General features: G+C 47.6%; 49 protein-coding genes, 8 tRNA genes and 1 pseudogene (1 of these 58 cut by a window edge). 32 read left to right on the top strand and 26 right to left on the bottom strand.

Annotated features, from left to right (window positions below):
- Positions 1-322: the 5' portion of a DinB family protein gene (locus ACYVGO_RS06995; protein ID WP_142775952.1), read on the bottom strand. The gene continues 170 nt to the left of window position 1, outside the view; 322 of the gene's 492 nt are visible here — the first part of the coding sequence; its start codon is at positions 320-322; its stop codon lies off the left edge, out of view.
- Positions 323-500: 178 nt separating this feature from the next.
- Here ACYVGO_RS06995 and ACYVGO_RS06990 point away from each other — a divergent pair, with 178 nt between their 5' ends.
- From ACYVGO_RS06990 to ACYVGO_RS06975, 4 genes are all read left to right on the top strand, one after another.
- Positions 501-2,465, top strand: coding sequence for a M1 family metallopeptidase (locus ACYVGO_RS06990; protein ID WP_460968567.1), 1,965 nt, complete (start codon positions 501-503; stop codon positions 2,463-2,465).
- 47 nt (positions 2,466-2,512) lie between these two features.
- A complete protein-coding gene (locus ACYVGO_RS06985) occupies positions 2,513-2,764 on the top strand; it encodes a hypothetical protein (protein ID WP_142775954.1) in 252 nt (83 codons plus the stop codon).
- Between the two features lie 225 nt (positions 2,765-2,989).
- A complete protein-coding gene (locus ACYVGO_RS06980; RefSeq protein ID WP_460968565.1) occupies positions 2,990-3,481 on the top strand; it encodes an NADH-quinone oxidoreductase subunit C in 492 nt (163 codons plus the stop codon).
- 76 nt (positions 3,482-3,557) lie between these two features.
- Positions 3,558-5,222, top strand: a complete 1,665-nt coding sequence (locus tag ACYVGO_RS06975) for a hypothetical protein (RefSeq protein ID WP_460968564.1) — start codon at positions 3,558-3,560, stop codon at positions 5,220-5,222.
- An 87-nt stretch (positions 5,223-5,309) separates the two neighbouring features.
- Here the strand turns inward: ACYVGO_RS06975 and ACYVGO_RS06970 are convergent, their stop codons facing one another.
- The 4 genes and pseudogenes from ACYVGO_RS06970 to lpdA form a co-directional block, all read right to left on the bottom strand.
- Entirely contained in the window at positions 5,310-6,674 is a 1,365-nt protein-coding gene (locus tag ACYVGO_RS06970) for a M28 family peptidase (protein ID WP_460968562.1), read from the bottom strand.
- 81 nt (positions 6,675-6,755) lie between these two features.
- Positions 6,756-7,001 carry a DUF2442 domain-containing protein gene (locus tag ACYVGO_RS06965; protein WP_460968560.1) on the bottom strand — a complete coding sequence of 82 codons (246 nt, stop codon included), beginning with the start codon at positions 6,999-7,001 and terminating at the stop codon, positions 6,756-6,758.
- Positions 7,002-7,007: 6 nt separating this feature from the next.
- Positions 7,008-7,238, bottom strand: a pseudogene (locus ACYVGO_RS06960) (DUF4160 domain-containing protein).
- A 167-nt stretch (positions 7,239-7,405) separates the two neighbouring features.
- Entirely contained in the window at positions 7,406-8,806 is a 1,401-nt protein-coding gene (gene lpdA / locus ACYVGO_RS06955; protein WP_460968558.1) for a dihydrolipoyl dehydrogenase, read from the bottom strand.
- Positions 8,807-9,035: 229 nt separating this feature from the next.
- On the opposite strand from lpdA, the gene ACYVGO_RS06950 reads away from it, so the two are divergent.
- Positions 9,036-9,602, top strand: coding sequence for a hypothetical protein (locus tag ACYVGO_RS06950; protein WP_460968556.1), 567 nt, complete (start codon positions 9,036-9,038; stop codon positions 9,600-9,602).
- A gap of 65 nt (positions 9,603-9,667) precedes the next feature.
- Here ACYVGO_RS06950 and ACYVGO_RS06945 read toward each other — a convergent pair whose 3' ends face one another.
- On the bottom strand, positions 9,668-11,848 hold the full coding sequence (locus ACYVGO_RS06945; RefSeq protein ID WP_460968555.1) for a tetratricopeptide repeat-containing sensor histidine kinase: 2,181 nt from the start codon (positions 11,846-11,848) through the stop codon (positions 9,668-9,670).
- Between the two features lie 513 nt (positions 11,849-12,361).
- Between ACYVGO_RS06945 and ACYVGO_RS06940 the strand changes: the two genes are divergently transcribed.
- The 3 genes from ACYVGO_RS06940 to nth all read left to right on the top strand — a co-directional run bounded on the left by ACYVGO_RS06940 (position 12,362) and on the right by nth (position 13,967).
- Positions 12,362-12,961, top strand: a complete 600-nt coding sequence (locus ACYVGO_RS06940; protein ID WP_018617705.1) for an RNA polymerase sigma factor — start codon at positions 12,362-12,364, stop codon at positions 12,959-12,961.
- Complete coding sequence (locus ACYVGO_RS06935) at positions 12,936-13,187, top strand: hypothetical protein (protein WP_460968553.1); 252 nt, start codon at positions 12,936-12,938, stop codon at positions 13,185-13,187. The genes ACYVGO_RS06940 and ACYVGO_RS06935 overlap by 26 nt, the downstream gene beginning before the upstream one ends.
- Positions 13,188-13,313: 126 nt before the next feature.
- Positions 13,314-13,967 (top strand): endonuclease III, encoded by a 654-nt coding sequence (gene nth, locus ACYVGO_RS06930; RefSeq protein ID WP_460968551.1) that lies wholly within the window; start codon positions 13,314-13,316, stop codon positions 13,965-13,967.
- 78 nt (positions 13,968-14,045) lie between these two features.
- Here nth and ACYVGO_RS06925 read toward each other — a convergent pair whose 3' ends face one another.
- Positions 14,046-14,465, bottom strand: coding sequence for a nucleoside-diphosphate kinase (locus ACYVGO_RS06925; RefSeq protein ID WP_142775964.1), 420 nt, complete (start codon positions 14,463-14,465; stop codon positions 14,046-14,048).
- Between the two features lie 271 nt (positions 14,466-14,736).
- Between ACYVGO_RS06925 and ACYVGO_RS06920 the strand changes: the two genes are divergently transcribed.
- The 3 genes from ACYVGO_RS06920 (at position 14,737) to rdgB (ending at position 17,345) form a co-directional block, all read left to right on the top strand.
- Entirely contained in the window at positions 14,737-15,753 is a 1,017-nt protein-coding gene (locus ACYVGO_RS06920) for a DHH family phosphoesterase (protein ID WP_460968549.1), read from the top strand.
- A gap of 27 nt (positions 15,754-15,780) precedes the next feature.
- Positions 15,781-16,701, top strand: a complete 921-nt coding sequence (locus tag ACYVGO_RS06915) for an FKBP-type peptidyl-prolyl cis-trans isomerase (protein ID WP_142775966.1) — start codon at positions 15,781-15,783, stop codon at positions 16,699-16,701.
- Between the two features lie 62 nt (positions 16,702-16,763).
- Positions 16,764-17,345 (top strand): RdgB/HAM1 family non-canonical purine NTP pyrophosphatase, encoded by a 582-nt coding sequence (gene rdgB / locus ACYVGO_RS06910; protein WP_460968851.1) that lies wholly within the window; start codon positions 16,764-16,766, stop codon positions 17,343-17,345.
- Positions 17,346-17,459: 114 nt separating this feature from the next.
- Here rdgB and ACYVGO_RS06905 read toward each other — a convergent pair whose 3' ends face one another.
- Together ACYVGO_RS06905 and ACYVGO_RS06900 are read right to left on the bottom strand one after the other, a co-directional pair.
- Positions 17,460-19,193, bottom strand: coding sequence for an amidohydrolase (locus tag ACYVGO_RS06905; protein ID WP_460968546.1), 1,734 nt, complete (start codon positions 19,191-19,193; stop codon positions 17,460-17,462).
- Between the two features lie 49 nt (positions 19,194-19,242).
- Positions 19,243-20,943 (bottom strand): amidohydrolase, encoded by a 1,701-nt coding sequence (locus tag ACYVGO_RS06900; protein ID WP_460968545.1) that lies wholly within the window; start codon positions 20,941-20,943, stop codon positions 19,243-19,245.
- A 306-nt stretch (positions 20,944-21,249) separates the two neighbouring features.
- Here ACYVGO_RS06900 and ACYVGO_RS06895 point away from each other — a divergent pair, with 306 nt between their 5' ends.
- On the top strand, positions 21,250-22,467 hold the full coding sequence (locus ACYVGO_RS06895; protein WP_460968543.1) for an NADP-dependent isocitrate dehydrogenase: 1,218 nt from the start codon (positions 21,250-21,252) through the stop codon (positions 22,465-22,467).
- Positions 22,468-22,632: 165 nt separating this feature from the next.
- Entirely contained in the window at positions 22,633-23,040 is a 408-nt protein-coding gene (locus ACYVGO_RS06890) for a Dabb family protein (protein WP_460968542.1), read from the top strand.
- An 85-nt stretch (positions 23,041-23,125) separates the two neighbouring features.
- Here the strand turns inward: ACYVGO_RS06890 and ACYVGO_RS06885 are convergent, their stop codons facing one another.
- The 4 genes from ACYVGO_RS06885 to ACYVGO_RS06870 all read right to left on the bottom strand — a co-directional run bounded on the left by ACYVGO_RS06885 (position 23,126) and on the right by ACYVGO_RS06870 (position 27,645).
- Entirely contained in the window at positions 23,126-24,061 is a 936-nt protein-coding gene (locus tag ACYVGO_RS06885; protein ID WP_460968540.1) for a carbon-nitrogen hydrolase family protein, read from the bottom strand.
- Between the two features lie 117 nt (positions 24,062-24,178).
- On the bottom strand, positions 24,179-26,413 hold the full coding sequence (locus tag ACYVGO_RS06880) for a S9 family peptidase (protein ID WP_460968538.1): 2,235 nt from the start codon (positions 26,411-26,413) through the stop codon (positions 24,179-24,181).
- 115 nt (positions 26,414-26,528) lie between these two features.
- Positions 26,529-27,113 (bottom strand): YcxB family protein, encoded by a 585-nt coding sequence (locus tag ACYVGO_RS06875; protein WP_460968536.1) that lies wholly within the window; start codon positions 27,111-27,113, stop codon positions 26,529-26,531.
- 127 nt (positions 27,114-27,240) lie between these two features.
- Positions 27,241-27,645 (bottom strand): DUF4783 domain-containing protein, encoded by a 405-nt coding sequence (locus ACYVGO_RS06870; protein WP_142775974.1) that lies wholly within the window; start codon positions 27,643-27,645, stop codon positions 27,241-27,243.
- A gap of 135 nt (positions 27,646-27,780) precedes the next feature.
- Between ACYVGO_RS06870 and ACYVGO_RS06865 the strand changes: the two genes are divergently transcribed.
- The gene (locus ACYVGO_RS06865) at positions 27,781-28,293 is read left to right on the top strand and encodes a phosphoribosyltransferase family protein (protein WP_142775975.1); all 513 of its coding nucleotides are present in this window, start codon (positions 27,781-27,783) and stop codon (positions 28,291-28,293) included.
- 66 nt (positions 28,294-28,359) lie between these two features.
- Here the strand turns inward: ACYVGO_RS06865 and ACYVGO_RS06860 are convergent, their stop codons facing one another.
- Both ACYVGO_RS06860 and ACYVGO_RS06855 read right to left on the bottom strand, forming a co-directional pair.
- Positions 28,360-28,536, bottom strand: coding sequence for a hypothetical protein (locus ACYVGO_RS06860; protein ID WP_168207904.1), 177 nt, complete (start codon positions 28,534-28,536; stop codon positions 28,360-28,362).
- Between the two features lie 94 nt (positions 28,537-28,630).
- Positions 28,631-31,648 carry a DEAD/DEAH box helicase gene (locus ACYVGO_RS06855; protein ID WP_460968534.1) on the bottom strand — a complete coding sequence of 1,006 codons (3,018 nt, stop codon included), beginning with the start codon at positions 31,646-31,648 and terminating at the stop codon, positions 28,631-28,633.
- A 371-nt stretch (positions 31,649-32,019) separates the two neighbouring features.
- On the opposite strand from ACYVGO_RS06855, the gene ACYVGO_RS06850 reads away from it, so the two are divergent.
- Both ACYVGO_RS06850 and ACYVGO_RS06845 read left to right on the top strand, forming a co-directional pair.
- Positions 32,020-32,511, top strand: a complete 492-nt coding sequence (locus ACYVGO_RS06850) for a low affinity iron permease family protein (RefSeq protein ID WP_142775977.1) — start codon at positions 32,020-32,022, stop codon at positions 32,509-32,511.
- Positions 32,512-32,828: 317 nt separating this feature from the next.
- On the top strand, positions 32,829-33,854 hold the full coding sequence (locus tag ACYVGO_RS06845) for a rod shape-determining protein (protein ID WP_142775980.1): 1,026 nt from the start codon (positions 32,829-32,831) through the stop codon (positions 33,852-33,854).
- 93 nt (positions 33,855-33,947) lie between these two features.
- Here ACYVGO_RS06845 and ACYVGO_RS06840 read toward each other — a convergent pair whose 3' ends face one another.
- A complete protein-coding gene (locus ACYVGO_RS06840) occupies positions 33,948-34,286 on the bottom strand; it encodes a hypothetical protein (protein ID WP_142775981.1) in 339 nt (112 codons plus the stop codon).
- Between the two features lie 410 nt (positions 34,287-34,696).
- Here ACYVGO_RS06840 and ACYVGO_RS06835 point away from each other — a divergent pair.
- From ACYVGO_RS06835 to ACYVGO_RS06800, 8 genes are all read left to right on the top strand, one after another.
- Positions 34,697-34,769: transfer RNA gene (locus ACYVGO_RS06835), tRNA-Pro, on the top strand.
- A 5-nt stretch (positions 34,770-34,774) separates the two neighbouring features.
- Positions 34,775-34,858, top strand: a tRNA-Tyr gene (locus ACYVGO_RS06830).
- Between the two features lie 4 nt (positions 34,859-34,862).
- Positions 34,863-34,933: transfer RNA gene (locus ACYVGO_RS06825), tRNA-Cys, on the top strand.
- 15 nt (positions 34,934-34,948) lie between these two features.
- Positions 34,949-35,020 (top strand) — tRNA-Trp (locus ACYVGO_RS06820).
- Between the two features lie 4 nt (positions 35,021-35,024).
- Positions 35,025-35,124: transfer RNA gene (locus ACYVGO_RS06815), tRNA-Ser, on the top strand.
- A gap of 26 nt (positions 35,125-35,150) precedes the next feature.
- Positions 35,151-35,223, top strand: a tRNA-Gln gene (locus tag ACYVGO_RS06810).
- A gap of 5 nt (positions 35,224-35,228) precedes the next feature.
- Positions 35,229-35,300, top strand: a tRNA-Gln gene (locus ACYVGO_RS06805).
- Between the two features lie 242 nt (positions 35,301-35,542).
- Positions 35,543-36,754 carry a DUF5677 domain-containing protein gene (locus ACYVGO_RS06800; RefSeq protein WP_460968531.1) on the top strand — a complete coding sequence of 404 codons (1,212 nt, stop codon included), beginning with the start codon at positions 35,543-35,545 and terminating at the stop codon, positions 36,752-36,754.
- A gap of 133 nt (positions 36,755-36,887) precedes the next feature.
- Here ACYVGO_RS06800 and ACYVGO_RS06795 read toward each other — a convergent pair whose 3' ends face one another.
- The 5 genes from ACYVGO_RS06795 to ACYVGO_RS06775 form a co-directional block, all read right to left on the bottom strand.
- Entirely contained in the window at positions 36,888-37,874 is a 987-nt protein-coding gene (locus ACYVGO_RS06795) for an ISAon1 family transposase (RefSeq protein WP_460968530.1), read from the bottom strand.
- The gene (locus tag ACYVGO_RS06790; RefSeq protein WP_460968529.1) at positions 37,843-38,202 is read right to left on the bottom strand and encodes an ISAon1 family transposase N-terminal region protein; all 360 of its coding nucleotides are present in this window, start codon (positions 38,200-38,202) and stop codon (positions 37,843-37,845) included. Before ACYVGO_RS06790 ends, ACYVGO_RS06795 begins: the two co-directional genes overlap by 32 nt.
- A gap of 604 nt (positions 38,203-38,806) precedes the next feature.
- Positions 38,807-38,882: transfer RNA gene (locus tag ACYVGO_RS06785), tRNA-Gly, on the bottom strand.
- Positions 38,883-39,051: 169 nt separating this feature from the next.
- On the bottom strand, positions 39,052-40,755 hold the full coding sequence (locus ACYVGO_RS06780; protein WP_460968527.1) for a hypothetical protein: 1,704 nt from the start codon (positions 40,753-40,755) through the stop codon (positions 39,052-39,054).
- A 41-nt stretch (positions 40,756-40,796) separates the two neighbouring features.
- A complete protein-coding gene (locus ACYVGO_RS06775; RefSeq protein ID WP_142775983.1) occupies positions 40,797-41,990 on the bottom strand; it encodes a hypothetical protein in 1,194 nt (397 codons plus the stop codon).
- A 171-nt stretch (positions 41,991-42,161) separates the two neighbouring features.
- Between ACYVGO_RS06775 and ACYVGO_RS06770 the strand changes: the two genes are divergently transcribed.
- The 6 genes from ACYVGO_RS06770 (at position 42,162) to ACYVGO_RS06745 (ending at position 48,902) form a co-directional block, all read left to right on the top strand.
- A complete protein-coding gene (locus ACYVGO_RS06770) occupies positions 42,162-42,782 on the top strand; it encodes a hypothetical protein (RefSeq protein ID WP_142775984.1) in 621 nt (206 codons plus the stop codon).
- A 22-nt stretch (positions 42,783-42,804) separates the two neighbouring features.
- Positions 42,805-43,959: a helix-turn-helix domain-containing protein gene (locus tag ACYVGO_RS06765; protein ID WP_460968525.1), complete on the top strand. Its 1,155-nt coding sequence runs from the start codon at positions 42,805-42,807 to the stop codon at positions 43,957-43,959.
- A 49-nt stretch (positions 43,960-44,008) separates the two neighbouring features.
- Positions 44,009-45,370: a serine hydrolase gene (locus ACYVGO_RS06760; protein WP_460968524.1), complete on the top strand. Its 1,362-nt coding sequence runs from the start codon at positions 44,009-44,011 to the stop codon at positions 45,368-45,370.
- Positions 45,371-45,415: 45 nt separating this feature from the next.
- The gene (locus tag ACYVGO_RS06755; protein WP_460968522.1) at positions 45,416-46,939 is read left to right on the top strand and encodes a S41 family peptidase; all 1,524 of its coding nucleotides are present in this window, start codon (positions 45,416-45,418) and stop codon (positions 46,937-46,939) included.
- A 127-nt stretch (positions 46,940-47,066) separates the two neighbouring features.
- Positions 47,067-47,762 carry a deoxyribonuclease V gene (gene nfi / locus ACYVGO_RS06750; RefSeq protein WP_460968520.1) on the top strand — a complete coding sequence of 232 codons (696 nt, stop codon included), beginning with the start codon at positions 47,067-47,069 and terminating at the stop codon, positions 47,760-47,762.
- Positions 47,763-47,888: 126 nt separating this feature from the next.
- Positions 47,889-48,902 (top strand): sterol desaturase family protein, encoded by a 1,014-nt coding sequence (locus ACYVGO_RS06745; RefSeq protein ID WP_460968518.1) that lies wholly within the window; start codon positions 47,889-47,891, stop codon positions 48,900-48,902.
- Between the two features lie 208 nt (positions 48,903-49,110).
- Here the strand turns inward: ACYVGO_RS06745 and ACYVGO_RS06740 are convergent, their stop codons facing one another.
- The 4 genes from ACYVGO_RS06740 to ACYVGO_RS06725 all read right to left on the bottom strand — a co-directional run bounded on the left by ACYVGO_RS06740 (position 49,111) and on the right by ACYVGO_RS06725 (position 53,514).
- Entirely contained in the window at positions 49,111-49,320 is a 210-nt protein-coding gene (locus tag ACYVGO_RS06740; protein ID WP_142775990.1) for an alkylphosphonate utilization protein, read from the bottom strand.
- Between the two features lie 47 nt (positions 49,321-49,367).
- Positions 49,368-50,402, bottom strand: a complete 1,035-nt coding sequence (gene cydB, locus ACYVGO_RS06735; protein WP_460968516.1) for a cytochrome d ubiquinol oxidase subunit II — start codon at positions 50,400-50,402, stop codon at positions 49,368-49,370.
- Between the two features lie 61 nt (positions 50,403-50,463).
- Positions 50,464-51,858: a cytochrome ubiquinol oxidase subunit I gene (locus ACYVGO_RS06730; RefSeq protein WP_460968514.1), complete on the bottom strand. Its 1,395-nt coding sequence runs from the start codon at positions 51,856-51,858 to the stop codon at positions 50,464-50,466.
- A gap of 213 nt (positions 51,859-52,071) precedes the next feature.
- A complete protein-coding gene (locus ACYVGO_RS06725) occupies positions 52,072-53,514 on the bottom strand; it encodes a T9SS type A sorting domain-containing protein (RefSeq protein WP_460968512.1) in 1,443 nt (480 codons plus the stop codon).
- Between the two features lie 343 nt (positions 53,515-53,857).
- Here ACYVGO_RS06725 and ACYVGO_RS06720 point away from each other — a divergent pair, with 343 nt between their 5' ends.
- Together ACYVGO_RS06720 and ACYVGO_RS06715 are read left to right on the top strand one after the other, a co-directional pair.
- Positions 53,858-55,900 carry a hypothetical protein gene (locus ACYVGO_RS06720; RefSeq protein ID WP_460968510.1) on the top strand — a complete coding sequence of 681 codons (2,043 nt, stop codon included), beginning with the start codon at positions 53,858-53,860 and terminating at the stop codon, positions 55,898-55,900.
- Positions 55,901-55,956: 56 nt separating this feature from the next.
- Positions 55,957-56,301, top strand: coding sequence for a winged helix-turn-helix domain-containing protein (locus ACYVGO_RS06715; protein ID WP_142775997.1), 345 nt, complete (start codon positions 55,957-55,959; stop codon positions 56,299-56,301).
- A 14-nt stretch (positions 56,302-56,315) separates the two neighbouring features.
- Here ACYVGO_RS06715 and ACYVGO_RS06710 read toward each other — a convergent pair whose 3' ends face one another.
- A complete protein-coding gene (locus tag ACYVGO_RS06710) occupies positions 56,316-57,443 on the bottom strand; it encodes a rhomboid family intramembrane serine protease (RefSeq protein ID WP_460968509.1) in 1,128 nt (375 codons plus the stop codon).
- Positions 57,444-57,671 lie beyond the last annotated feature (228 nt).

The following is a 57,671-nucleotide window of genomic DNA, read 5'->3' as shown; positions in this document are numbered from 1 at the left end:
GTTCGTTCAGAATGGCTTCATTTTCGGGCACTAATTGCGATTTACCATCTGCCAAACACGTTTCCATATAGTTCATTAGTTCGGCGGTAGTATTAATCACGTCTTCCTTGTAGGGATTCGCGGCAAAATCCAGCCCATCTGTTGTTAAGGCCATGGTTACCCAGGTTGGCAGGTTGGCAATATGGGCAGCCAATTGTCTGACCGTCATGCTTTTTTCGTGAGGTTTCCAGTCGTACTTATCATCGGGAATACGCTCAAGCATTTTGCGGGTTGTCTTCGCTTCCTGCTCCATTTCGGTCAAAAACATCGGGATCAGTTCCATAGAATCGTCGTTGGTTTATTGTTGAAACAAAGGTAAATGACCCCTGTGACAGCCCTATGTCAGTAGGGTTTTCCAAGTATTAATTCGACTTGTAGCTTCCGAAAAGCCGCCCGCCAACATAGCCTTTATCACAACAATCCAACTACTTTTGTATAAATACCTTTAGCTTTTGCCACGTATGAGAGTTAGCTACCTGCTTAGTATCGGAGGGGTTTGCCTTGCCTTGATCGGTTATGGTCAAAAACCGATTTTCTCTACGCCGTTAAGCCCCCGTCTGGCGAATTATCAGATCGATGTAAAACTCGATCCAGTCACAAAAAAACTGGATGGACGAGAAACGCTTACCTGGAAAAATCCGTCCAACGATGTAATCCGGGAGTTACAGTTTCACCTGTACCTGAACGCCTTCCGCAACGAGCAATCGACGTTTATGCGGGAATCAGGTGGGCAATTGCGGGGCGACCAGATTGACCGAAATGCGAAAGAAAATCCTTATGGTTCTATCGACATCGTTTCGATGAAGGTTCGCGGGGGGGAGTCTTTAGCCTATCAATTTTTTCAGCCCGACGACGCAAATCGTGACGATCACACGGTAATTCGGGTGCCGTTAAGCAAACCCGTTGGACCGGGCGAGACGATTGTGCTCGACATCGCCTTTCGGGCTAAGCTCCCTAAGATTTTTGCCCGCACAGGATTTAGTCGCGACTTTTTTCTGGTAGGCCAGTGGTTTCCCAAAATTGGCGTTTACGAACCCGCCGGAACCCGCTATCAACCTGCTGGTCCAGGTGCAACAGGCCGCTGGAACTGCCATCAGTTTCATGCCCATTCCGAGTTCTATGCCGATTATGGTGTTTATGATGTGAACATCACCACGCCAAAAGACTATTGGGTGAGCGCGGTTGGCCTTTACCAGTCCGAAAAACTGCATAGCAACGGCACAAAAACAATCCTCTATCATGCCGAAGATGTAGTCGATTTTGCCTGGACGGCTTCGCCCCATTTCAAGGTTATCAACGACAAATGGAAACGCCCTTCGGGTGGCGAAGTTGCCATAGAGTTGGTCATGCAACCCGAACATGTCCATCAGGCGCAACGCCATCTGGATGCCGCAAAAGCCGCGTTAACCTATTTCGATAAGCACCTCGGCAAATACCCCTTTCCGAACCTAACCATTGTCGATCCTCCGCTACACGCCAGCGGTTCATTCGGGATGGAATACCCAACCTTTATTACAGCCGGAACAGCTTCGTTTTTACCCGCCGGAGCCCGTTTTCCGGAAGAGGTAACGATTCATGAATTTGGGCACCAGTATTTTATGCAGTTGCTGGCTACGAATGAGTTTGAGGAAGCCTGGCTCGACGAAGGCTTCAATCAATACTACGAAGGCCGGATCATGGACGCCACCTACGGCGCTCGTTCGTCTCAAATCGACTTATTTGGGTTTAGATGGGGAGACTTAGAAAGTTCTCGGGATAGCTATGTGCATCAGGATAACCCAGCCCTTGGGTCTTCGTTTGGCAATACATGGCAGTTGCCCGACGGTCAATACGGCGTGTTGACTTATTCTAAAACAGCAACCTGGATGCGCACCCTAGAAGGCTTGGTTGGCCGACCGGTAATGGACGAAATCATGCAGACGTACTTCATTCGCTGGAAGTTCAAGCACCCCGACGGCCAGAACTTCATCGACATTGTAAATGAACTTGTTCCGAAACGGCTTGGTACTAAATACGGCCCAAATATGGACTGGTTTTTCAAGCAGGTACTGTATGGCGATAATGTAGTGGATTATGAGTTGCTATCAATTAGAAACAGAAAACGGGATGGTCAGCAGCAGTCTATTGTAACCCTACAAAACAATGGCGATGCCGCGATGCCAGTTGATATTTTAGTGCATTTCGACAATGGTCATGAAGTGATGTTGTTCTGGGATGGCAAAGGCCGTCAGCACCAGTTTACGGTTAGTGAGAACGCCAAAGCGGTTTGGGCGAGTGTTGATCCGAAACAGAAGATTTACATGGACACCAACCTCAACAATAACAGTTTAACCCTGGAGCCATCGTCGGCTCCGGCCGCTAAATTTGCTACTAAGTTTTTGTTCTGGATCGAAAACTGGATGCAGTGGCTGGCCTGGCTGGCGTGAGATTGCGCATCTTTTTTGTATATTTCGGTAAATAAGCGACTACGATAATGAGCATTCAGGAAATGAAAAGTCGGATTCATCATTTAGTAGATGAAACTGAGGACGAAACCAGGCTTATTTTCTTTCTATATGTAGCCAATCAATTGTTGGCAGAGCAACCTGATTATGATTTTTTAAACGAAAAGACGTTGGATCAACTGATACACGTATCAGCGTTGGTTGATGCTTTCCCTATAGGCAAAGGTATAGACCCCACCGTCCTCACCAGCAAAATCCGAGAACGATTTACACAAGTGTAGCCGAAGATTATCGTGTGAACGGAGACATTAAGCAGTCAAGAAAATTCAAAATGAACTATATCCTGTGTGACCCCGATGGGGTCAGATGTTTCTAGAAAGACCATAGTTGCTATAAACATTTGACCCCATCGGGGTCAAACAAAGTGTCAATGATTTAATCTGATTTTGCTTGATTGCGTATTTCATTCAGCGGAAATAATTTTATCAATCAAACCTAATTAATGCGTGACCTTCCCCGAAATAAACGACCTACTGGCCACCCAATTCGGCTCTGACCTACAGGCAAACACCCAAAATCCACAACCTTACCTAACCGTTCCAGCCAGTCAGCTAGTAACCATTTGCCAATTTCTCCGCGACGATGACCGGCTATTTTTCGACTTGCTCGCCTGTGTTACGGGTATCGACAACGGTCCTGAAGCCAACACAATGGAGGTTATCTACAACCTTACCTCGATCCCGTACGACCACGATCTGATGCTGAAGGTAGTCATACCGCGTACTACGAATAGCACCGGCTTACCATCGGTACCAACTATATCAAACATCTGGCGAACCGCCGACTGGCACGAACGGGAAACCTTTGACCTGCTGGGGATTCAATTCGAAAATCACCCCGATCTCCGTCGAATACTCTTGCCAACAGATTGGGTTGGCTATCCGCTCCGTACTGACTATCAGGAACAGGAGCAATACCACGGCATAAAAACGAAGTAAGCAGCAGGCTTTTTTACGATGAAGTTGACTGTTTCCGGTTTTCGTTTGTTATTGCTGTATCTGTTCTCCTGAACCAATGAAAAATCCTGCCCAATACCTGTTAGGCCTGCTACTCGCAGCCTATAGCCTGTTGCCATCAGTATGTTCCGCCCAAACGGATTCGGTTGTGATAACGGGGCGAATTCGCCATTTATCGGCCCGATTATATCGGGAGTCTCCAACGGTACTTATCAGTCGCAATAATATTCTACAGGCCAGTCGTGAATTAGTCCGTCCGGCACCACTGAATGTAGATGGTACATTTCGGGTGTCGCTACCGCTGATATTCCCACAGGAAGAAATGTATTTCAATTATGGTCGTATCTCAACCGCTTTTCTGGCATCTGCCGGTACGCTCACGATTGACCTGGATGCCGATTCCCTATTTACGGTTGCCGTACCCTTCCGGTTTGGGGGCGTCAATGCCCAGGTAAATCAGCAATTTGCCCGGTACAAGGCATTCGAGGCCACTTATCCGAATAAACCCGATGGCAAAAAAATAACAACCCAGGTTACCAATGCCAGCGATGATGCGGTTTATCGGTTGGTATCCACGGCTTATCAGGCCCCATTCAGGGCGTTCTCGGCTCAGGAAAAACCCTATCCACTTCTAAAACGGTGGGTTGGTTATGCAGATCGGTACAACGCAGCGGCCTTCATTTATGATAAAGCCGCGTATGAAAATGATGAACTCACTAAATTATTGAACGATTCGTTGCGCCCTCCTAATGACCAGTTACTAACGGCAGCACGAGCATCGGCCATGAACCGGTTTGCCAATTACGCAACGCAGCGGGTTACCACAGAAGTGAACCGCGCAAACGGGCTAACCGTACGGGCTTTGGCACTTTTGCTGGAACGATATGGCAAAAACCTAACAGCCGAAGAACGTATCCGGCTTAGTGATTATGCCACCACAAATTCAGCCCGTGCGTCTGATTTGAAATTTTTCGATGGGCTGGTAAAACGCAGTCCCGATACGCTCCAACGGCTGGTCAATTATGAGTTGATGATTCAACGGAGTATACGCCAGTTCGATAGCACAGCTGTCGATTATCTGGCGGCCTATTGGCTGGCTAATTCATTACCTGGTCTCACGCTTAATTTTGCCCGGTTACTGTATGATTACGCTCGCCCACAGGTAAAAAATGTCACACTGGCACAATCGCTCGATGAGCTTTATCGGCTCGAAGTAAAAGATAGTACCCGCATCCGGGCAGCCATACAAATCTTGCGTAAAGCAGGCCTGTCGGCCAATAGTCTGGAAATTTCGCCGGGTATATTTATGACCCGCAATGACATGGGTAATGGTTCATCCCTCCTCGATCAGGTTGTTAATGCCAACCGGGGGAAAGTGATTTATTTACTTATGGTTTCTCCCTCCGATGAAGCCGGGCGGCAGGCTGCCCTGGATGCCCAACGCCTGCGAAACACCTACAGCTCCCGCGATTTTGCGCTGGTCTATTTACCCGTACCCGATACCGACAAATCACTTTGGCCTGAGATAGCCACACGCTATAATCTTTCCGGCGACCATTTACTCTTAACCAATACCCAACTTCTTGATGCCGTTCAACGACTTCGTGCTGATGATGATATGTCGGCAGCCATTATCAATCGAACGGGGAAGATCGTAAAACGAAACGCGCCCTTGCCGGGCGCGTTCGATGAGGTCAGGAAAGAACTCGATAAAAACCTCTGAGTTTTAAAATAAGCGTCATTTATTGTCAAGAGTGGTCAGGTATTGACCTACTATACCTGACCACTCTTGACTATGAATGCTTACCAATTATAATCCATATTGATCCAGCAAATAGATCAGAGCCGCCATTGAAGCCGCACCTAGCTCAAGCTCTCGCTGGCTAACGACTTCAAAATTATCCACGGCCGTATGGTGGTAATCGAAATACCGTTGCGAATCTGGTTTAAAGCCAAACAGTACCGTGCCTGATTGAGCCAGAGGGCCAATATCGGCTCCGCCCCCACCCCCACCAATTTCCAGCAGGCCATAGGGAGCCAGGAGCGGTTTCCAGGGCATTACTTTGGCGCGTTGTTCGGGTGTTCCAACAATACCGAAACCACGTGGCGTAAAGCCTCCCGCATCGGACTCGACGGCGGCCATATGCTTCTCGTTATTCTTTTTGGCCAGATCAGCGTATTGCACTCCTCCACGCAAGCCGTTTTCTTCATTCATGAACATAACTGCGCGTAGTGTCCGTTTCGGCTTAATGCCTAAGGCTTTGAACAGTCGAAGCACTTCAATTGACTGCATGCAGCCAGCGCCATCGTCCTGTGCGCCTTCGGCCAAATCCCAGGAATCCAGGTGGCCACCAACCACAATGATTTCGTCAGGCTTCTCGCTCCCTTTAATCTCACCGACCACGTTGTACGACTTCGCATCGGGTAGGGTCTCGCAGCTTTGTTTGAAGTAAAACGTCAGGTTCGGATTCTCTTTTAACGACTTGCTTAATAAATCGGCCCCATTTGTACTGATAGCTGCCGTCGGAATCAGGGGAACTCCCGTACCGTACCGCATGCCGCCTACGTGCGGGTAATCGTCATGCCGGGGATTCATTGAGCGGACAATTGCCCCAACGGCACCGAGCTTGGCAGCTTCGGTGGCTCCATTAGCGCGTTGATCAACCGCTCCACCATAAGCCTCGAACGTATTGATTTTTGTCGGGTCCATCGGGCGATTGTAAAACACAATCTTCCCTTTCACTTTATCAGCACCTAATGCCCGCAATTCAGGAAAGCTTGTCACCTCAATCACACTAGCCTCTACCCCTTTTGGGCCTGTTGCTACCGATCCGCCCAAAGCGGCAATGGGCACGGTCGTTTTCTGCTTGCCATTCTGAATATAAGCTACTTCTTTGGCTCCCCGCACCCAATGGGGTACCATTACCTCTTGCAAAAACACTCGATCAAAGCCCTCTTTCTCCATCACCTGCTTTGTCCAGTCAACCGCCTTTTGTGCACCCGTAGAGCCACTCAGGCGTGGACCAATCTGCTTCGTGAGGTGACGTAGCCATTCATAGGATTTCCCGTTCGAGAGTGCTTCATTGTAAATCTTTCGGATAGCGACGGAATCGGTAGTTTGTGCCTGCGTATACCCGACGATCAATGTAAAGAGAAGTGTAATTATTTTTTTCATTGTAGAGGTTGTATTGGTTAAGAAGGCAATATACAGAAAAGCCCGGCTGCTTTCCAGCAACCGGGCTTTTCGTGGTCCTTGTCAAACACGCTGCAAAGCTATCCCTATATGCCATAGCGTGTCGGCGGTCAAGTCCACTTCACCGTCAAGCCATTCTACGTAATACTGTCGATTCTGCACGTTGTTGAATACATTGGGATTATGCAGGGGCTTAAACGCTTCGGCTTGCATATATTGAGTGATATCCGCAATTTTTTCAATGCCATTGTCAAACGTACAGGCCAATCGATAACCATCAAGGGGTGTTATACTAGTCAGGAACCACATGGTATTCTATTTTAACGCGTCGATTTTAAAAACAGTACTACCTTCCGTTGGAAGCCGCCAATTAGCCATCAGCTCATCTTCATGTATCTCCACCCAGGCTTGGACTAGCTTCAATTTCCCAGTCGGAAAATTCCCCGTAAGTAAAGTGCCTTAAGGAATAGAAACGACCGCCTTTCGGCTGGAATATTCTACATGGATATGAGGCAAATGGTGTTCTTTATTGTCAAAATAAAACATTCGGATAATAATCCCATAAAGCATGGATATGACAGGCATAAACAAACGATTACAAGTTACTAATCAATTATAACGTTTTTGTTAAACATAAGCCCGGCTGCTTTCCAGCAACCGGGCTTGTCGTCTCCCCTCGCCTGATTCGGGTGAGGGATTGAGAGTGAGGGAAATTACATATTAATTGCCCGCTTATCAGTAGCATCCAGACAGGCTTCCTTGAACGCTTCCGTATAGGTCGGGTGGGCGTGCGACATGCGCGATACATCCTCGGCCGATGCCCGGAATTCCATTGCTACGACTGCTTCGGCAATCATATCGGCAGCACGCGCGCCAATCATGTGAACGCCCAGAATTTCATCGGTTTCCTTGTGCGCTAACACCTTTACGAGTCCGTCTACATCCATACTCGCCCGTGCCCGACCGAGTGCCTTAAACGGGAAGGAACCGACCTTGTAAGGGATACCTTCCTGCTTTACTTCCTCTTCGGTGTAACCTACTGAGGCAACTTCTGGCCAGGTATAGACTACGCCCGGAATCAGACGATAATGAATGTGTGGTTTTTGACCCACAATGGTTTCGGCAATGAAGGTACCTTCTTCTTCAGCTTTGTGCGCCAGCATAGCACCCCGAATCACATCGCCAAGCGCGTAGATATGCGGAACATTCGTTCGTAGGTGTTCATCCACCTCAATTCTACCCCGATTGTCGGCTTTCACATCAGCAGCTTCAAGATTTAGGCCGTCGGTGTAAGGACGACGACCTACCGAAACCAGGCAGTAATCGCCGGTGAGTGTGATTTGCTCTCCCTTTGGGGTATCGGCGCTAACCACAACTTCATTGCCCGTGTTTTCTACCTTCGTGACTTTGTGGGAGAAATAGAAATCGGCACCAAGCTTTTTGATGGCTTTTTGAAGTTCTTTACCCATCGTTTTATCCATTGTCGGAATCATCGAATCAGCAAACTCCACAAACGAAACCTTCGCGCCAAGCCGGGCATACACTGACCCTAATTCGGCTCCAATGACACCGGCTCCAATCACGATCAGGTGTTTCGGAACTTCCGTTAGTTTCAGGGCTTCGGTTGACGTAATGACACGCTGCTTATCGATGGGCATCGACGGAAACGACGATGGTTTCGAACCCGTGGCAATAATGATGTTCTTACCGGTAATCGTCTGCTCAGACCCGTCGGCTTTCGTTATTTTAATGGTGTGGGGGTCCACAAACGAACCGACGCCGTGTATTTCGTCGATTTTATTTTTCTTCATCAGGAAATTGATGCCCTTCGTTGTCACATCAACAACTTCCTGCTTGCGTTTAATCATTTGCGCCAGATCAACCTGTAAATCAGCCAGTTTGATGCCGTGCTCGGCGAAGGTATGGGCTGCATTGTAATAATGCTCCGACGAGTCGAGTAGCGCCTTCGACGGAATGCAACCAACGTTGAGGCAAGTGCCCCCCAGCGATGGGTACTTTTCAATAATGGCCGTTTTTAGTCCGAGTTGAGCACAGCGAATGGCACCTGTGTAGCCGCCTGGCCCCGAACCAATCATAATCACATCGTATTCCATAGTGTCAGTTAGTACAGGTTTGAGGTCCGAAGTTTGAGGTTTGAAGTTAGGCGTATACATTCGAGTATGAATCAACCTAGAACCTCAAACTTCGGACATCAAACTATTTATTTAGATAGCATTCCGACTGCAAATTTGGTTCAGAATTTGATTACCCAAACCGATTTGTAAAAATTCGTGTTGGTGATTCCGTAAGGCTCGCTTATCTGGAGTCGTTTTATTGTGATTTATGCGCTTCGTTTATCCCCCTCTCTTCCTACTTACGCTGGTAATCAGTAGCTGCACCGATTCTACTCAGCAAACCCAGCCAACTGTGTATTACGACGTTCTTGGTTTTGTCAAACAACAGATTACTGATCTCTCGACCCAGAAACCGTTAGTTAAAAAAGTTGTTGGTATTAACGAAACCCGTAACCAGCAGGCGATTCGGGATATCAATTGGAGCCATGAACTGGAGTTGTTTACGCAGGCCGATATTAACAAACCTGCCCTCCGAAGCAGCTACCAGATTGCCCGGCCTGATTCGATGACCTTTCAGTATACGCTAAAAAATTCGGAGGAGCGGTTAACGGTTCGGTCGCTCAAAGTGCAGATTGATTCAGTCACACATCAGCCGCGCCGAATAGAAGCCGTTTTGCAAACCAATAATCCGCTCTACTCGTCAGTACGCAATTTGCTGCTCGAAAGTGGGCCAACGGGTGGTCAATGGCGTGTGCAACACTACAAACTGACGGGCTTTCAGAAACTCCCCTATTTCGACAAGAACGAATTTTTAGTAGAAGGGCGAGTGGAATAATCATCAACTTAGCATCTCCAGAATCAACCGCACGAGTAGACCCGAGAACCCCAAATTTACGCTAATCAGGCTTTTTCCAGATTCGATAACACAGGGAGAATGAAAATGAAGGTCGTTCCTTCGTTAGGGCCGGAATGAATCTCATACCGTCCTTGAATCAGGTCCATACGGGCCTGAATATTATGCAAGCCCATACCGGTTGCATCATTTGGATTCAAGCCACAACCATTGTCTTTCACTATCATATTCAGCTCATTATTGAACCGACGGAACAATATTTGGGCTTCTGTTGCTTCGGAGTGTCGAAGAATATTGCTGCACAGTTCAATGCAAATCGAATATAAGTTAAACTCGGCGGTTTTATCTAGGCGGGGCAATTCAGCGTTTTCTAAGCTGAACACAATTTTTTGGCTAAGATTAAGCTTGTGAACCAGTCGCGTGAGAGCTTCCGATAAGCCTTGTTTCTCCAGTTCGTCAGGTTGCAGATTGTGGGACAAGTACCGTATTTCGGCAAACGCTTCCTTACTCATATTCAACAGATTATGATAAATCTGTTGTTCTCGATCAGCCATCTTTGCGGGATTAAGGGCTGACAAGCTTGTTTTAATGGCCGCCAGTAAGCCACCAAGGCTATCGTGTAAATCGGCCGCCATGCGCTTCCGTTCGAGGGTTTGACCACGCAATAAGGCTTCTTCTATTTCGCGGTTTTTAGCCCGTAGTTGGTCGTTGGCGAGTTTCAATTCAATCGTTCGGGCGAGTACTTTATCTTCCAGATCATGATTGAGGGCTTCAATTTCCAGTTTCTGACGGTTGATCAGCCGATTTTTACGGTAATAAACGGCCGCAAAACCAAACAGCATGGCCAGCCCTCCAACCAACACAATCCGCAACAGACTAGCCTGTTCGATATCGTGGCTCAGTTGGTCAATATGTGCCCGTTGCTCCAATCGGGTTTTCTGCGATTCGGCCCTTAGCCGCTCAGTTTCAATTGACTGCTTCAAATGATTCATCCGGGTTTCGCTGGCGAGTTGATCGCGTTCCGCTTCCGATCGCAGTCGGTCCAGTTCAGCTTGCCGACGCACATTGATCAGTTGCTGCTGCTGAATAAATCGCTCTTTTTCGGCAGCAACCCTAACCTGATTGATATCGTATTTTTTCTGTACGGCCGATAGCTCCTCTACGCGCTTGAGGTTGGTCAGGCTATCGCGAAGTATACTGTACTCCTCATACATAGCCAATGCCTGCTCGGGTTGATTCGCCAGACGGTAGGCTCGGTACAACGATTGGGTAGCCATCTGCCGAATTCGATTATAACCGGCCTCCCGAGCAACAGCCACCGCTTTTTCGCCAAACTCGATAGCCAGTTTAGGCTGATTGATCTGGGTGTAACATTCCGATAGTCGCGCCCACACGGCGGCTTGTCCTGGAGGGTCCTTTAATTGAGTCCAAACCGCAAGCCCTTCCTCAAAAACGTCAATGGCTTGTTCGGGCTGTTGCCGACTAAGGAAGAAATCCCCTAGCCGTTCATCAGCATAGGCTACATTGATCTGTGAATGGGTATCTAGAGCAATTTGGCGGCTCGCTTCATATTGTCGGCGCGCCTGCTCATACAGCCCTTTTAGTTCGTAAACTTCGCCAATCTGGCTGATTGCCTGACTGGTCAGAAGCTTTCGGTTTTTGGGCGTTAGTGATTTATTAAAACTCAGTAAAGTCAACGAAAGCTGATAACCCGCCAGAGCATTGTCGTACTCCTTCAGCAACATATAAATGTCACCCATATTCATCTGCACCTGCCAGCGGGGGGAGCTTTCACGGGGCAATTTCACACATAGTTCAGAAGCTCGCTGATTAATCTGGAGTGCATGTGGATAATCTCCCTTAACGATCCTGATATAATATTCCTCTAACATCAAGGCTCGGACAGCGTAGAGATCATTATGATAGATCAGGGCTTGTTCTTCCAGCTGTTTCGCGTACAGAAAACTACTATCGCGTTGCTGCCCGCGCATTTGCTTAAAAACAAGCGCCATAAACCGTAAGCCTTCCAGCCGCAGGGTATCGTTACTTTGTCCACGAGGCAAACGGGCAGTAAATTGTCGGTGTGCCCGGCCAAGCGACAGCAAACTATCCATATAGGCGGTATCACTCCGCCGATCGAAATTCAGTTCCGGCAGTTTAGGACATGATTGGGCAAAGCAGGTGGCACACCAGCCGAGCATTGCCATTCCAAGCCAAACTGATCTCATAGATAACTACCAACGTAAAGCAAAGCTGATCTAAAGCACGAAAATACTGATTTAGCACAGTAAATCAAGGCATTGGAGCTGGTAAAGGTTTATTTTTCAGGACAACGTATACTGTTAGACCTCCATAGGCCGGTCCGAAGAAAAACTACCTTGCCAATTGCATATCTGGTGACTAAAACTACCTTTGCGCTCCCCTATTAAAAAAAGTTAATGTCTAATTTAAACGCTTGGCCTTTTAATTGAATCTATATCGAGTAATCAAACGTAAGTACAATAATTTCCACGAATAAGCTATATTTAGCTTGTTATCCTTATTGCAGTATTATTTCTTGTGGTAAATAGAAGTTTTTAAGGAAAAAACTACCGTTTGGCAGATTTTTTGCACTGTATATTTGGATTTAAACAGAATAATTTAGTATCTTCAAGGCTGGATTACATTAAGATTCTAAAAAACATAACCTCCCTATACACTATCGACACACAACTCTACGTTACCTAATTGTCTTACTGAAAATGGAAAAAGCCCAGGTAAACGACAGTGAGTTGATTTCCCTGTACATCCGTGGTAATGAAAAAGCCTTTGCCAAATTAGTGCAACGGCACAAATCGAAGATTTACACAACTATTTATCTGATTGTTAAAGATCAGTACGTAGCAGAAGATTTAATGCAGGACACGTTCATCAAGGCCGTGGATACGCTTAAGTCGGGTAGATACAACGAGGAGGGAAAATTTCTACCCTGGATTATTCGAATCGCTCACAACTTGGCCATTGACTATTTCCGAAAGGATAAACGCTACCCCAGTGTGGTGTTTGAGGACGGAAGCAGTGTGTTCAATACACTTGAGTTTGCGGAGGATTCAGTAGAATCACTCCAGATTCGACAAGAAACACACGAGCACCTACGTGAGTTGATTCAGCGGTTGCCGGAACAGCAGCGTCAGGTACTTATTATGCGGCACTACGAGGAAATGAGTTTCCAAGAGATTGCCGATGCAACCGGCGTCAGTATAAACACGGCTTTGGGACGTATGCGTTATGCGCTGATTAATCTGCGCAAACAACTGAGCAAACGTTCGCCGAGTTATGATAAAAACATTTACCCAAGATGATGTAATCCGGTATGTCTATGAGGAGACCTCGCCAGAGGAGAATCTGCTCATTGAAGATGCCCTAATGTCGGAGCCGGATCTGATGACGTTCTTCCTCGAAGCCCTGGAACTCAGGGCGTTGATGAATAAGATAGAACGCCAGCCACGAAAAAACACGGTTCAGACTATTCTGAATTACTCCAAACACCATCCAGCAAACCCACCTGCTCGTTTACGAAGTTCGTAACGAACAGATGGGTATTGCTATTTCTGTAGCGCGGTTGGAAAGCCGCGTAGTGGAAGCTATTTTATCGAAATTTTCTACAAGATAAGCCCTCAGCTACGCGATTTCTCAGCCACGCTACTTCCTGCTATGCAAAAAAAAGAACGGTTCCGGCGTTTTATCGAGTACTTCACCGAACATTACCCTGAACCCAAAACGGAACTGAACTTTAGTAATCCCTATGAATTACTGGTTGCCGTAATTTTATCGGCGCAGTGTACCGACAAACGGATCAATCAGATTTCGCCAGCTTTATTCGCCCGATTTCCAGAAGCAGAATCATTGGCGGCAGCCTCGGCCGATGAGGTGTTCACTTATATCCGTAGTGTCTCCTACCCCAATAATAAGGCAAAGCACTTAGTGGGAATGGCCAGGACGTTAATGGAAAAGTTCGAAGGGGAAATTCCGGCAACAGTCGAAGAATTACAGACGTTACCTGGTGTGGGCCGAAAAACAGCCCATGTGATTTTGTCGGTCGTGTATAATGAACCAACAATGGCAGTCGACACGCACGTATTTCGTGTTTCGCACCGAATTGGTTTGGCACCACTCACGGCCACCACTCCATTAGCAGTCGAAAAAGCCCTGATGGCTCATATCCCAAAGCAATACGTTCCCAAAGCACATCATTGGCTCATTTTGCATGGCCGTTACATATGCCTTGCCCGTGCTCCTAAATGCGAGGTGTGTGCGTTGCGAGAGTTTTGTAAATATTATGAAAAAGTAATAGGAGCGAGGAGTTAGGAGTGAGAATCCATCCGGCAGCAATTAGTTTACGGCAGCCATTCTCACTCCTAACTCCTCGCTCCTACTACCTCGATACTAATACTGCTCTGTACCCGCAAAGAAGAAACTACCTTCGATTTCAGCGTTTTCGTCCGAATCCGACCCGTGAATAGCGTTAGCTTCGATCGACTTGGCATATAGTTTCCGAATCGTTCCTTCCTCTGCCTGGGCTGGGTTTGTAGCACCAATCAGTTTACGAAAATCAGCGACGGCGTTTTCCTTTTCGAGAATCATGGGAACAATAGTGCCCGATGACATATAGGTCCGCAGATCGTTGTAGAAAGGGCGTTCGCGGTGAACGGCGTAGAATTGGCCAGCCCGCTCGCCGGTTAGTTGCGTTTTACGGATGGCTACGATCCGGAAACCCGCTTCTTCAATCATCTTGATAATTGCACCTGTGTGCCCAGCCTCTACGGCATCGGGCTTAATCATTGTGAATGTTCGGTTCGTTGCCATTCTAATTCTTTGTATCCAAATTTTATTCGGCGCGAAGGTACAGACTTTCGACTTAAATGCCATTCAATTCGCTAGCGCTCATTGGTTTTTGCCACAGAGATTCACAGAGAGTAAACGAGATACACAGAGAAATAACTACCAAATTCTCTGTGTATCTCGTTTACTCTCTGTGAATCTCTGTGTTACAATTTTTCTATAGAACGTAAATCGTCCATCCCAATTAGTATTATTCGTACTTTTGGGTTTCGATTACGGCTTCGGCTGTTTATGTATGCAAGACATTGAAGCAATTGGCACGCTTATCGGACACCCGCAAACCGTGCTGATTACCACCCACCAGAATCCCGATGCCGATGCGATGGGGTCATCGCTGGGGCTGGCCGGCTATCTCCGCAAAAAAGGCCATCGGGTTACGGTTGTAACTCCGACTGACTATCCGCAAAACCTTCACTGGATGTCGGGTAACGATAGCGTAATTGCGTTTGAGGAAAAAGTGAGAGTATCGGTGAGTCAGTTACTGGAAGAAGCAGATATTATTTTCTGCCTCGATTTTTCGAACCTCGACCGAATCCGCGATCTCGGGCCCATGGTCCGACAGTCGCGCGCTCAAAAGGTGCTGATCGACCATCATCTCGAGCCCGAGGCATTCGCCAATTTGGCCCTTTGGGACCCAACGGCTGCATCGACAACCCAGTTGATTTTCCGACTTATCGTAGAGTTAGGCGACAAAGATCTGATTGATATCCCGATTGCCGAATGCCTGTACTCAGGCCTGATGACGGATACGGGTTCGTTCCGCCACTCGAATACAACAGGCGATGTGCATCGTATGGCTGCTCAATTGCTGGATCTTCATATTAATGTGAGCAGCATTCACCGGCGGATATTCGATAATGTAACGCTCGACAAATTCCGGTTGTTGGGCTACGTACTGAACGAAAAATTGAAGGTACTCCCCGAATACAAGTTCGCGTATATTACCCTGACCGATGCCGAGTTGAAGCGCTATCGGTCTAAAACCGGCGATACGGAAGGTATAGTCAATTATGCGCTGGCTGTTGAAGGGGTTGTCATGGCCGCGATTTTAATTGACAGAAACGATGAAATCCGCATGTCGTTTCGATCGGTTGGTGATTTTTCGGTACGTAACCTGGCTAGTGCTCATTTCGACGGAGGAGGCCATCGGAATGCCGCTGGTGGACGCTCGAAATTATCGCTGGCCGAAACGGAAAAGAAGCTTTTGTCTGTAGTGCCTCTATACCAGCAGCAACTGCTGGAAACTGTTTAAAAATTAGTATAAACCAAGTAATCTCTCATGTCTCTTAAAAATTTCGGGAAAGCCGCCCTACTTGTTGCTGTGGTAGCAGCCTGCGGTAAAAACCGCCAACAGGTGACGGAAAACGGCCTGAAGTACACAATTCACGAACAATCGGAAGGAACGCGTAAAGGGAAAGTCGGTGATATTTTAACACTGCACCTTACGCTGATGAACAACAAGGACTCGGTTCTGCGCGACACGCACAAAGAAGGTGCTCCGTTTCAGATGTTATTGCAGGTTCCGCCTTTCAAAGGCTCTTATGAAGAAGGCCTGACCATGTTGGGTAAAGGTGATAGCGCTACGTTCTACGTGAGTGCCGATTCGTTGTTTACACGGGCTATGCAACCGCTGCCTCCAGGTGTTCAGAAAGGTACCGACATCGGTATCGCCGTGAAAGTGGTGAATGTGCAGACAGAGGACGAATATAAGAAGACTCAGGCTGCCGACATGGAAAAGCAAAAAGGTATCGATGCAAAAGTTATCGAAAACTACCTTGCTAAGAACGGTATGACAGGTAAAGCCCAGAAAACGGAATCGGGTGTTTATTATGTGGTAACGCAACCCGGTAGTGGCCCAACACCCCAGAAAGGTGAGGTCGTTCAGGTTCACTACACCGGTAAACTGCTGGACGGTAAAGTCTTCGACAGTTCGCGTACAAACCCACAGGCGGGCGGCAAACCAGCTCAGTTCCAACTCGGTGTTGGCATGGTGATTCCAGGTTGGGAAGAAGGCGTTAGCAAATTGCACAAAGGCGAAAAAGCGACGCTGATCATTCCATCAACACTGGCTTATGGCCCACGCGGAAACCAGGCAATTCCGGCCAATTCGGTCCTGTTGTTTGATATCGAACTGATCGACATCCAGAAAGGTCAGGCTCCTCAACCAGGAATGCCACAAATGCCACAGCAGAGTCGGTAGTCCATTAACTTTTTTAGAAAGCCGTTTGCAGTTATTGCTGTAAACGGCTTTTTTTGTTCATGATGGAACTCTGTTTTGCCACAAACAATCAACACAAACTCGACGAAGTTTCCGGCCAACTCGGCAACTCGTTTGTGATTAAAACCCTACGCGATATTGGCTGTACCGATGAACTGCCGGAAACTACAGGCACCATTCCGGGAAACTCACGTCAGAAAGCTGATTACGTCTGGACGCATTTTGGTATTTCCTGCTTCGCCGATGATTCAGGCCTGGAAGTTGCCGCGCTTAATGGAGAGCCGGGTGTCGATTCAGCACATTACTCGGGTAGCCGGGACGCGCAGAAAAACATTGAAAAACTGTTGGGCAAACTAGGCGGGACGAGCAATCGTAAGGCACAGTTTGTGACGGTCTTCACGCTCGTTCTACATGGTGTAGAGTACCAATTCGAAGGGGTTATTGAAGGCCAGATTCTAACCGAACCTCGTGGTACGGGTGGCTTTGGCTATGATCCGGTTTTTCAGCCGGACGGCTATGATCGAACGTTTGCCGAAATGAGTATTGAGGAAAAAAATGGAATGAGCCACCGATCACGAGCATTAGCCAAAATGGTAGCTTATCTGGAAACGCAAACGAAGTTTTAAAACAGCTATTTGTTTTCTGTCATTCCGACGCCAGGAAGAATCTCAAGCTTGACTAATAGAGGAGCTTGAGATTCCTTCTGGCGTCGGAATGACAGAAAAAATACATTGATAAGACTATTCTGACCGTGACGATCCTACTTTCGAGGCCGACGATTTTTCCTTTTCTTTCTCTTTTTCAATTACCTTTTTCACAGCTTCCCGCTGATCGTCACGTACAGTTGGATAGGTGATGCCCAACTGCTCTAAGTACGTTTTGTATTTGCTCGGATCATAGTAAAATTTCTCCAGCTTGGGCTTGAACTCGGCCATGATCTTCTTGTTCAGGTAAATGGCCGGTTGCTCCTTCGGCGAAATCAGCGGCTCGTACTTGATGTCTTTGGTCTGTTCGTCTTTGTAATACGCCCAGGATTCTTTGATCAACTCAGGCTTCATTAACAGATCCAGCAAGGTCATTGCTTCTGCCTTCGCCCCATAAACGATCCCTTTGTGGGCAATTGGCGTAGCCATCGAAATAGCGTTAGCCCAGTGGTGGCCCGGCAGACCCGGAATGTTGCTCGGATAGCGTAATACGATAGTCGGCAACGACCAGGAGATATCGGCAATGTCATCCGAACCACCGCCCATGGGCGTCATAGCTTGGCCACCCATCATCACTACGGGTGCTGAAGACGTAGGCATACCCATCGAATCCAGCTTCATGGCTAAACCTTCCGTTTTAGGAGCCTGCAACTCAATTTGTGAGGCTCTGGCTAGTAGTTGATCTTCCTCTGACCAGGTTGGCAAACCCACTTTCTTGATGTTGTCATAAGCAGCCGCTGCCATGACACGGTTGGTATGTACGGGCCAGGCCGAACCTAAAATCTCGTAGGTGAACTTGGTATCGGTCATCATAGCCGCTCCTTCCGCAATCTTTACCCCTGTTTCAAATAGCTTCTTGATTTTAGGATAAGTACGCTCCCGGAAGTAATACCATACAGCCGCTTTGGACGGCACTACGTTCGGTTGATCGCCACCATCGGAAATGACATAGTGCGAGCGCTGAGTCAGTTCGAGGTGTTCGCGACGGAAGTTCCAGCCTATGTTCATTAACTCGACAGCATCCAGCGCACTACGACCGCGCCAGGGTGCACCCGCTGCGTGAGCCGCCTGCCCTTCAAAGTTGAACTTCACGGATACCAGACCATTGTTGCCATTATCGCCCCAGGAAACGCCCAGATTGTTACCCACGTGGGTGAAGATACAGGCATCGACATCCTTGAAATAACCATCCCGAACATAGAACGCTTTGGTACCAACCAACTCTTCGGCCACGCCCGGCCAGAGCATAAGTGTGCCGGGGATTTTCTCACGCTCCATCAATTTCTTTACCGCCAACACAGCCACGATGTTGAGTGCCTGACCCGAATTGTGGCCTTCGCCGTGACCCGGTGCCCCTTCCACGATAGGGTCTTTATAAGCTACGCCGGGCTTCTGGCTGGCCTTAGGAATACAGTCGATATCGGAGCCAACGGCAATGAGTGGTTTGCCCGATCCCCAGGTGGCGATCCAGGCCGTCGGAATACCGGAAATACCTGTCTTCACCGTAAAACCTTCTTTTTCAAGCAGACTCGTCAGATATTTAAATGACTCTTCTTCCTGGAATCCCAGTTCGGCGAAACTAAAGAGCTTATCGTTGATTTGCTGCGCCAGAACCTTGTTGGCCTCCACAGAAGCAACCGCTTCGGCTTTCAGTTTATCGAGACGGTCCGACGCTCGGTTGTCATTGGATTTAGCTGCTTTTTTTGCTTGTCCAAACAGCAAAGCAGGAGCGAGTAAAAACAGGCTCAAAAGCGTTGTACAGTGCTTCATGTTAATAAAGAGAATTGTATAGAGTTGATTGAGTTAGTTGATAAAGCCTTTATTTTCCTTTCATTTCCTTCTCTTTTTCAGCGGCTTTGGCAATAGCTGCCCGCTGATCGTCGCGTAGAGTTGGATAGGTTATGCCAAGTTGCTCCAGATAGGTTTTATACTTTCCAGGATTATAATAAAATTTCTCCAGTTTGGGCTTAAACTCGGTCATAATCTTCTTATTCAGGTAAATGGCCGGTTGCTCCTTGGAGCTGATTAACGATTCGTATTTGATGCCTTTGGTCTGTTCATCAGTATAGTATGCCCAGGCATCTTTAATAATTTCAGGTTTCAGTAGCATATCCAACAAGGTCATCGCTTCGGCTTTAGCGCCAGCAACAACGCCTTTATGGGCAATGGGCGTGGCCATTGAAATAGCATCGCTCCAATGGTGGCCGGGCAAGGCCGGAATATTGCTGGGATAACCCAGAACTACCGTTGGAACCGACCAGGAGATATCGGCAATATCATCCGAACCACCCGACAATGGCGTCATTGCCTGTCCGCCCATCATCACCACCGGGGCTGATGAAACGGGCAAACCAACAGAATCTATTTTGGTATCCAGACCATTCGTTCTGGGCGACTGAAGTTCGCGCTGCGTAGCTTTAGCCAGTAATTGATCCTCCTCCGACCAGGTTGGCAAGCCCACTTTCTTAATATTCTCATACATAGCCGCTGCTATTGGCCGATTGGTATGCACCGGCCAGGCCGATCCCAGAATCTCGTAGGTAACTTTGGTATCGGTCATCATAGCCGCTCCTTCCGCAATCTTCTTACCCGTTTCAAACAAGGCTTTGATTTTGGGATAGGTTCGTTCGCGGAAGTAGTACCATACTGCTGCTTTGGATGGCACAACGTTGGGCTGATCGCCCCCATCGGAAATGACATAATGCGAGCGCTGGGTCAGTTCAAGGTGTTCACGCCGATAGTTCCAGCCGACATTCATTAACTCGACGGCGTCCAGCGCAGACCGACCGCGCCAGGGCGCACCCGCTGCATGAGCCGCCTGACCTTCGAAGTTAAATTTCGCCGAAATCATCCCCGTTGTTCCGTTGTCTCCCCAGGCCACCCCGAAGTTACTGGCGACGTGGGTGAAAATACAGGCATCTACATTCTTGAAGTAGCCATCCCGAACGTAAAACGCTTTCGTAGCCAGTTGCTCTTCGGCCACGCCCGGCCAGAGCATGAGTGTACCTGGAATCTTCTCCCGTTCCATGAGTTTCTTCACCGCCAACACAGCCACGATGTTCAGTGCCTGACCTGAGTTATGGCCTTCGCCGTGACCCGGTGCGCCTTCAACAATGGGATCTTTGTAGGCTACGCCGGGCTTCTGGCTGGCTTTGGGAATACAGTCAATATCGGAACCAACCGCGATAACGGGTTTTCCTGATCCCCAGGTGGCAATCCAGGCTGTCGGAATACCGGCAACGCCTTTCTGAATCGTAAAGCCTTCTTTTTCAAGAATTGTGGTCAAATAGGTAAATGTCTCCTCTTCCTGAAAACCTAGCTCCGAGAAACTGAAGAGCATATCGTTGATCTGCTGCGCCTGAACTTTGTTGGCCTCAACAGCAGCCACCGCTTCCGTTTTTAACTTCTCGATACGGTCCGATGGCGGGCGATCACTGGACTTTATTGCCTTTTTAGACTGCCCAAACAGGAGAGCAGGGAGCAAAATAAGTCCAAATAAAAGATTTGTACAGTATTTCATAAATATCTCAAAATTTTATGCTGCATATCCAATAAATATTTCCTAAAAATAACGAAAAATACATATTAACAGCTAGTACAAAACTGTATTATGTAAGAGTTAGGTGGGTTTATCAATAGCAATAAAGAAGATGAACATTACTTACTTCCGGGTATAGTAAACAGGGCCTCGATTTAGTCAAAGGCATATACATTTGTACGTAACACTATAGGGTTGTGGTCAAATTGATAGTACCAAGCTAATCCGTAATTCACTACTTTTGCACCCAAGTTTTGTATCGTTTTCAATCGTTTATAACCAAGTCAAATGGAAAAAATTAAGGTGGCAAATCCGGTTGTCGAACTGGATGGCGACGAAATGACCCGTATCATCTGGAAGTTCATTAAAGACAAACTGATTCTGCCCTACGTCGACGTTGACATTAAATACTACGATCTAGGCATCGAGTACCGCGACGAAACCAACGATCAGGTAACGATTGATGCGGCCAATGCCATTAAAGAGTACGGTGTGGGTATCAAATGTGCCACCATCACCCCCGATGAAGACCGGGTTAAAGAGTTCAATCTGAAGCAGATGTGGAAGTCGCCGAACGGCACGATCCGCAATATTCTGGACGGTACCGTATTCCGCGAGCCGATTGTGATGAACAACGTGCCCCGTTTGGTTACCAACTGGAAATACCCCATTATCGTTGGTCGGCATGCGTTTGGTGATCAGTATCGGGCAACCGATTTTCTGGTACCAGGCAAGGGTAAACTGACTATGAAGTTCGAAGGCGAAGACGGAACTGTTCTGGAATACGAGGTTTTCAAATTCCCAGGTGCTGGTGTAGCGATGGGAATGTATAACCTGGACGAATCGATCCGTGGTTTTGCAAAAGCCTGTTTCAACATGGCGTTGCAGAAAAACTGGCCGTTATATCTGTCGACCAAAAACACGATCCTGAAAAAATACGACGGTCGTTTCAAAGATATTTTCCAGGAGATCTACGACGCTGAATTCGCGGGCAAAGTTCATTACGAACACCGTTTGATCGACGACATGGTTGCTTCTGCGCTGAAATGGGAAGGTAACTTTGTATGGGCCTGCAAAAACTACGATGGCGACGTTCAGTCGGATACCGTAGCGCAAGGCTTTGGCTCGCTGGGTCTGATGACGTCGGTACTAGTTACGCCCGATGGCGATACAATGGAGGCAGAAGCTGCCCATGGTACCGTTACGCGTCACTACCGCGAATACCAGAAAGGCAATAAAACCTCAACCAACCCAATTGCTTCGATCTATGCCTGGACACGTGGTCTGGCTTTCCGGGGTAAACTGGATGGCAATCAGGCGTTGATCGACTTCGCTAATGCACTCGAAGCGGTTTGCGTTGAAACCGTTGAAAGCGGCAAAATGACGAAGGATCTGGCCTTATCAGCCTATCCAGCAGGCACCAAACTGACGGCTGGTGAGCATTACATGAACACCGAAGACTTCCTGGACGCGCTGGATGAGAATCTGAAAGCGAAACTGTCCTGAACCGGGATTTTTGTGATTTAACTGATTTCGCTGATTTTTTTACTAGAAACCAATTATTAGAAAAATCATAAAATCAGTCAAATCAAATAAATCCTGGTTCAGACAAAGTGCCACTCAGTAGGGTGGCACTTTTATTTTCTTTGCCATCCAAACTCTTTATTCTTTATGAAACATTTTCTCACCCTTGTAGCGTTAGCCCTGCTGTCTGTTACCACGTATGCTCACACGCCTGCTGGCGATCCACCTGTAAAAACCATGAAATCAAACTCTGTTCAGCACATTGTACTGTTTAAGTTCAAGCCCGAGACAACGGCTGCGAAAGTGAACGAAATCGTGGCTGCTTTTGAAGCGCTGCCATCGCAAATAAAGGAGATCAAAGGATTTAAGTGGGGCACGAATAACAGCCCTGAAAAACTGAATAAAGGCCTGACACACGCGTTCATTCTAACCTTCGATAACGAGAAAGACCGGGATGCGTATCTGCCCCATCCAGCCCACAAAAAATTTGGCACCATCGTTGGCCCTTGGCTAGCCGAAGTAACCGTAGTCGACTTTACCGACCAGGCGAAATAAGCATCAACTAAAGGATTGGGAATTGCTGACTGAACGGATTTGACATACGCCATATCTTTGGAGATATGGCGTATGTCAAACCCGTTCAGTCAGCAATTTTCTGTATTGGAGGCTGATTTGTAACAGTCAGGTTAAACACATCATTTCGGGCGTAATGACCGATGCAATCGAAGTCTAGTTTGCTTTTCGCCAATACAGAGAAATCCAGATCGGCAATCAATAAACCTTCCTGATCCCAGAGTGGACCCGCTAGTAATTCGCCCATCGGCGAGATAATAACGCTACCTCCCCTACTCATAATGGTGGGCTCATCGACCAGATCGGCCTGGTAGCGGTCGGGGTAATCAGCTTTTGTAACAAATTGATTACTGGCCAGCACGAAGCATCGGCCTTCCAGCGCAATATGCTGCATGGTGGCCTGCCAGGAGTCGCGGGCATCGGCCGTTGGGGCCAGGTAAATTTCGATGCCTTGCTGATAGAGGGCCGTTCGGGCTAGTGGCATGTAGTTTTCCCAACAGATGAGTCCGCCTAGTTTGCCAACTTCCGTATCAAAACTGACCAGGGTACTCCCATCGCTTTCGCCCCAGATGTAGCGTTCCAGGCCGGTTGGTTTTAGTTTTCGGTGCTTCCCCAGTAAGCGACCATCTTTCCCAAAATAAAGCAGCGCACAATGGAGCGTTCCACCAACGGGCTCTTTTTCGGTTACGCCCAGCGCCACAAACAGGTTTGCTTTTTTTACCGCTTCCTGTATTCGCCGGGTTTGTACCGAGTCAACTTCCAGACTGTTGGCCCAATAATCGAGCCATACAGAACGGCCTTTCTCAGTACGTCGGCCAACGATGGCGTCGAACGTTAGTCCACGCGGGTAACAGGGAATAAATGATTCAGGAAACAGCACTAACTGGCAATCTGCCTGAACTGCTTTTTCAATCCAGTCGATAACCAGATCGACACTTTTTTCTAAGTCAAACAAGGCTGGTGTTGCCTGAACGACACCTACTCGTATAGATTTGAAGTTCATTGGTTTGCTCAAAAAAGGGGAACAAGGAGGAAAGGGAAGAGAGGGAGAAAAGGAGATTTACACCATGGGATCCTTCGTCCCTTTCTTCCCTCTCCTCCCTTTCCTCCTTCCTCCCATCTATAAATTCTTTTCTACAAAATCAGTCATCATCTGATAGAGATGTAAGCGTGTGTTGCCTCCATAGATACCATGATTTCGGTTGGGGTAATAGAACGACTGAAACTGTTTTCCGGCATCAATCAGGGCGTTCTCGAAAGCTATGGAGTTCTGGAAATGCACATTATCATCACCAGTGCCGTGTACCAGCAAATATGGTCCATGCAGTTTAGCCGCGTGGGTTACGGGCGAGTTATCGTCGTAACCAGCCGCATTTTCCTGCGGCCGTTTGAGGTAACGCTCGGTATAAATGGTGTCGTAGAATCGCCAGTTTGTAACAGGCGCTACTGAGATTCCAGCTTTGAAAACGTCGGCTCCCAAGGTCATGCAGAGGGCCGTCATGTAGCCACCATAACTCCAGCCCCAAATGCCAACGCGATTCGGATCAACATAAGGCAGCGTTTTCAGGTAGCGGGCAGCCGCGATCTGGTCTTCGGTTTCAAGTTTGCCCAGTTGGGCGTACGTGGAGGTGCGAAAGGCCGTTCCCCGCCCACCTGTGCCGCGCCCATCTACCGACACAATGATATAGCCTTTCTGCGACAGCGTTTGGTACCAGAAAAAATCGCGGCTATCCCACTCGTTCTTGACCGTCTGCGAACCAGGCCCGCCATAAACGAACATCAATACTGGATGCTTTTTCGTACCTGTACTATCAACGTTGGCTGGTTTAATCATCCACCCGTTCAGAGGAGTACCATCAGCCGCTTTTGTCTGAAAAAACTGTTTCGGCCTAATGGAAAAAGAGGCCAAACGAGATTTCAGTGTATCGTTGCTCTCCAGAATACGTAGGTCGTTGTTGGTTTTGGTATCGCGCAGGCTCACGGTTACAGGCGAATCCGCTGCTGTATGATAGAGTAAATAGTAGCTGAAGTCAGGACTAAAATTGGCGGTGTATGTACCCGGTTTCTCTGATAACTGTTGCTTGTTCTGTCCATCCAGCCCAATACGATACAAATGCCGTTCGAGTGGAGAGGCTTCGGTCGATGTGAAAAAAATCGTGCCACTTTTCTCATCTATACCCGATACGGTTGCCACCTCAAAGTTGCCCGACGTAATGGGCCGGATAAGTTTACCATTCACATCATACAGATAGAGATGTTTGTAGCCACTCCGTTCGCTGCTCCAGATAAACGACTTGCCATCGTTCAGGTAAGTCAAGTCATCCGTAAATTCCAGATCGACATAGGTAGGCCGGTCCGGCGTTCCGGGCGTCTCGGTCAATACCGTTTGGGCTTGCCCGGTTGTGGCACTCACATGGAGCAAATCGAGTTTATTCTGGAGCCGGTTCATCCGCCGAACCGAGAGCAGGTTAGCGTTCTTTGTCCACTGAATACGGGGTAAATAGATATCCGTCTCCGACGGTCGGGATGCCGCATCACCGACGCTTCGGCCGGTTTGCGCCTTTACTTTTTTGCCCGTCAGCACTTCGGCAATCCAAACCGACACCAGCGAGTTAGCTTCGCCCGCCTTGGGATATTTAAAGCGATATTCGACCGGATACAAGCCTCCCCATAGTTGCATATCGTATTCGGGTACGCGACTTTCGTCGAACCGAATCCAGGCCAGTCGCTTGCTATCCGGCGACCATTCAAAGGCACGTGCCATACTGAACTCTTCCTCATAAACCCAGTCGGCACCGCCATTGATGATGGCATTCCGTTTACCATCCGATGTCAGTTTTGTTTCTTTACCCGTAGCTAGTTCTACAACAAACAAGTTGTTATCCCGAACAAAAGCGACCCGTTTACCGTCGGGAGAGAAAGTAGCATACTGTTGCTTACCAGCTCGACTAAGCGGGGCTAGCTGTTTTGTAAGGAGGTTATAGATATAAAACTCCGCCTTGCTCGACCGACGATAAATTGGCTCTTCTTCTGTTGTTAACAGCAGTTTTCGTTCATCAAATGATAACTGATACCCATCGATATGAATGGCTTTACCCGTTAGGTTAGCCTGTCGTTCATCGAACAGCGTTTCAACTGGTAAGCCCGTGGTGATGTTGAACTTAACAATTTTACCAGCATCCAGGGTCGTATAAAATCCGCCGGATTTCATCCAATTGACAGCCTCAACCGTGCGTTGCGTGAAGGCACCTGCATTACGTCCCCATATGTCATCGAGCGTAACTGATTTTTTCGTTTGCCCAAATGCCGACTCGGCAAGTAGAAATAGAGCCACTAAAACGCGCGAATTTTTCATGCGTGTAAGCCAGTTTATACCATTGGTGCAAACACTGAGCCACAGAGAACACAAAGAAAAGCCGTATTGACGGTTACTCTGTGTTCTCTGTGGCTCAGTGTTCAATAAGAAAAAACTATTTTACCGCTTCGGCGGGAACGCTGCCGGGAATCAATCCTTTGCGTTTCAGGAGCGCATCCGTGAACCGCAGATCGTTATCGCTGGTGAAGATATTGAATGGCAGGTATAGAAATTGCGCTTTGGATAATCCCTTCGTAACAGTTTTTGCAATCCAGTTTGCTTTCACATTTGCCATGGCTTCTGAATTATCAAGGAAAATGATATAAGCGTCTTTGTCTTTGATAACGCTATCAATCTGACTCCATTTCAAAATGCCACCCTCTTTGGCATTGATGCGCATCAGAATCTGGCGACTGTCAATTTCATACACATACTTCTGAAACAGCGCCTTACTTTGCTCCATTTGCGCAATGCCCGTAATCTGAACGGCCCAGAACAGGACATACAGAATTGTAAGCACAACAACCACGATGTAAATCCAATAGTTGGGATAGGCTTTTGTCAGGTTCAGAACAACGTTCAACAGAATTAGCGCCAGGGGCACAAATCCCCATTTCCAGTTCTCTTTCACCCATTGACGCAGGGCGATATTGATGTACGTTTTTTGGTCTAATGCGTACTTTTTAGTCTTAACAATCATAGTACCTTTACATGAAAGTGCAAAGATACAGGGGATTTACAATGTATGATGTAGAATGTAAGATATATGATGTAGGATATAGAGCATTTTGCGATACATCTTACATCATATATTCTACATTCTACACTTACTCCTTCCTAAAGTGTAGGGCATTAATGACGTAGTGCTGATCGGGGGTTTGGCGCATTAACACGTAAACCGAAAATGTCTGGCCGTCGGTTTCGTACGTACCAGTACTGTATCGTAACCGATCCGAAGCACCCCGATACACAAACTGAAAGCGATGAGGAGGGTATTTTCGAAAAAAAGATCGTAAAATCAGTTCGGCATGAGTGGCCTGAACCGCCGAGAATTCAACCTTTTCGGTATCAATGACCAGTTCTATCGTTTTCGCAAAACGGGCTGATAACCCGCTGGCATCCCCACTGCGTAACGATACACCAACTGTCTGTATGATATCGGTCTCTGTAGTAGATCTGCCGGGGAGTATCCAGATAAACAAACCAAAAATAAAACTGATAAACGTGTGCATAATTGCTTAAAGCAGATACCGTTTTGTACGACTAGTGGCGAAAATTGTGCCAACTAACCAGCGCTGCGAGTTATTTCGCCGACTAGCGGCTTTTTTGCCATCTTTGCAGTACTAATTCGTTTTCCCGATTCGTGCATGAACACCGTCCAGTCAACATTTATCCTGAATGCAGAGCAGATTCACCAGAAAATCAGGCGAATAGCGTTTCAGATTTACGAAAATAACTTTGAAGAGACTGCCCTGCTGCTGGCAGGCATTTCGGGGGAGGGATACGTGCTGGCAGAAGCATTGGCACGTGAATTGCAAACAATAGCGCCTTTTTCAGTTGAATTGATTCAACTGAATTTAGATAAGTCGCAGATGGCGCAACCTGTTGTTCATCATGACCGCTCTGCTGCCGACTTCACTGATAAGGTAGTTATAATCGTAGACGACGTGTTATATACAGGCCGGACATTGGCCTTTAGCCTGCAGCCATTTCTGAGTGTGCCCATCCGCAAATTACAGGTAGCCGTTCTGATTGATCGTAATCACCCGCGCTACCCAGTTGCCGCCGATTATAAAGGGTATGAATTAAGCACCACCTTAACCGAACATGTAGATGTTGTGCTGAGTGATCAGGAGCGAATAGGGGTGTATCTGAGGTGATAAGTTAGTAATTGGCTGACGCAGATATTGATCTCGCGTCAGCCATTTACTAACTTACCACCTGTCTTACGCTTTCGTTCCCCGAATCAGGCTAATACCCGCAAAGAAGAAAATACCGCCCAGAATAAGGTAGACAAACGAAGCCTGTGCTACTCCTCCTTTTGTAAAATCAATACCTCCATAAATCAGACCGCCCAAACCGAGCAATGTGAGAATGATGCCGAATATGCTTTTAACGTTCATACGTTGAGTTATTTATCGTGAATGATAGATTACCAGACAGATAACTAACGTAAGTCCATATCGTCCCGCAGAATCCCTGATTTTATTTTGGGTACTACTCCAGCAAGACCATAATATCCTCACGGGTAAGCGACTTCATAAAGGTTTCTTCGGTTGAAATCAGGCTCCCGGCGAGTTGTTGCTTGGCACGTTGCAAGGAAAGTATCTTTTCTTCGACGGTGTTCTTAGCAATGAATTTGTACGTGAACACCGTTTTTTGCTGACCAATCCGGTGCGCCCGGTCAACGGCCTGAGCCTCGATGGCCGGATTCCACCAGGGATCCAGAATAAACACATAATCGGCAGCGGTTAGATTATGGCCTAGCCCACCGGCTTTTAGCGAAATCAGAAACAGTTTTACCGAATCGTCGGTCTGAAACAGTTGGACTTGGCTCTGTCGATCCGTCGTTGAACCATCCAGGTAGGCATATTTGATCTTCTTTTCTTTCAGATACTGCTGTACAACGTTGAGGTGCTTAATGAATTGACTAAAGACCAACACCTTATGATTTTCGGTCATAGCGCTCTCCAGGCGCATCAGCACATCATCTAATTTCCCTGAATCACCCTCATAATCGGCATCGACCATACGGGGGTGGTTGGCAATCTGCCGGAGTTTGGTCAGGCCCTGGAGCACAATCATCTGCGACTTCGCCATTCCTTCCTCTTCAATATGCTCCAGAATCAGGTTCCGATAATAGGATTTGGCTTCCTCATACTGGGTTTCCTGGTCGGGTGTCATTTCGCAATAAAGCACACTTTCGACTTTTTCGGGCAAATCTGTTGCCACCTGCGCCTTGTTACGCCGAAGCATGAATGGCTTGATCAGACTGTACAATCGTCCTGTTTTAGCATCGTCATGACGCTTCTCGATGGGTATCTGAAACTCATTCCGAAAGAACGATTGACTACCCAGCAAGCCGGGATTGATAAACGACATTTGCGACCAAAGATCCAGCGTACTGTTTTCGAGCGGGGTACCAGTCAGAATGAGTCGAAACGCCGTATTGAGCTGCCTGACGGCTTTGGTGATGTGCGATGAAGGATTTTTAATCGCCTGAGATTCATCCAGAATAACATAATTAAATCGGTAATTGCTCAACAGATCAATGTCGATCCGTACAATGCCGTAGGATGTCAGAATCAGGTCGTAATCATCAAACTGGGCTGTATTTTTATCCCGATAGGTACCCGTATATACCATAATACGCAGATCAGGCGTAAACTTACGGGCTTCAAGTTCCCAGTTATACAGTAAGGATGTCGGCATTACGAGCAAACTGGGCTCTATAACGCCAGCTTCCTTTTGGCCCTGGAGCATAGCCAGGGTCATAACGGTTTTTCCTAAACCCATATCATCGGCCAAACACCCACCAAAGCGATATTGCCGCAGGAAATTCATCCAATCATAGCCCGCCTGCTGATACGGTCGCAAGGTGCCACGAAATCGGTGCGGCAACGGGAATTGTTCAATTTCCTCAAAATCGCGCAACCGTTCAAGCTTACGACTGATCACGGTTGTGGCCAGATTATCGCTTTCCAGTTCCTGCACCAGGGCGAGGTGGTGCTTTTGCAGCACTAACCGCGCATCGTCCGAATCACTATCGTCGAGCTGTTCTATAAACCCGAACAATTCTGAATACTTCGTAAACCAGGCATCCGGAATAACGGCCACTTCGCCGTTGGGCAGGGTGAACTCGTGTTTCTTGTTCAGGATGAGTTTCCGCAGTTTCAGGAAAGGGATCTCAAACTCACCAAAGCGCACGTTTGCATAAATATCAAACCAATCGCGGCTCTCCTGAATCGATACATCAATACTTGAATAGCCCAGAAAATACCGTTTTGTATCCTGTGCATCCTGCCTGAGGAGAAAACCCGTTTCCTCTAACTGCCTGCCATGATTCGATAGCCACGAAAAAGCCTCCGTTTTGGGAAGGGCCAGTCGGCCCTGGCGTAGGTCCAGACCCGCATCACGCAGAAAAGTCAGCTTTTGCCGCTCTAGGCGCTGATCTCTGCGAATTTTATGAAAAATATACTCGTCGTTTTTCTTTTCTACACTTACGTTGGCCGACGGGCCGAAATTATCGAACCGGAATGTAAAATCCCCATATTGAAACGCCAGATCAAACATGATCCGCTGACTATGCTCATCCTCACTACCCATCGTATCAACATCATCCGAGTCCGACTGAAACAGGGCGACCGGCACTGGACGATTTGCCTGCACAACTTCCGAAACGGTCAGAACAGGCACTGGTGCCATCACCTCAGCCCGAATTTCGAACCCTTTGGCATATACGTCATATGAGGCAATTAGTTGTGCAACAAACCGCTCGTAATACTGCTGTTCGAGGTTACGGGGAATAACGATGTGGTTTTTCGTGAAGAAAGGCCGCAGCTTTTTACCATCGACATTTTTACTGAAATGATAGAGCCGGTTACCCACCATCATATAGGCAGGCTCGTCGCAAATCATCAGCGCATCCTTAAACTGAAACTCGACGCGTTCCGTTTCGGTGGATTGGGTAGGTTCTCCGGTCCCATTTTGACGCGATCCGATTGGATAACGAATGATCGGGAAATAGTGTGTCGAATCACTGTTGCGGATGAAATGGAAATGAACCCGTGCTGGTTCGGGCATCCAGTTAATGGCCTGCCAGGCGGGGTTCCCGTCGTTACCCATTATATAAAATGGCTTACCGGGCAGCAGGGCCATTACCTTCGCTTTTATAGTCTCTAAATAGGCCCCTATTGCCTCCTGAACGAGCTTATCGCCTTTTTGGGAGTCATATATTTTCAGAAAAAAATCAACGGCAGGGAGTTTACGGGTATTAAACTTCTTGACAATAGTATCCTGCTGAATACTGTCGATGAGTTTAACCAGTTCAAAATCACGTTCATCTAAGCCTTTGGCAAATTCACTAACATTCTGGGTCGATAATGTTTGATTTTGAAGCGTCAGCTCACCCCGGCTATTACGTTGTACAACGAAAGCCTCTATTAAATAGCCCAGAAACTCGTGATTCAGCAACGAATACACGATTTGAAACGGTTGCAAAGGCGAAACTTTCATGCAGCATAGGCATTCATGACCAATCCTTCTAGGGCTGGGCAGAATGACAAAAAAAGGTGAACAACTCTTTGAAACGGGTGGATGAATAAGTTAACAAACAGGACAAAAACAAGACGAAAGCATTCATAATGAATACTTTATATGCAATCCACATTTATCAACGGTTTCAAATATACGAATCAATGCAAAATGTACAAGTAGTAATTTGGCAAAAAAGAGAAACCAGTAGCACCCGCATCCGAAAGTTATTATCCGGTAGAAAGCTATCCGACTCAAAGATGGTTAATACCCGATTAAACCGATCCTAGCCACCAACTTTATCACCCATTGCTGGTTATTCATCCTAATCATAGCTATACACTACAGAAATTATGGGAACGCAGCAACCAGCTCCAGCCAACTCTGTCTCAAAAGGCTTTTTTGAGAAATTTTCATCGGCAGTAACCAAAGCAACGGGTAGCTCAGCTGCTTTTATCATAGCCTTTTTAACGGTCATTGTCTGGGCCATAACAGGGCCCTTTTTTCACTATTCGGAGAATTGGCAACTGGTTATCAACACGGGTACAACCATCGTTACGTTCCTGATGGTCTTTTTGATTCAGAAAGCCCAGAATAAAGAGTCGATGTCGGTGCAGTTAAAACTAAACGAACTCATAGCTGCCACAAAGGGCGCCAGTAACCGCCTGGTATCGGTCGAGAACCTGACCGAAGAGGAATTGCAGGTCTTACAAAAGCACTACGAAACGATGGCCGAAATAACCAAACAGGCCTCCGACCTCCGGCAATCGCACTCCGTTGAAGAAGCCATAAAAGATACAGCCGAGAAATTAGAAGAAGATTCAGAAACAGGGCATATGTTGTAAAGCCTATCTTGTACGAGTATCACATTGTCGGAAAGGCAGTAGTCTTAGGCTTTCTGACGCATGTGCACGCTTGGCTATGCCGAGTGTGAACGTGAGTGATTTTTTTTGTTGCCCTGCAAAGCCAGAACTCAAGGATGCTACAATCTCTACCGTGTTCAACCAAATGAAAAAGATGCCCCCAGCATCTTTCGTTCTGTTTACTGGTACCTTTACTCCTAAGCAGGCCTCTAACGGAGATGTACTCCCCTTTATTAGTCCCCCTGGATAACCTTTCGCCATATCAGTATGGCTCACCTCGTGTTCTGCGTTACCTTACTATGGGACTTTTTAATTTTTTAACCAGTGACATTGCCATTGATCTGGGCACGGCCAATACCTTGATTATTCAGAATGATCGGATTGTAGTCGACGAACCTTCTATTATTGCCATGGACAAAATCTCCGGGAAGGTGATGGCCATTGGGCATAAGGCCATGCAAATGCATGGAAAAACCAACGAGAATATTAAAACCATTCGCCCCCTGAAAGATGGAGTGATTGCTGATTTTACAGCCGCCGAACTGATGATTCGGGGAATGGTGAAAATGCTGGAAACGGGTAGTAAGCTATTCTCCCCCTCTCACCGAATGGTTGTGTGCATTCCATCCGGTATTACTGAAGTAGAGAAACGAGCCGTAAAAGACTCCTGCGAACACGCTGGGGCCAAAGAGGTCTATCTGGTGTATGAACCCATTGCGGCTGCTATCGGCATAGGCATTGACATTACGCAACCCAACGGCACGATGATCATCGACATTGGGGGCGGCACCACGGAAATTGCCGTGATTGCCCTATCAGGAATCGTTTGTGAACAATCCATCCGCATTGCGGGCGACGTCTTCACTCGCGACATTGTCGATTACATGCGCCGGGAACACAACTTACTCATTGGCGAGCGGTCGGCGGAGCAAATCAAAATGCAGGTTGGCTCGGCTTTACCTGAACTGGCCAATCCACCTGCCGATTACGAAATCCGTGGGCGTGACCTGATGACGGGTATCCCGAAAGAAATTAAGGTAACCTATAGTGAAATTGCTTACTGTCTCGACAAATCCATTGCCAAGATCGAAGAAGCCACGATGAAGGCGCTGGAAATGGCCCCACCCGAATTATCAGCCGATATCTTCACCAATGGCATTCACTTAACGGGTGGAGGTGCCTTACTACATGGCCTCGACCAGCGGCTAGCCTCTAAGACAAAACTACCCATTCACGTAGCCGACGATCCACTCAAGGCGGTAGTGAAGGGAACGGGGGAGGTGATCAAGAATCTGGAGATGTACCAATCGGTTCTGATTCGCTAAGCGATTGGGCTTCCGATTCTGGTGGCCCTTATTGATCCTTTTGATTCTATTGTATTGATAGTCAAAGGCAATAGAATCAAAAGGATCTAAACGTTAAGCTACGAGGGATAGCATTATCTCACTGGCTCGTTTAGAAATTGCGCCTAATTTAGTAGCTGAGTCGGCCAGTTCGATCTCCTGTTGCCAGCCAACCAGATGAGGTCGTAGACGGCTAAACTCCGTGGTTTTGCTTAGATCGACTAAGGCTCTATCTAAAAGAGATTTAACGGATGCAAGGGCCTTAATAACCGTTTTGTTCCCCATAGATTCACCGCGCTCCGCAATGAACAACACTTCGAAGTTGCGGGCCTGTAGCTGGTACTTATCACCCAGTCCCCGGTGTACGATATTCTTGTAGGAACCGACATAGGATTGAAAATCCTGATCACTCATAGTATTCTGATTTTTCTTAAATATAACTTAAATACAGGCGGAATCAGAATAATTTAACTTTTATCTGTTGATTTCGAGCTATTTGTGGTGCTGATTGGGTGAGTTTTGGGGAGCTTGTAAAGTCAACAAGAATTTGATTTAATCTATTAAGCCCACGAAAGGTGGGCTTAATAGATAGTAAGCAAAGAATAGAATAAACCTAGACTCTCGAATTTTACTTAACGGCAGGTATTGCAAGTGTGATTTCTTTTGCCTTACCTTTGTGCCATGAACAATCGTAATCAATATCAACCCCAACCAAGTAGCTGTCAGTATTGGCACGCTAGGGGTATGACTATTGACTAAGGTTCAAAAGACTTTTTCTATAGAAAGCCCCTATCGATTCAACCGGTAGGGGCTTTTTCTGTTTCAGGGTAGTAGCGCAGCTGGTAGCGCACTTGGTTTGGGACCAAGGGGTCGTCGGTTCGAATCCGGCCTACCCTACACATTGTGTGATAGAGCGTAATTGGTAGCGTCACCGGCTGTAACCCGGTTGCCTTTGGGTCTTGGCGGTTCGAGTCCGTCTCACACAACAATGGTCCGTTGGCCAAGTGGTAAGGCATTGCTCTGCAAAAGCAACACCCCCGGTTCGAATCCGGGACGGACCTCAACAAGTTTGATTTACATCTGTCGTCCAGTGGCTAGGATAGCGGTCTCCAAAACCGTTGACGGGCGTTCGAATCGCTCCAGATGTGCTATAGAGAGTTGCCAGAATGGTTAATGGAACAGCCTGCTAAGCTGTGGTCGGAAAACTGACTTCTGGCCGGGTCGCCGGTCGATTCGAGCCCCAGGCTCTCTGCAAGACCTCAGCGAGGAGGTTATTACTGTCTTGTAGCTCAATTGGTAGAGCGTCTGATTTTGGTTCAGAAGGTTCCAGGTTCGACCCCTGGCAGGACATCATATTGCCGGATAGTATAGCGGTTATTACCCCCGACTCTGACTCGGGTGACCTTGGTTCGATTCCAGGTCCGGCAACTGTGGTGTTAGGCTTATACTCTACCATTTCATCTCCGTTTATAAAACATCCTAATGACCTCTCGGCTTTCTGGCTCTTGGTTGACTAAGTACGAGATTGCGTTTTCTACCGCGTCGATTAATGATATCAGGCGATTAAATTGAGCTTCACAAATGCTCATAGCATTTACGGTATCCAACCTGTGAGCGCTATGGGTATTTATAAAAGGAAGTGCTTACATTGAAGGAAACTATCCCACGGCATGAATCAGCTACACGAACGCTTTTTATCCGTCCTGCTTGAACAGCTTCAATCAAATAAATTTAAAGCCGCATTCATTAGGGAAAAACTGGAAGAAGCCGGATTTAAAGTCACCGACAATACTCTTGAGGAGATAGAGCAAAAGCTCGGCAATCTTACAGGGGATGGAATAACTATTGAGTCTATTGGTGTAGATTCTGATGGTAAAATCCAGAATTTTTCTCTAGACCTTAATAAGCCTGGGGAGATAGAAGAGTTTGCCACTAACATCCTTCAAAAGTCTGCATCCGAGTTAATTCCTCAACTGGCAGAGTCAATATCAAAAACGCTCTTGAAAGATCTAAAGAGGGGCGCTCCTGCTATGTTGGAAGGTCGTCGTAAACGGCAAAACGATTTTGAGACTACCCTAAACCGTACATGGGGTCATGCAATCGATATGCTTGAGGTATTCATCGTTACAGCAACCGAGTCAGGCGATGACTTCAATAATGAATTTAAAGACAAAGCCGATAAAACGAAAAATTGGGTATTTTTCTGCCTTGCCCGGCTTCACGCCCGTGCCTGCCAAATTACCTCTGAAATACTTACACTTTTAAAATCTGGCTATGCTGACGGAGCGCTTGCCCGTTGGCGCGTTCTTTATGAAACTACAGTGATGGCCCTTTTCATTCAAAAACATGGCGCAAGTACTGCTGAACAATATTTTCATTATGATAGAATAGAGGCAGTAAAAGCAGTTGAAGAGTATAACATCCATTACGTTAAACTTAAGCTTAGGCCAATTTCGAAAAGGGAACTTGCCCAGTTAGAAAGAACTCGGATTCGCTTAGTAGCTAAATATGGCTTGCCTTATGGAGTTGGGAACTACGGATGGGCCGCATCTGCTCTTGGCAAAAAGAAGGTAGACTACAAGGATATCGAAGGTGATGTTGGTGTTTCCCATTTGCGGCCTTACTATAAGCAAGCGAGCGCGAATATTCATGCTACACCAAAGGGACTTTTCTTTTCATTAGGCACGGCGACTAGCAATATTTTACCTACGGGCCCAAGCATTTTTGGTCTTATGAGCCCTGGACAATTGACGGCAATCTCCTTACTTCAAATTACAACCTCTTTTTTGCAATTGCAGCTAAATGTAGATCGTGTTGTTATGTGCCATGTGCTAACCAAACTGGAGAAAGAAGTTGGCTTAGCCTTTGGTATGGTTCAGTAGAAGTAATTAATGTAGGTATTGTAGGAAATGCAGGTAAAAACAACATTCATTTTTTCTACCGTGGGTACGAAGGTTGCTTACATTGATTGAATGCGATAACGGATCAAGTTCAAAAGTTGTGGAGCAACTTGGATTAAGCATATAACTGAGCCAGCCGATATAAGAAGAATTCCACATTCCGAACCCCTCTCAACTGAGCCCGGAAGGCTTTGATTTTCGCGTTGAAAGACTCCGCTGACGCATTCGTACTGCGATTGTCAAAGTAGTTCAGAATGGTTTCATAGTGGTGCTGAATCGAACGAGCCACCGTGTTGAAGGACTTGAAACCGGCTTGACGAACTTTTTCGTGCCACTTGGCCAGCCGAGCTAAGCCGTAAAGCTTATCGGTCGTATTCTCAAAAATATGGCTCAGCGATTGGCTCAACTCATAAGCGGCCTTCAAATCCGGATACCGTTCGAACAGCAAAGCAGCCCGCTCTTGCTGGCTTTGTGTCCAATCGGTCGGCTTTTTATAGAGCACATAGCGACTGCGAGCCAGCAACTGTTTCACCGTGTCGCCATTGGAAAGAACCTCCGGTTCATAAGCACTTTCGGTTAGTTTCGCTTGCTCAAGGGCCTCATTCTCCGCATCTAGGGCTTGCCACCGGTACTCAATCCGCATGTCCTGGACAGCCTCCAGGGCCAATTGTTGCACATGGAAACGATCGGTCACCTGAGTGGCCTTGGGAAAGCATTTCTTGACAATCAAAGCCATATTGCCCGCCATGTCCAGGGTAATCTCCTGTACCTTCTTACGCTGATTTTCAGGCAACTTGCGTAAGGCCTCAATCACTGTTTCAGCCTTGGTACCCGCCACAATCGCCACGATACATCCTTTACCCCCTTTAGCGGCTTTATTGGTCAGGATCGTATATAATTCGCCATGGGATAAACTGGTTTCATCCAGGGAGAGATGGGTACCTAAGTTGGCCGGAAACAACAGCCACTGCTTGGCATGAGATCGTTGAGACCAAGTTGAAAACGCACTTAACTCGGTTCGGTATTGGCGTGTCAGCCGATTGCCATCCACCCCATAAAGACGGCCCAGGCTATTGGTACTGTGGGGGGATGAATCCGTCAATTTCTTTTAAAAAAGCCGCGAAGTCTGTCGTCATTCGCGTTCCCTGTGCCACTTGGCTCCAATCTCTGGTTTCTACTTTTTGCGTTTTGGTATTGAGCCAACGTCGACGCTTGACGTGTAGGAAAACCCGTTTATCGCGGATGGGAAAGTCTTGAATGGTGATTTCTGGCAGAAAGCCCTTGGATAACAGTTCACCTTGGGGCTTAGCCGACTCGTCGTAGTTTTTCTCCTCCAGATAGAGATGAAGTACTTCTAAAGCATGTTCGACACGAGTTAATTGGTAGTAGGTTAAGATAAACTCGGGTAAGAGGTATTCGACTAAGGGCAAGAAACTTTCCAAAATGAGCTAGACTTGGGTGAAGCCACAAACCTAGAAAAATACAACGCCCTCCACAACTTTTGACGTTGATCCGCGATAACCATGGCGCGGCTTAGCCAAAGTTTTACAGTCTTTCTTATCAAAATCAATGATTTCCGTACACCAACCCGTATATGCGCAAAAAGAAAAGCCTCTAATTGTCTGGATGTCAGACAATTAGAGGCTTACTTGGTACCAGGAGCGGGAGTCGAACCCGCACGGGCTTGAGGCCCACAGGATTTTCGTACCAACTACAGCTTTCGCTGCTCTTTGCCCTATGCAAAGATTTGTGGTCTGGACTTTCTCTTCACCTTATCACGCTACTGGCGTGACGTAGGTGCCGCCTGTTAAGTCTCTACACCTTCCACACCCACTTTCGTGAGTAGGCTTGGCTCGGGATTGCCAATCGTCACCGATAAGGTTTCCCCGAATTTAAGCGGTTCTACTGCGAACATTTCCGTTCACGCACTCAAATTGCTTTAAGTCCGGCGTGTCTACCAATTCCACCATCCCGGCATTCCTTTCTGCCGAAGCAGACATTTACAAAAAAAGCACCGGGTTCGGTGCCTCTTTGTGGAGCGAAAGACGGGGTTCGAACCCGCGACCTCGACCTTGGCAAGGTCGCGCTCTACCAGCTGAGCTACTTTCGCATGGTCCGCCGTTGCAGTTTTGCTAGTTGCATAACCCTTTCGGCGAATTGTGGATGCAAAATTAGCCTATTTTCTTCGCTTGTCAAGTCCTGACCACAAAAAAAATTTAAAAAATCTGGTCATCCCGCCAGCAAAAACTGATTCTGAATGAGTTACCGTCTGTTTTTTTTTACAACAATGGTTCATTCACCTGCGTATCGAACACGCCCGTTAGTACCTGACCGTTCCGCTTCACCTGTACCCAGATGCGATAATGACCGGCCCGTGGAAAGGCATAGGGGAACTCAACCATGTTGTTCGTTTTCATGGTATGAGCCATACCCAGCATACTTGCCGCCAGTAACTTATTCTTTTCAGCATCGGGCAGTGTTTTAAGCTTAGCGATGTAGGTATCAATGCTATCGCTGAACCGGGCAGCATTCGGGTAATGGAATGTTCGGGCCGTATCGGCGATGCGACCTACCAGTGAGCCCTCTGCCGCCATTGAGTACGTACCTACAGGGTGCAGGTGAATGTATACGGTGCCATCGGAGCGTAGAATTACTGCGTGACCACCCATGCCCAGATATGGTTCCAGCGAGGCTGCTTTCCCCTGTGCATCGGCCACTGCAAATTTTAGTGAGTACAGTTTTCCTGCTTCCAGAATCTGCGACGATTTGTCCATCCAAATCATCGAAGAGCCATCCGAAAGTTTCACGCTGGCACCGGGTTTGCCACACACCACCATGTCATTGTCTAGATGCGGCACGTTTACCGCGCTGGCTTTTACACCCATCGGTTCGGTTACCAGCCAGCTATCGTCCAGGTCAGTTGGTTTTGCGTTGGCTGCAGCTTCAGGTGTAATCTTTAGAGAAGGTATGTCCACCGTATCGGTCATTGTTTCGGCAAATCCACTCCGGTATACTACATCGGTATAGAGCAGGTATTTACCACCGGGTAAGGGTGGTAGTGCTGACTCGTAGTTTAATGTATCCCGACGGTTGGGGTGCAAATGGGCAAAGGCATCTAGCCCCGGCATCCTGACCAAAAAAGCGTGCATCAGCTTACCATGATCGGGCAATAGAAAACTAAATAGTCGACGCGTTCTGCGACCAGTTCCAAAGCCAGTGGTATCAAATTGAATCGTCAGTTGCCGCTGGGCGTTGGCAATACGAACCGATGTGTTAATCGACGTTGGCCGATACAGTTGCACATCGCGATAGTCTTCAGCCGTGCTGGTCCACCAGGCCCGCCAGCCGGTTAAGATCAACACAACCACCGCCAGACCAACTCCCATACCCACCAGTCTTCGTCGGCGAAGTGTGGCTGGAGTTTTCTCACCGGGAACCAGTACGCCATCGGCATTACTGGCACCAATAATGGTAACGAGCATAATCACCAACAATAACCCCATAGCAGCCAACCCGAAACCGGTTCCCTCGGGCATCTCACGAAGGGCCGTTGCCATCGCCACCACAGGTACGACAACCTGCTGTTTACCGTCGGGGCCATCGATACTCAATTCAATGCTCGACGAGCCAGAGTCCATTAGCCACAAATCTCCTTCGTACCGATTAGCTGCGGTCGGGGTCAGAATGTCGTGCGTGGGGGCACCCTTATCGCCAGAGCGGAAATAAATAGGTCGCGCGCCGATGCTGCTAACCCGGCCCTGTTCCACAAAAACCGTAACCATAGCCGTTCCGGGCACAACATCAGGCGGTTTTATGCTAATTAACAGTTGGTACTTACCGACCTGTTTCTGCACAATTACCCCCGAGCTACCTACGTGAGCGGTTGCAATGAGTGAATGTGTGAATGACAGAATGAGTGAATAGACTAGGGCAAGGTGTATGACTCGACTGTGGATTCGTTTAGTGCTTACTGTTGGATTCATTTCGTAAAAATTTCATGATCTCTTTCCCTTAATACGCTCACTCAACGGGCCACCCGTTTCATCCAGTTACCCCATAACAAGCCAACACGGGCCGAGAGGATCGCATAGAGCAGTGCCTTCCCGAAACCGATGGCAAAGTCTGCTGGCGATTGAATGCTCCAGGGTGGAAAGGCATACCGGTACTCCCAATCGGGGGGGCTATTGTATGTCCAGGAGTAGGACAAAAAGAAGCCATTTCGCGCATAAGGCGACGTCTGAAGAAACGTACCCACCGGCCACTGAACAGCTAGTAGTATCAGTAAAAATGAGACGCCCAACAAAGCGGCCAATAGCCAGTCGTTTAGTTTTCGACCCGTGCCGGCCTTGTCGAAGCGATGCAGAATCAAGTCCATCACAAAGCCTGGAATGACTAACAGGGGTGGAAAAACGAAGGGTTGGTAGTGCGTGATCGGGTTCAATACCGGCCCTAGCCGGGGAACGGCCGGAAGGTGCTGAATTATCCAGCTTGGCATCAGCAAAAACAACATAAATAAGCCAGCAATGGTCGTAATAGGCCAACGAAGCAGGGAGGCTCTCCCCATGGCAACCAGGTAGAATGGCAACGCAATAGCCGCTGTCACATAATAGCTCGTACTATGGCTGTCGCCCTGCTCCATCGACTCCGAAAACAGCGTGAACAGCATGGAGAGCAACAAACCGGCTGCAATAGCAAATAACCATTTCAGACGGGTAGCTGTAGCATTAACAAGCTCAGTGTGGTTTCGGTATCGGTTTTGCAGCGCCAGTGTTCCAATGATAGCCCCGAACTGTAAGGTCATAATCCCGATAGCCAGAATCGTGTGCGGAGGGGTCAGAATCTGAACATCGAGTCCGTAGGTGTTGTGCCACCAGTCGTCGAACGGGGCCGATGTCAGCATCGCCAAGGCTCCCCAAACGCAGAACATGGCACCCAACGGGCCATAAAAAACGCCCCAGAAGGGTACAGCATCGGCTCTGCCTGGGTGGCTTTTAGTTAAGGTTAGATTTAGAATCTGGTAAGCCGAAAACAAACCGGCTACCAGGCCGCCCACATAAATAACCATGTGTGGAGGAGCAAACAAACCATCGCGCCCAATACTCATGTGCCACATGATGTCCCAAAGCAGGCCCATGATCACACAAAAGGAAGCGAAAACAACGGCGTAGATATAAATTGGTATACTAAATGGGTGAGAGGAGGAAGAGGAAGATGGCATAGATGAGGAAATTACCCTTTAGGGTCTAATGATGCTGTAAAATACGAAATGTTGCGCAAAGTCGTAAAACCGGTTTGTGCCCATCGTTCACCCACTCTGAGCCAACGGGATACACTTCCATTGATTTATAGCGTTATTTGCATACCAAAGCGTGTACTTACGTCAGATCCTATGCTCCGTTTCGACTCTCCCGCAAACGTTACGCCATTCGTAGTCAAAGCATTACTGATTAGCCTTAGTCTATTCATGAGCGCGTGCGTGCCCGATTTTTTATTATCGGACTCGGATTGGGTCGTCATTGAAGCGGGTGAACACGAGCCGAGTCCCGCCCGTAAATTTGGGTTACTCATCAGCCCCAGTGAAGTATCGGCAACGGTTACGTTCGATAGTAGCTGTATTTACGACGTTGGGGCCGTTGATGCCGACGATTGGAATAAAGTAATTGGAGTAGGTTTTGTAGGCTCCAAAGACCAACCGCTGGATGGCGTTCCCCCGCATCAGGTGGATGGCGCACGGGTAGGCTGGCGCTGGAACGCTCAGCGTCAACGCATTGACCTCGGTGCGTACATCTATGTAGAAGGCCAGCGAATTGATTTTAAAGTGGCCGAAGTTGCCATCAATACGCCAACCAAACTGACGATCAAGATCGACTACGATCGAAAAGTTTATCAGGTTTTAGGCGGCAAAACAGTACCCTTTACGCACAACAAGTCGTTTGCCTACAATACCGGCCTTTATTTTGGCGGTACCAGTGTAGCCCCGCACCGAATACGGGTGAAGATTGTGGATTAAGCTTACTGATCCACCTTCACCCATGACCATTGCCCCGCTTGACCTGATCTTATTGCTTGGCTCACTCCAGGGATTTATTCTGGGCACGTTGCTGTGGACAAACAAAAAAGAGCATCGCTTATCGAACCGATTACTGGCCGCACTCATTGGCTTGTTGGCCTCTATGAGTTTTGTGGTAGGGAATCCAATTACGAATCGCTGGGTAATATTCGTGCTGGATTTAATTCCGCTTATTATTGCCATGCCCATTGGGCCGCTCGTTTACTTTTATACAAAGTCGATGCTGGACCCGACTTTTCAATTTGGCAAAACCGAACGACGTCATTTTTATCCAACTGTTCTGGATATAGGCTCGAAATTCATAGGGTGGGTTTTCATTATTGGTATGCTGCTTGGATTTTTTGAGCAGAAAACTGGCCCTCGTTGGGGAAATGTAATGGACGAATACGATACCTATGTTGATATTCCCCGCTGGATTTCGGCTACAATTTATCTGTTCCTGGCTAGACGTACACTTTTTCAGTATCAACTAGCTATGCCAAATCAGCAGGCAGGTCAAATCCAGTCTATGCGCTGGCTCTGGCAGTTTGTTCATGTATTTCTAGCTTTTCAGGTCATCTGGTTTATTCACTTAGTCCCTTATATCATTCCTTTTTCACGCGGCCCTTTACTGGATCGCTTTGGCTGGTATCCAATTTACATTCCCATTGCAATCCTGATTTACTGGTTAGGTTTCAAAGGCTACCTGCATACACGTTCAGAAAGCATTGATAAATTAACTACTAAGTCAACCAGTACTGAACTCTCTTCCCAAACCGTCGAGCAGGTCATTAACGCGCTATCGAGTGCAATGGAACAGGAAAAGCTCTTTTTATATCCTGATCTAAGTGTCGACAAATTAGGCCGACATCTGCAACTTCCGCCCAAACTGATTTCAGCCGTACTCAATCAGCATCTGCATAAAAACTTCAACGGCTTTATCAACGAATATCGGGTTGCCGAAGTAAAGCAACGACTAACCAATCCGGCTTATGAGCATTTGACCCTTACCGGCATTGCCTTCGATTGTGGCTTCAATTCGCAGGCTACTTTCCAGCGAACCTTCAAGCAACTGACGGGGATATCGCCTGGTGAATACGTATTCCAACAGAAAAACTCCTCTCAAATCAGGATTTGAGTAGATACGTGCATGATTTTGGCCTTGTTTTGGGCAAAAAACACGTGCTATGAAACGTTCATTGTGGGGTGTTCTTGTTTGCCTTACGGGCTCGCTCAACGCCCAACCTGTCAAAACAACAACTGAAAAACTTGACGAATACCTAACCGTAGCCGCCAATCTGCACCGATTCAATGGTACCATATTGGTAGCACAAAAGGGCGCAGTTCTTCTCCAAAAAGGATATGGCTGGCGAAATGAGGGTGCTAAAATCCCAAACGATACGAGCAGCATTTATCAGCTTGGTTCAGTTACCAAAACATTTACAGCCGAGGCTATTCTGCAATTGCAGGAAGAGAAAAAGCTGGCTGTCAAAGACAAGCTGAGCAAATATCTGCCCGATTACCCCAATGGCGATCAGATCACAATCGAGCAGTTATTTGCCCATACCTCAGGGATTTACGACTATAAAAGTGTTCTCTACGGCAAGGACAGTCTGGAATTTACCCGCCCCGTTACGAAAGAACGCGTGCTTTCTACATTCAAAGACAAGCCATTAAAGAACAAACCGGGGAAGCAGGTCAATTATACGAATTCCGGGTACTTTTTACTGGGTCTGATTATTGAAAAAGTAACGCAAAAACCGTTTGAGACCGTCATTCGGGAGCAGTTTATCAATCCGCTTCAACTTACGCGAACGGGCTTTGATTTTATCAACTTAAAAAGACCGGATAAAACAACGGGCTATACGTACTGGAAAGACTCTGTTTTAGTAGCCGTTCGACCACTGGATTCAACAGCGGCTTATGCTGCCGGAGGCATGTATAGTTCGGTGGGTGATTTGTACCGTTGGGCACAGGCGATACGGGCCAGTCAATTGTTAAAACCCGTTTCCCAAGCCTTGGCATTTACGCCCATTAAACCCGGAAACTGGGGCCAAGGTTGGGGTATCAATTATTTCGTAAACCGAAAAAAGCTGGTATTTCAGAACGGTAACCTCCCCGGATTCGCGACCTTCATCATCCTCATTCCCGAGGATGATGTCACCCTGATTATGCTTGCCAATGTCGACGATACATCAGATATGACCACCCTGGAGCCAATGGTCAAAGATTTACTGTTTATTACGTACGGTATGCCTTACCAACTGCCAGTTAGTTTTAAAACGGTTCATGTTAGCGAAACCCTGTTAGCGCAATATGTAGGCAAGTACCAGCTTGATCCGAAGCGAATTTTAGCGATTACGTTCGAGCAGAAAAGGCTATTTCTACAAGTAACAGGCCAGGAGCGATTTGAGATTTTCCCATCCAGCGAAACCGACTTTTTCCTTAAGGTCGTCAACGCGCAACTGACTTTCCAGAAGGATGCTAGCGGACGAGTTACCCAGGTCGTCGTTCATCAAAATGGAGACCTGGTGGCGAAACGATTGTAAGCGATTTCGTCTTCTAAACCATTTCTGAGCGCTAACCAATAAAACATGAAATTCATCTATAGTCTCTTCCTTTTCCTTATTACCTGCTCACTCCAAGCTCAGCCACAAACCGATTCTTTAAAAACCAAAATCCTGCAACCGGCCGATATGCAGGCCGATTTCCGCTACCTCCGCCGACTGCTGGAAGAAACACATCCGGGTTTGTATCGCTACACGCCCAAAGCGGCCATGCAAACCAGGCTGGATAGCCTTGGAAACACGTTTACCAAACCTCTCCCCTTCTACGATTTTTACCGAACAATTGAAGCACTCATTGCCGACATCCACTGCGCGCATACCTATTCACTTCCCGCAAAAGACTGGGAACAGCCATTCAATCGTCAGTGGAAAACATTTCCGCTTTTCCTATTTCCCATTCAGAATCGCTCGTATGTGTTGTTTAATGGAACGCCCAATGAAACCATCAAGCCCGGCTTTGAACTACTGAGTATCAACGGGCAATCAATGGATCATATTCGGCAGATTCTTTATCGGTATCACTGGGATGATGGGTATATCCAAACGTCGAAACAGGCTGCCTTACAAGGGCAGCTGTTTACGCTATTTTACTATTGGTTCGTTGATCAACCCGATACATTTACCCTAACGTTCAAGACGTTAGCTGGCGATACAATTCAGACTGCTGTTCCGGCGCAGCCTTTTGGGACATCGTTACGATTCTACAAGAAGAATGGGGTCAATAAGCAAATGATGGCGTGGTATAACAAGAAACAGAAACACCCCTGGCGCCTATCGTTTTTAAAAGAGCCTGCCCAAACTGCCTATTTACGACTTGACGCCTTTGGGGGCGAAGGCGCGACAAGTAACGAAACCGCCGTTGTCCGATTCCGGGAGTTTATGGACAAGAGTCTGGCGACGATGGAAAAGAAACATACCCAGAATCTGATTCTAGACCTCAATAATAATTCGGGGGGATGGGATAGTCAGGGTATTGAACTGTTTACCTATTTGATGAAGTCGGACACGGCGGTTGCTTATTATACCCGCCAGCATAGCATTACCGACAACTCAGATTCGGAATTCATCCAATTCTCGGATTTGTCGGAGGCCGACCAAAAAAATATTAAAAATGAACTGATTCCTGAACCCGATGGCACGTTTACGCTCAAGCAAGGCGATGCTGGTGGCCAGCCAAAACGGTACGCGCCCAAACCCAATCGATTCCGGGGGCGGGTATACATTTGCATGAATGGACGAAGTGCGTCAACGGCCTCTGAATTTCTGGCCGTAGCCCATGCCAACAAGGTAGGCGTATTTATAGGCGAAGAATCGGGGGGCGCTTACAAAGGGGGCAATGGTGGCAGTTTTGTCCACCTTGAACTACCTCATTCTAAAATTTATGTTGGCACACCGCTCGTGTATTACAACAACGCCGTTGGCGACATTGCCACCCAAGGGCGTGGTACAATGCCGGATTATGAGGTCTCTATTCGTATTGATGATGTGTTAACCCACACAAGCAGTATACTAGAGTTTGTGAAGAAATTAATCCGCGAGCAGGATAAATAGACAGGATTTACAGGATGAACAGGATTCTTTTGTCTAACCAATCCTGTTCATCCTGTAAATCCTGTCAGAAAAATACCCTGATAACCGTTGCCCCACGGCCGGTGTTATGTAACAAACTACCTAACTCATGGCCAGCTATCAGTCTCTTCACGATTGGAACGTTTCGCCCACCGAAGCCGTCGCATTACAACAGCAATTGCGCTCACAGATACGGATTGAGCCGTTGGCCGAACCACCCAAAACCATTGCGGGCTGTGATATTTCGTTCAATAAGTTTGAAGAAACGGTTTACGCTGGAATTGTGGTACTACGATTAGACACACTGGAAACCATCGAAGAAGCGGGCGTTGTGAGTACGGCACCGTTCCCTTACATTCCGGGCTTACTTTCTTTCCGCGAAATCCCTTCATTGCTCCAGGCCTGGCAGAAACTCAAAATCGAACCTGATGTGGTCATGTTCGATGGTCACGGTACTGCCCACCCACGCCGAATTGGGATTGCCTCGCACGCGGGACTATTCCTGAACCGGCCAACGTTTGGCTGCGGCAAATCGGTACTGGTGGGTAAGTACGACGAACCGGCCCTGGAGCGCGGCAACTGGTCGCCGATGCGACATTATGGGGAGATAATCGGCGCGGCTTTACGGACCAAAAACAAAGTCAATCCGGTCTATGTCTCGCCCGGTCATTTGATTGACTTAGAAACGGCTATCGCCCTTACGCTTCAGTGCGACGGCGGCTACCGAATTCCCGAACCTACACGCCGGGCGCATAATCTGGTGAATGCGTTACGACGGGGTGAGCGGGAAGGTATGGCGGGATAGTCGACTACAAGGGACACTCCTAGACGATGAACGGTATAAATTCACACAAAAGTTGTTTATGCTGATTGGAGCTATTTTGTGCTGAACTGAGTCCAGATCATCTCTACCGGAAACCCGCTGTACATCATGAACATTTTCGAGATCCTTTACAAAGAATTCACCGGCTTTTGGGGGTTTGACCAACTTTGGGAAATCATTCGAACACAGAATTATGAAGCGCTACTGACTCAGAAAGGCATTCAGGCTTTTTTAAGGCCAGCCATTCCGGTCTTGCTGCTGATCGAGATTATTCGGGGCCTGTTTTACCGGCGCTACTCACATTCCCAATACAAAATCTCCCTGTTCACGTATATCCTGAACCGCTTTATATCCAGCTTCCTGTCCATTGCGATGGTCGCCTTTTGCATCGGCTTGTTTGAGCCTTATGCAATTATGAAGACCAGTCTCACTTGGTACTGGTTTGTGTATGGTTATGTTGTTTGGGAACTGGCCCATTTCGTCTACCATTATTTTGGGCATAAAGTCCGGCTGTTCTGGTGCCTGCACTCAACGCACCACGCGCCGGAATACATGAACCTCTCGGTAACCTACGCGCACTTCTTCCTCGAAGCGCCCTATGCCGATATTATTCGCACCACCATTTGTATCCTGCTGGGCGTAAATCCTCCCCTGCTTTTCCTGATCATGTTCATCGATGGAACCTGGGGTGCCTTTATTCATATCGGCGAAAATTTACTGAAAGACGGACGTCTGGGCTTCCTGAATAAGTATATTCTCACGCCCTCACATCACCGCGTACACCACGCTCGCAATCCGCTGTATATGGATACCAACTTCTGCAATCTGCTCAATATCTGGGATCGGGCATTTGGCACCTTACAGGATGAAAAACAGAATATGGAAATCGAATACGGCATCAGCCGTCCCATGAAAAAGGGAGATTTTCTGGATGCCTATTTTGGCGAAATTGTCGCCCTGGGCAAGGATGTTTACCAGGCACCCGGTCTTAAAAATAAAATCCTCTACATCTTCATGCCGCCTGGCTGGAGCCATACCGGCGATCATAAAACCGCTACGATCGTAAAGGCTGATTATATTAAGGAGCACCAGCAGGAGGTTAGTTTGGCTGGAAGGTCCTAAGTATTCAGATGTCGGCTACACTAATAAAAATAATACGTTTCTCCTGCACCACTAGCCAAAATTTGGTAGAAGCTTTTCTGGATTACCCCATACTTGGTTTTAGGACGCAAAAAGACCAGCTTATAGAGCCCTTGGGCGGCTGTAAACCTCTCCCTATACGACAAAAACGCCTGGCTTCTTGACCAGGCGTAACTTAAATAACCAGTACTTAAACTTTCTGCAAAAACATAGTCTTCAACACCATCACCGTCTTCTCCACGCGCCCTTCAATCTCCTCAAAATCCCCTGTGAGACGAATGTTCTTTACGACCGTTCCTCGTTTCAACGTCGACGACGAACCTCTTACCTTTAAATCCTTAATCAATTTTACCGAATCGCCTTCAGCAAGGATCGTTCCGTTGCTATCTTTTACGTCCATCTAGGTTTTGTTTTTGGTGGTTTGTTGTAAAGGTACGAAGCCCACCGTCAATAGCTATGTTCCTCCAGTTTCACCTTCCCGCGAAAGGTCCAGAACATGAAAACCGTATAAGTGGCAACTAGCGGCATCCCGATAGCCGCAAACAGGAGCATCGTCCGCAGGGAGCCATCCGACGAAGCCGCTTCGTAAATGCTAATGCTGCCTTTCGGGTCGATATTCGAGAGAACCAGGTTTGGGTAGAGCCCCATCGCAAACAGAATCAGCAATAAAGCCGTCGTGACGGACGAGGAGATGAAACCACGTCGATATTGTCGCTTTTCAATACTCCGACGGATATTCAGGACGATTAAAACGGCGGCAATCCCTAGCGCAAACAGCTCTGGATATGCCTTGAAAATGGCCGTCATGTGCGGTACATATATGAGCGTAGCCATCGACGTAGCCATGAAACACAGAATAAAAAACTTGCTGGTGTTATTGGCAATGATCGTCAGCTTGGCGTACAGCCGATCTTCGGTTTTCATGAGCAGATACATGGCACCATGCATCATGAACAGCGATAGCACCGTAACGGCAATCAGGATGGCGTAGGGGTTGAAAAAATCGCGCAGTCGCCCGACAAATTCGTGGTTGGCATTGAGCGGAATACCCTGAATCAGATTACCCAAAATCAATCCCAGCAAGAGCGAAATAACTGTACTGGATACGCAGTAACTGACATCCCACAGTTGATGCCACCATTTCATTTTTTCCTTACTCCGAAATTCAATCGAGATACCCCGAAAAATAATGGCCACCAGAAACAACATAAACGGCAAATAAAACACCGACAGAATGGTACCATACACCAGCGGGAAAGCCGCAAACAACGAACCAGCCCCAATCACGAGCCAGACTTCGTTACCATCCCAAACCGGTCCAATGGCATTGAGCGCAATTCGTCGGCTCTGTTCTTTCCGAAAAAACAGATGCAAGGCCCCCGCGCCCAAGTCGAAGCCATCTAAAATGCCATATCCGCTGATGAGCGCGCCAATCAGCAAAAACCACCAGCTAGGAAGATCAATTCCGAGAACAGTATCCATAAGTTTAATTTTGACTGATAGAATGAATGAGTGAGTGAATAATATCCAACCCACTATTCACTCACTCATTCATTCTATCAGTCAAAATTGGCGAAAGCGACGGGTTCATGCGGGAAGACGTTTCATCATCCGAAGCCACATCAGGACCGTGCTGGATTTTCTTGTTGAGCAAGTACAGAAACAGGCCAAACAACATAACGTAAATAAACGTGAACATAATGAGCGACGCCAGAACATGCTCAGCTTTAACGGCCTGCGAGAGCGCATCTGAGGTACGTAGCAATCCATAAACGACCCAGGGTTGCCGACCGACTTCGGCCGTGTACCAGCCTACCTGATTGCCAACTTGGGGTAGCAGAACCGAGAACACAAAAACACCCATGAGCCAGCGCGTTTGAAACAGTTTGCCCCGGTAGAGCATAAAAAGCGCGAATAAGGTCAGCGCAATCAGTGTCATACCTATAGTAATCATCAGGTGGTAGGTCTGAAATACGAAGTTGATGGCCGTCGGCCGATTCTCGGGTTTGATGCTGTTCAGTCCGGGAATGGGTGCGTTGACGTCATGGTGTACCAGAAAAGATAGGCCACCTGGAATTTTAAGGCCGGTTGTTTTCTGTTCCTTCGCATTTACCCAACCCATCAGGTACATATCACCAGGTGCCGATTTCTCGAAGTGGCCTTCCATCGCAGCCAGTTTTGCCGGTTGGTATTTCGTAACCACCTCCGCCGACTTGCTCCCCGTAAACAGTTGAGCAAGTGACGATATAGCTGCCACCCAGAGCGCGATTCGGAAGGCGGCTTCGGCATGAATGAGGTATTTCTTTTTCAGGATATACCAGGCACTCACGCTCAAGACCAGAAACGAACCAGCCAGTAGAGCCCCAATCAGCACGTGAGAATAACGCTCAATCGACGACGGATTGAAAACCATGGCCCAGAAATCTGTTACAATAGCGCGGGCCTGCATCCCTTTCCCTTCAATCCGATAGCCGGAAGGCGTTTGCTGCCACGAATTAGCGACCACAATCCAGAGGGCGGAGAAAATGGAGCCAAGTGCTACTAACACAGTTGCCATAAAATGGACCCGTGGGCTCACCCGATTCCAACCGAACAGCAGGATGCCCAAAAACGCTGACTCCAGTGCAAACGCAAAAATACCCTCGGCCGCCAGGGCAGAGCCAAAAATATCGCCAACGTAGCGTGAATAGGCAGCCCAGTTAGTACCGAACTCAAACTCCATAACAATACCCGTAGCGACACCAATGCCGAAAATAAGAGCAAAAATCCGGACCCAGAACCGGGTCAACTCTTCATAAATCTTGTCTTTTGTTTTCAGATACAGGCCTTCCATTACAACCAGGCAAACGCCTAAACCAATACTTAGGGGCGGATAGATATAATGAAACGCGATGGTGAAAGCGAACTGAATCCGGGAGAGCAATTCTACATTGTCCATAACCAGAGCGATAGTCGGGACAGGTCGCCGAGGTCGCAGACAGGCAGTGCGATAAGGGGCGAACCAGGCGAGGAAACTATCGCCCGAAAGGTACAACAGAAGGCCATTCGCCCTACCTATCTACACTAGTTTTTTACAGAAAAACAAAAACTCCAAAGTAGCTTGCAAGCTACTTTGGAGTCGATAGATACTATTCAAAAAAGAAGAATAGGGTTAGTTGCCCACCACAACTCTAAACGTTCTGGCAGGCAGCAGGCTCCCCCCTTTTACGGTTAACCAATATAGGCCCGCAGATAGGGTCGACGTGACGTTTACCTTAACTTTTGTTTCGCTTTCAGCCTGAATCGTAAGCGGGTAGATCACTCCGTATATATCGCACAGATTAACGGACGCCGTGGCAGCATGCGAGGTAAACACCCGGAACTCACCGGATGGGCTTGGATTTGGATATACATACACCAGCTCATCTGTTGGTAGAATCGTTACGGCCACAATTGAGGAGAACGTAGTCTTTCCATCAAAATCCCGCTGTTTCAACCGATAATAATACGTAGTGCCTGCACTGACATCTTCGTCATCGAACTGATACAGGTTGTAGTCTCTCAGATCTGTTTTAGCGGCTACAAACCCGATTGGCTCCCAGGCCTGAGCATCGTGGCTACGCTGCACATCAAAACCCAGATTGGTCTGTTCCCAGGTAGTTGTCCAGCTCAGCACCGCTTTGTTCTCACGAGCAGCTCCCACAAATGATAACAGATGAACTGGCAACGGATTGGTCTCCAACGAATACGAACAGCCTGAAGCGGCAGGGTCAACAAAGTTAAACACAACTACAGCAGCCGTTTTAGTCATAATAGCCGTATTTGAGCTAGGTGGACACAGGCCGCCGAATCCGGTTGTAACGCTATTGCTGCCACTCCCATAGGAAATTCCTACGCCCAGAAAACCCTCGCTGGTTGTTGCGCTATAATTATTGTCATACGCATTTGTCGACGGGGCCGACGGCGAGGGTAGGTTGCCACTGATATTCTGCATCAATAGCGCATCCCGGTGTCCCCAGCCAGCTCCAGCATCCTGATACAACCACGAAAAAATGGCTTGGTCAGCGGCATAGGTAGGGTTGCTGGGTGGCGTGGATGATGATGTATACAGGCATTGTTTGTATATGTTTTCATCTCTTGCCAGAAACTCATGACAACTGCCCGCAAAAGTCGATGAGGCATTGATACGATCTGTTGATGTTTGTCCGCTAATCGTGTGACTAAATATGCCAGTGGTCATCATATTCGAAGCGTGCCCCTGCGAAACCACCGACAGGTTGCTTTCTACACCCTCCAGCGGAAGGCCTAACACCGCTCCCGACACAGGATAGGTAACGCCTGCCCGCGCCTGTCGCTCTGCATTAACCAGAAAAAGACTCCGTTGCTGAGCCGAAAGTGTTGAATACGAAGCGGGCAACGTTAGTGTGCCCAGGCTATTGGCGGGTAATCCCAACTGCGTTTCTTCCTGCCTGCGGGCATAATTAAATGAGTTAGTCAGTTGGGTTAGATTTAGAAAATAGGGGCCATTCGCGGAATTCGTGTACGTGGAACTGAATGGTAAGCTGATATCGCTGGTAAGGTTGGTAGGTGCCTGAGCAGCGGCTATCCTAGTCATAAGAAGAAGACCACTTCCTAGTCGTACAAGATGGCTACAGTAGTTTTTTTTCATAGAAGTACATTACGGATTCAATACGCAACAACGTTAGGATTAGACAAGACGGGACACTTATTATTACACAAAAATGAATAATTTTTATACAAAATCAATAAATCCACGGCTATTAATGCCAACGTTAGAAGTACCTCTGCCAATTCTTCGCACTCAAAGCAACTACCAGACTGTTTTAACATCAGTAGAATTAGAAGAACATCTTTCCGTAGAAAGTCTTAACCAATTTGTCGACATGTAAGCCGTAAACCAGTACATTCAACGAATTGACCGATTAATCCTATTCTCTGTGCAATCCACTGGCCCGCGTACCCTTGAACGACAATTCATCAACTACATCATTGCGTTCTACCAAACTCAGCGCAATGCCTTTGTGGTCATCATTACGCTGCTTATTTCATTCTATATTCTGAATATTCCCGATCAGGCGGCCGACATGATCAATGCAGTAATTGACGATGGGGTGTTCAGTCGCCTGTTTCAGTATATTCTCCTGAGCACGTTCGTCTGGAGTTGGATCGTATACGGTAGTACCCGCCTAATTCTGCACATCTCACCTGTGGGAATCCGCCTGAATCAGGAGTGTGATGTGTTACTACGGTGGCTGCCTAAACTCGGCGGAATGATCCCGGCCCTGATTTTAGCCTACGCATTCTGGAAGCCTGACCGCTGGCAGCCTTATCTACTTTTGCTTGAAAGCGCGCTGATGCTGGGTTTGTTTCTGTGGGTAGAATGGCGAATTACGGTTTTCGCTCTGCCTACCTACTGGAGATTTGGAGATCGCTACACCAATCTCACCCAGGACTTCCGGGTACTTTGGCGAAATCCGCTTGGCCGTCTGGTTGTTACAAGCGGCCTGGCCCTGAGCCTTTTTCTGCTTATTTTTTTTAGTCTGCCTGTTGAATGGGGGATTGCCCGGCGGTTACGTCCAACGGCTATCATCATTTTCGGCATTACGCTATATACATTCTGGGGAAGCCTCATCGCGTACTTCAACGATTATCGGTACCGTCCACTGGTACTACTGGTATTCACCTATCTGATCATTATCAGTGCCTTTAACGATAACACGGCTGTTCGGCGGGCTATTGATAAGGGAGTTCCCTCCATTAGCCAGCGCCCAACCGTAGAAGCCCATTTTGTCAACTGGGTAACCGCCCGTCAACAGGAAGAAGGCGATACAATTCCGTTGGTACTGGTAGCGGCTGAAGGCGGTGGGATTCGGGCCTTGAACTGGACTGCCGAAACCCTCATCCGACTGGATTCGATCATTCCGGGATTCAGTCGACACGTGTACGCACTCAGTGGCGTATCGGGCGGGGGTGTTGGAACGGTATTTTATACAGCTTTCCTCCGCGATGTGCCTGAAACGAAACGTAATGGCCGGTTCGATCAGTTTCGGAAGGTTATTCGTGATGACTATTTATCGGCAGTCTCGGCAGCCCTATTATTCCCTGAATCCCTACAGCGACTTATTCCACTACCCGTATCCCCTCTTGAGCGGGCCAAATGGCTCGAAGATTCCTGGGCCGATTCGTACCGGGATAATCTGGGCTTTCGCACGCTCGATTCATCACTAACGCAATTATACCAGACCTCAAATGGCTACAACTATAACCTGCCTTCCCTCCTGCTGAACGGCACGTTGGCCGAATCAGGTCAGAAAACGATCACGTCAAATCTGCAACTCGATCCGGGTTATTTTAAAAATGTGGTATCCACGCTGGACGTACTGGGAACCGATGTACCCTTAAAAACGGCAGCTTCCTTATGCAGTCGTTTCCCAATCGTAACCAATGGCGGATTAATTCAGAAAGACATACTGCTGGGTAATGGGCGAAAGCAGCAGTACGGCGGGCATATTGTAGACGGGGGTTATTTTGACAATTCGGGCGTAGAGACTTGTATTCAACTGATGAACAATCTGGTCCCCTCCATTCGACGGTTGGATACCGCCAGGCACGTTGTCATTATCCCTTATATTCTCTTTATTCAGAACAGCAATACGATTGGTAAACTCCCTCAGAAACGATCCATCTTACAGGAGGTTCAGATACCCCTGCTCGGCTTTTTCAACGCCTGGGATAATGGCTCCACCACCCGCGACAATATGTTCAATTCGTTTATGAATCGATTTGCCAACCCCAAAATCAATTACCTGACCCTCCGACTAACGTATAGCGACAAGTATCCGCTGGGCTGGTTCCTGTCCAACAGCGTAGCCCGAAGTTTGAGTAAGCAGGCTAAAGATTCAATTAGCCTGAAAAACAAAGAGTTACTACAATTAAAGAGCGCGTTTCGGCAGATGAATGTAAAGCGGGTAGCTCCGTGAGTAAGCAAAACGCCATCTTCCGTTGTACTTTAGCTTCCTGACTAACTGAGTCTGCTATGAATCTTCGCATAAACGGCCGTATCTGGCTCGAATCCGTATCCATCGATTCAGCCGAACGATTTATGGGTATCGGGCGGCTGGAATTGCTCGGCCATATCCAGCATACAGGCTCCATAAATCAGGCCGCCAAAGCGATGAAGATGTCGTATAAACGTGCCTGGGAGATGGTGCATTCGATGAATACACAGGCAGATACACCCTTGGTAACTACACAAACTGGGGGTGAAAAAGGGGGTGGAACGATTATAACCGCCGAAGGCGAAAAATACCTCTCCCATTACCGCGGGCTACAGGAGCGTTTCCAGAAATTCCTGGCCGATGAACTGGCAAATCTGCCTTAAGTAATCAGGCGGACTTATTTCTTTTTCGCGTTCAACTGACTTAAAACCGTCGCGATTTGCTGATCATAGATTGCAATCTGGTTGTCGTAAATATGGGTTGTATCAGTCAGGGAGCGTTGTAGAAGTTTAAAACTTTTTAGTCGTAGTGTACTGTATTGGCGTAATAGTTTCGTATGCTGATGATACCCGTCCGGCAAGTCAAGTTTATCGGCCTTATCGAGAAGGGCAATAGCTTCCTGCCAGGCAACCACGCCCTGGTCGTTCATGGCTTTGGCTACCTTGGTGGCTGAGGTATTCGGTGGCAAACGGAAAACATTCATCGCCTGGGTGTTCAATTTATTAAACCGCTCCATGATCCGGTCAAAATCAGCAAGTGGGGTCGATTTATGCGTATAAACCAGTACAGCCAGCAACAAAGCCAGCAGCGGGGGGACAAGCATTGGCAACAGGGCTCGACCTGCCGGTTGATTAGCCCGAAAAACAAATAAATAGTAGGCATAACCCGTAAACAGTCCCCCTAGTAGTCCCCCTATGTGGGCGGCATTGTCGATATGCGACTGCATACCTATGAATAGGTTAAAGCCAACAAATGTCAGGATACTCTTCAGCAACTCCCTTCGAACAGCGGCATCGAGCCAATTGGTGGTTAGTAGGGCAAGAAAGACACCATACATCCCAAAAATAGCCCCCGATGCACCAGCGCCTAGTACAACATCATGCCACCATAAGCTTACAACGCTGCCCATCAAACCTGCCGTAAGATAGGCAATTGTGAACTGACGGGTACCCAGCAAAGGCTCCAGGATAGGGCCAATCTGAACCAGTGCATACATATTGAACAGCAGGTGAAGGATACCAATATGCAGGAAACAACAACTCAGCAGTCGCCATGGCTCCCCACCAAGGGTTAAGGGCGAATAATTAGCCCCCCATTGAATTAAGTCCGCACTGGCCGGTTGCAACATGTCAACACCGCTTACAGCCATAAGAATAAATACCCCTACATTCAACCAAACAAGTATGGGCGTTACTACGTATCCATCACTGGGTTTGAGCAGTTGTAAGGGATTGGGTCTCTCGGGGCTTGGTGGTCTTGAACCAGAGTGGGGCGTATCCTGATTGTCAGGTGTGTCGGCATTCATAGGTGGTGGGTAGTTTCGCTTAAAACTAAAAAACTGTTCGTGCGCCAGGCTCATCACGCTATAGTTGTTAAGCCATAGTGTATAAACCCGAGGCAGCGAACAGTCTCAAAAATACGATTGATTACTTCTTCGCGGTGTATAGTACCCGCCAAACTTTACCTTTTACAGAATCACTAATATAGAGCGAACCATCGGGGCCTTGAGCCAACCCTACAGGCCGGGCTTTAG

It is taken from the genome of Spirosoma migulaei (assembly GCF_054776855.1).
The sequence above is the reverse complement of the archived record's forward strand: the minus strand, read 5'-3'. Positions and strand labels throughout refer to the sequence as shown.

Bases quoted from the DNA above. Each gene is read 5' to 3' on its own strand.
- ACYVGO_RS06990 (WP_460968567.1), top strand. From the start codon at position 501: ATGAGAGTTAGCTACCTGCTTAGTATCGGAGGGGTTTGCCTTGCCTTG.
- ACYVGO_RS06985 (WP_142775954.1), top strand. From the start codon at position 2,513: ATGAGCATTCAGGAAATGAAAAGTCGGATTCATCATTTAGTAGATGAA.
- ACYVGO_RS06975 (WP_460968564.1), top strand. From the start codon at position 3,558: ATGAAAAATCCTGCCCAATACCTGTTAGGCCTGCTACTCGCAGCCTAT.
- ACYVGO_RS06970 (WP_460968562.1), bottom strand. From the start codon at position 6,674: ATGAAAAAAATAATTACACTTCTCTTTACATTGATCGTCGGGTATACG.
- ACYVGO_RS06965 (WP_460968560.1), bottom strand. From the start codon at position 7,001: ATGTGGTTCCTGACTAGTATAACACCCCTTGATGGTTATCGATTGGCC.
- lpdA (WP_460968558.1), bottom strand. From the start codon at position 8,806: ATGGAATACGATGTGATTATGATTGGTTCGGGGCCAGGCGGCTACACA.
- ACYVGO_RS06950 (WP_460968556.1), top strand. From the start codon at position 9,036: ATGCGCTTCGTTTATCCCCCTCTCTTCCTACTTACGCTGGTAATCAGT.
- ACYVGO_RS06945 (WP_460968555.1), bottom strand. From the start codon at position 11,848: ATGAGATCAGTTTGGCTTGGAATGGCAATGCTCGGCTGGTGTGCCACC.
- ACYVGO_RS06940 (WP_018617705.1), top strand. From the start codon at position 12,362: ATGGAAAAAGCCCAGGTAAACGACAGTGAGTTGATTTCCCTGTACATC.
- ACYVGO_RS06935 (WP_460968553.1), top strand. From the start codon at position 12,936: ATGATAAAAACATTTACCCAAGATGATGTAATCCGGTATGTCTATGAG.
- nth (WP_460968551.1), top strand. From the start codon at position 13,314: ATGCAAAAAAAAGAACGGTTCCGGCGTTTTATCGAGTACTTCACCGAA.
- ACYVGO_RS06925 (WP_142775964.1), bottom strand. From the start codon at position 14,465: ATGGCAACGAACCGAACATTCACAATGATTAAGCCCGATGCCGTAGAG.
- ACYVGO_RS06920 (WP_460968549.1), top strand. From the start codon at position 14,737: ATGCAAGACATTGAAGCAATTGGCACGCTTATCGGACACCCGCAAACC.
- ACYVGO_RS06915 (WP_142775966.1), top strand. From the start codon at position 15,781: ATGTCTCTTAAAAATTTCGGGAAAGCCGCCCTACTTGTTGCTGTGGTA.
- rdgB (WP_460968851.1), top strand. From the start codon at position 16,764: ATGGAACTCTGTTTTGCCACAAACAATCAACACAAACTCGACGAAGTT.
- ACYVGO_RS06905 (WP_460968546.1), bottom strand. From the start codon at position 19,193: ATGAAGCACTGTACAACGCTTTTGAGCCTGTTTTTACTCGCTCCTGCT.
- ACYVGO_RS06900 (WP_460968545.1), bottom strand. From the start codon at position 20,943: ATGAAATACTGTACAAATCTTTTATTTGGACTTATTTTGCTCCCTGCT.
- ACYVGO_RS06895 (WP_460968543.1), top strand. From the start codon at position 21,250: ATGGAAAAAATTAAGGTGGCAAATCCGGTTGTCGAACTGGATGGCGAC.
- ACYVGO_RS06890 (WP_460968542.1), top strand. From the start codon at position 22,633: ATGAAACATTTTCTCACCCTTGTAGCGTTAGCCCTGCTGTCTGTTACC.
- ACYVGO_RS06885 (WP_460968540.1), bottom strand. From the start codon at position 24,061: ATGAACTTCAAATCTATACGAGTAGGTGTCGTTCAGGCAACACCAGCC.
- ACYVGO_RS06880 (WP_460968538.1), bottom strand. From the start codon at position 26,413: ATGAAAAATTCGCGCGTTTTAGTGGCTCTATTTCTACTTGCCGAGTCG.
- ACYVGO_RS06875 (WP_460968536.1), bottom strand. From the start codon at position 27,113: ATGATTGTTAAGACTAAAAAGTACGCATTAGACCAAAAAACGTACATC.
- ACYVGO_RS06870 (WP_142775974.1), bottom strand. From the start codon at position 27,645: ATGCACACGTTTATCAGTTTTATTTTTGGTTTGTTTATCTGGATACTC.
- ACYVGO_RS06865 (WP_142775975.1), top strand. From the start codon at position 27,781: ATGAACACCGTCCAGTCAACATTTATCCTGAATGCAGAGCAGATTCAC.
- ACYVGO_RS06860 (WP_168207904.1), bottom strand. From the start codon at position 28,536: ATGAACGTTAAAAGCATATTCGGCATCATTCTCACATTGCTCGGTTTG.
- ACYVGO_RS06855 (WP_460968534.1), bottom strand. From the start codon at position 31,648: ATGAAAGTTTCGCCTTTGCAACCGTTTCAAATCGTGTATTCGTTGCTG.
- ACYVGO_RS06850 (WP_142775977.1), top strand. From the start codon at position 32,020: ATGGGAACGCAGCAACCAGCTCCAGCCAACTCTGTCTCAAAAGGCTTT.
- ACYVGO_RS06845 (WP_142775980.1), top strand. From the start codon at position 32,829: ATGGGACTTTTTAATTTTTTAACCAGTGACATTGCCATTGATCTGGGC.
- ACYVGO_RS06840 (WP_142775981.1), bottom strand. From the start codon at position 34,286: ATGAGTGATCAGGATTTTCAATCCTATGTCGGTTCCTACAAGAATATC.
- ACYVGO_RS06800 (WP_460968531.1), top strand. From the start codon at position 35,543: ATGAATCAGCTACACGAACGCTTTTTATCCGTCCTGCTTGAACAGCTT.
- ACYVGO_RS06780 (WP_460968527.1), bottom strand. From the start codon at position 40,755: ATGAATCCAACAGTAAGCACTAAACGAATCCACAGTCGAGTCATACAC.
- ACYVGO_RS06775 (WP_142775983.1), bottom strand. From the start codon at position 41,990: ATGCCATCTTCCTCTTCCTCCTCTCACCCATTTAGTATACCAATTTAT.
- ACYVGO_RS06770 (WP_142775984.1), top strand. From the start codon at position 42,162: ATGCTCCGTTTCGACTCTCCCGCAAACGTTACGCCATTCGTAGTCAAA.
- ACYVGO_RS06765 (WP_460968525.1), top strand. From the start codon at position 42,805: ATGACCATTGCCCCGCTTGACCTGATCTTATTGCTTGGCTCACTCCAG.
- ACYVGO_RS06760 (WP_460968524.1), top strand. From the start codon at position 44,009: ATGAAACGTTCATTGTGGGGTGTTCTTGTTTGCCTTACGGGCTCGCTC.
- ACYVGO_RS06755 (WP_460968522.1), top strand. From the start codon at position 45,416: ATGAAATTCATCTATAGTCTCTTCCTTTTCCTTATTACCTGCTCACTC.
- nfi (WP_460968520.1), top strand. From the start codon at position 47,067: ATGGCCAGCTATCAGTCTCTTCACGATTGGAACGTTTCGCCCACCGAA.
- ACYVGO_RS06745 (WP_460968518.1), top strand. From the start codon at position 47,889: ATGAACATTTTCGAGATCCTTTACAAAGAATTCACCGGCTTTTGGGGG.
- ACYVGO_RS06740 (WP_142775990.1), bottom strand. From the start codon at position 49,320: ATGGACGTAAAAGATAGCAACGGAACGATCCTTGCTGAAGGCGATTCG.
- cydB (WP_460968516.1), bottom strand. From the start codon at position 50,402: ATGGATACTGTTCTCGGAATTGATCTTCCTAGCTGGTGGTTTTTGCTG.
- ACYVGO_RS06730 (WP_460968514.1), bottom strand. From the start codon at position 51,858: ATGGACAATGTAGAATTGCTCTCCCGGATTCAGTTCGCTTTCACCATC.
- ACYVGO_RS06725 (WP_460968512.1), bottom strand. From the start codon at position 53,514: ATGACTAGGATAGCCGCTGCTCAGGCACCTACCAACCTTACCAGCGAT.
- ACYVGO_RS06715 (WP_142775997.1), top strand. From the start codon at position 55,957: ATGAATCTTCGCATAAACGGCCGTATCTGGCTCGAATCCGTATCCATC.
- ACYVGO_RS06710 (WP_460968509.1), bottom strand. From the start codon at position 57,443: ATGAATGCCGACACACCTGACAATCAGGATACGCCCCACTCTGGTTCA.